The sequence below is a fragment of the Vibrio sp. 10N.247.310.17 genome, from assembly GCF_041466605.1.
In the GTDB taxonomy this organism is placed as follows: domain Bacteria; phylum Pseudomonadota; class Gammaproteobacteria; order Enterobacterales; family Vibrionaceae; genus Vibrio; species Vibrio tasmaniensis_A.
Map to the genome: position 1 here is coordinate 1 of NZ_JBFSTC010000012.1, position 57,671 is coordinate 57,671.

51 protein-coding genes (1 of these 51 running past the window's edge) are annotated in these 57,671 nt (G+C 44.4%); 20 read left to right on the forward strand and 31 right to left on the reverse strand.

Translation table 11 applies throughout. The annotated features are described in order from the left end of the window. Positions 1-136: 136 nt before the first annotated feature. The 5 genes from gltS to AB6D80_RS05820 form a co-directional block, all read right to left on the reverse strand. Positions 137-1,363: a sodium/glutamate symporter gene (gene gltS / locus AB6D80_RS05800; protein ID WP_372187960.1), complete on the reverse strand. Its 1,227-nt coding sequence runs from the start codon at positions 1,361-1,363 to the stop codon at positions 137-139. A 316-nt stretch (positions 1,364-1,679) separates the two neighbouring features. After that, positions 1,680-2,036: a YibL family ribosome-associated protein gene (locus tag AB6D80_RS05805; protein ID WP_009846095.1), complete on the reverse strand. Its 357-nt coding sequence runs from the start codon at positions 2,034-2,036 to the stop codon at positions 1,680-1,682. A 187-nt stretch (positions 2,037-2,223) separates the two neighbouring features. Next, positions 2,224-4,188 (reverse strand): acyltransferase family protein, encoded by a 1,965-nt coding sequence (locus AB6D80_RS05810; protein ID WP_372187962.1) that lies wholly within the window; start codon positions 4,186-4,188, stop codon positions 2,224-2,226. A 78-nt stretch (positions 4,189-4,266) separates the two neighbouring features. Further along, positions 4,267-5,445, reverse strand: coding sequence for an O-antigen ligase family protein (locus tag AB6D80_RS05815; protein WP_372187964.1), 1,179 nt, complete (start codon positions 5,443-5,445; stop codon positions 4,267-4,269). Positions 5,446-5,711: 266 nt separating this feature from the next. After that, positions 5,712-6,098 (reverse strand): tautomerase family protein, encoded by a 387-nt coding sequence (locus AB6D80_RS05820; RefSeq protein ID WP_017070218.1) that lies wholly within the window; start codon positions 6,096-6,098, stop codon positions 5,712-5,714. Between the two features lie 310 nt (positions 6,099-6,408). Here AB6D80_RS05820 and AB6D80_RS05825 point away from each other — a divergent pair, with 310 nt between their 5' ends. The 16 genes from AB6D80_RS05825 (at position 6,409) to AB6D80_RS05900 (ending at position 19,121) form a co-directional block, all read left to right on the forward strand. Beyond that, the gene (locus AB6D80_RS05825; RefSeq protein ID WP_372048928.1) at positions 6,409-7,029 is read left to right on the forward strand and encodes an LON peptidase substrate-binding domain-containing protein; all 621 of its coding nucleotides are present in this window, start codon (positions 6,409-6,411) and stop codon (positions 7,027-7,029) included. A gap of 110 nt (positions 7,030-7,139) precedes the next feature. Beyond that, positions 7,140-7,787 (forward strand): sigma-70 family RNA polymerase sigma factor, encoded by a 648-nt coding sequence (locus AB6D80_RS05830; RefSeq protein ID WP_009846090.1) that lies wholly within the window; start codon positions 7,140-7,142, stop codon positions 7,785-7,787. Further along, on the forward strand, positions 7,780-8,469 hold the full coding sequence (locus AB6D80_RS05835; RefSeq protein ID WP_372187966.1) for a ChrR family anti-sigma-E factor: 690 nt from the start codon (positions 7,780-7,782) through the stop codon (positions 8,467-8,469). The genes AB6D80_RS05830 and AB6D80_RS05835 overlap by 8 nt, the downstream gene beginning before the upstream one ends. A 144-nt stretch (positions 8,470-8,613) precedes the next feature. Beyond that, the gene (locus AB6D80_RS05840) at positions 8,614-9,561 is read left to right on the forward strand and encodes a YbgA family protein (protein WP_372187968.1); all 948 of its coding nucleotides are present in this window, start codon (positions 8,614-8,616) and stop codon (positions 9,559-9,561) included. Continuing rightward, positions 9,558-11,003: a deoxyribodipyrimidine photo-lyase gene (phrB, locus tag AB6D80_RS05845; protein ID WP_372187970.1), complete on the forward strand. Its 1,446-nt coding sequence runs from the start codon at positions 9,558-9,560 to the stop codon at positions 11,001-11,003. The genes AB6D80_RS05840 and phrB overlap by 4 nt, the downstream gene beginning before the upstream one ends. A 14-nt stretch (positions 11,004-11,017) precedes the next feature. Further along, complete coding sequence (locus tag AB6D80_RS05850; protein ID WP_372187972.1) at positions 11,018-11,449, forward strand: nuclear transport factor 2 family protein; 432 nt, start codon at positions 11,018-11,020, stop codon at positions 11,447-11,449. Beyond that, a complete protein-coding gene (locus AB6D80_RS05855) occupies positions 11,449-12,180 on the forward strand; it encodes an SDR family NAD(P)-dependent oxidoreductase (protein WP_102434568.1) in 732 nt (243 codons plus the stop codon). The genes AB6D80_RS05850 and AB6D80_RS05855 overlap by 1 nt, the downstream gene beginning before the upstream one ends. Positions 12,181-12,182: 2 nt before the next feature. Beyond that, positions 12,183-13,454 carry an NAD(P)/FAD-dependent oxidoreductase gene (locus tag AB6D80_RS05860; RefSeq protein WP_372187974.1) on the forward strand — a complete coding sequence of 424 codons (1,272 nt, stop codon included), beginning with the start codon at positions 12,183-12,185 and terminating at the stop codon, positions 13,452-13,454. After that, the gene (locus tag AB6D80_RS05865; protein WP_372187976.1) at positions 13,451-14,266 is read left to right on the forward strand and encodes a DUF1365 domain-containing protein; all 816 of its coding nucleotides are present in this window, start codon (positions 13,451-13,453) and stop codon (positions 14,264-14,266) included. The genes AB6D80_RS05860 and AB6D80_RS05865 overlap by 4 nt, the downstream gene beginning before the upstream one ends. Before the next feature lie 100 nt (positions 14,267-14,366). Beyond that, entirely contained in the window at positions 14,367-15,647 is a 1,281-nt protein-coding gene (locus tag AB6D80_RS05870) for a class I SAM-dependent methyltransferase (RefSeq protein WP_372187978.1), read from the forward strand. Beyond that, the gene (locus AB6D80_RS05875) at positions 15,625-16,146 is read left to right on the forward strand and encodes a DUF2878 domain-containing protein (RefSeq protein WP_372187980.1); all 522 of its coding nucleotides are present in this window, start codon (positions 15,625-15,627) and stop codon (positions 16,144-16,146) included. The genes AB6D80_RS05870 and AB6D80_RS05875 overlap by 23 nt, the downstream gene beginning before the upstream one ends. A gap of 3 nt (positions 16,147-16,149) precedes the next feature. After that, entirely contained in the window at positions 16,150-16,737 is a 588-nt protein-coding gene (locus AB6D80_RS05880; RefSeq protein WP_372187982.1) for a chalcone isomerase family protein, read from the forward strand. Then, positions 16,734-17,276, forward strand: a complete 543-nt coding sequence (locus AB6D80_RS05885) for a DUF3833 domain-containing protein (protein ID WP_372187983.1) — start codon at positions 16,734-16,736, stop codon at positions 17,274-17,276. Before AB6D80_RS05880 ends, AB6D80_RS05885 begins: the two co-directional genes overlap by 4 nt. Before the next feature lie 347 nt (positions 17,277-17,623). Beyond that, positions 17,624-17,887, forward strand: a complete 264-nt coding sequence (locus AB6D80_RS05890; protein WP_102502167.1) for a DNA polymerase III subunit epsilon — start codon at positions 17,624-17,626, stop codon at positions 17,885-17,887. 206 nt (positions 17,888-18,093) lie between these two features. Next, on the forward strand, positions 18,094-18,768 hold the full coding sequence (locus AB6D80_RS05895) for an SDR family NAD(P)-dependent oxidoreductase (RefSeq protein WP_372187985.1): 675 nt from the start codon (positions 18,094-18,096) through the stop codon (positions 18,766-18,768). Between the two features lie 113 nt (positions 18,769-18,881). After that, positions 18,882-19,121: an RNA-binding protein gene (locus AB6D80_RS05900; RefSeq protein ID WP_017106751.1), complete on the forward strand. Its 240-nt coding sequence runs from the start codon at positions 18,882-18,884 to the stop codon at positions 19,119-19,121. 161 nt (positions 19,122-19,282) lie between these two features. Here AB6D80_RS05900 and AB6D80_RS05905 read toward each other — a convergent pair whose 3' ends face one another. The 3 genes from AB6D80_RS05905 to AB6D80_RS05915 form a co-directional block, all read right to left on the reverse strand. Beyond that, positions 19,283-19,627 (reverse strand): ribosome recycling factor family protein, encoded by a 345-nt coding sequence (locus tag AB6D80_RS05905; protein ID WP_099165963.1) that lies wholly within the window; start codon positions 19,625-19,627, stop codon positions 19,283-19,285. Between the two features lie 218 nt (positions 19,628-19,845). Continuing rightward, positions 19,846-21,078 (reverse strand): MalY/PatB family protein, encoded by a 1,233-nt coding sequence (locus tag AB6D80_RS05910; RefSeq protein WP_372187987.1) that lies wholly within the window; start codon positions 21,076-21,078, stop codon positions 19,846-19,848. A 123-nt stretch (positions 21,079-21,201) separates the two neighbouring features. Further along, positions 21,202-22,083, reverse strand: coding sequence for a LysR family transcriptional regulator (locus AB6D80_RS05915; protein ID WP_065111734.1), 882 nt, complete (start codon positions 22,081-22,083; stop codon positions 21,202-21,204). Positions 22,084-22,268: 185 nt separating this feature from the next. On the opposite strand from AB6D80_RS05915, the gene AB6D80_RS05920 reads away from it, so the two are divergent. Then, positions 22,269-23,330 (forward strand): NAD(P)/FAD-dependent oxidoreductase, encoded by a 1,062-nt coding sequence (locus AB6D80_RS05920; RefSeq protein WP_372187991.1) that lies wholly within the window; start codon positions 22,269-22,271, stop codon positions 23,328-23,330. Between the two features lie 84 nt (positions 23,331-23,414). On the opposite strand, the gene AB6D80_RS05925 is transcribed toward AB6D80_RS05920, so the two are convergent. The 3 genes from AB6D80_RS05925 to AB6D80_RS05935 form a co-directional block, all read right to left on the reverse strand. Beyond that, entirely contained in the window at positions 23,415-23,870 is a 456-nt protein-coding gene (locus AB6D80_RS05925) for an OsmC family protein (RefSeq protein ID WP_372187993.1), read from the reverse strand. Between the two features lie 56 nt (positions 23,871-23,926). Then, complete coding sequence (locus AB6D80_RS05930; protein WP_029222786.1) at positions 23,927-24,319, reverse strand: GFA family protein; 393 nt, start codon at positions 24,317-24,319, stop codon at positions 23,927-23,929. A 113-nt stretch (positions 24,320-24,432) separates the two neighbouring features. Next, positions 24,433-25,362, reverse strand: coding sequence for a LysR family transcriptional regulator (locus AB6D80_RS05935; RefSeq protein ID WP_372187995.1), 930 nt, complete (start codon positions 25,360-25,362; stop codon positions 24,433-24,435). Between the two features lie 116 nt (positions 25,363-25,478). On the opposite strand from AB6D80_RS05935, the gene AB6D80_RS05940 reads away from it, so the two are divergent. From AB6D80_RS05940 to AB6D80_RS05950, 3 genes are all read left to right on the forward strand, one after another. Next, positions 25,479-26,162: an SDR family oxidoreductase gene (locus tag AB6D80_RS05940; protein WP_017099482.1), complete on the forward strand. Its 684-nt coding sequence runs from the start codon at positions 25,479-25,481 to the stop codon at positions 26,160-26,162. Positions 26,163-26,253: 91 nt separating this feature from the next. Further along, complete coding sequence (locus AB6D80_RS05945; RefSeq protein WP_017099483.1) at positions 26,254-27,462, forward strand: MFS transporter; 1,209 nt, start codon at positions 26,254-26,256, stop codon at positions 27,460-27,462. Positions 27,463-27,514: 52 nt separating this feature from the next. Then, entirely contained in the window at positions 27,515-28,603 is a 1,089-nt protein-coding gene (locus AB6D80_RS05950) for an alkene reductase (protein ID WP_017102206.1), read from the forward strand. A 296-nt stretch (positions 28,604-28,899) separates the two neighbouring features. On the opposite strand, the gene rlmJ is transcribed toward AB6D80_RS05950, so the two are convergent. The 20 genes from rlmJ to AB6D80_RS06050 all read right to left on the reverse strand — a co-directional run. Then, positions 28,900-29,766 (reverse strand): 23S rRNA (adenine(2030)-N(6))-methyltransferase RlmJ, encoded by an 867-nt coding sequence (gene rlmJ / locus AB6D80_RS05955; RefSeq protein WP_135442273.1) that lies wholly within the window; start codon positions 29,764-29,766, stop codon positions 28,900-28,902. A 232-nt stretch (positions 29,767-29,998) separates the two neighbouring features. Beyond that, on the reverse strand, positions 29,999-30,937 hold the full coding sequence (gene secF, locus AB6D80_RS05960; RefSeq protein ID WP_372187997.1) for a protein translocase subunit SecF: 939 nt from the start codon (positions 30,935-30,937) through the stop codon (positions 29,999-30,001). 2 nt (positions 30,938-30,939) lie between these two features. After that, positions 30,940-32,739 carry a protein translocase subunit SecD gene (gene secD, locus AB6D80_RS05965; RefSeq protein ID WP_122046532.1) on the reverse strand — a complete coding sequence of 600 codons (1,800 nt, stop codon included), beginning with the start codon at positions 32,737-32,739 and terminating at the stop codon, positions 30,940-30,942. Between the two features lie 273 nt (positions 32,740-33,012). Then, entirely contained in the window at positions 33,013-33,495 is a 483-nt protein-coding gene (locus tag AB6D80_RS05970) for a hypothetical protein (protein WP_372188040.1), read from the reverse strand. A 269-nt stretch (positions 33,496-33,764) separates the two neighbouring features. Next, a complete protein-coding gene (locus AB6D80_RS05975) occupies positions 33,765-36,581 on the reverse strand; it encodes a M16 family metallopeptidase (RefSeq protein WP_372187998.1) in 2,817 nt (938 codons plus the stop codon). Positions 36,582-36,926: 345 nt separating this feature from the next. After that, positions 36,927-39,689: a M16 family metallopeptidase gene (locus tag AB6D80_RS05980; protein ID WP_372188000.1), complete on the reverse strand. Its 2,763-nt coding sequence runs from the start codon at positions 39,687-39,689 to the stop codon at positions 36,927-36,929. Positions 39,690-39,855: 166 nt separating this feature from the next. Further along, positions 39,856-40,701, reverse strand: a complete 846-nt coding sequence (locus AB6D80_RS05985; RefSeq protein WP_372188001.1) for a LytR/AlgR family response regulator transcription factor — start codon at positions 40,699-40,701, stop codon at positions 39,856-39,858. A 72-nt stretch (positions 40,702-40,773) separates the two neighbouring features. After that, complete coding sequence (locus AB6D80_RS05990) at positions 40,774-41,808, reverse strand: sensor histidine kinase (protein WP_372188003.1); 1,035 nt, start codon at positions 41,806-41,808, stop codon at positions 40,774-40,776. Further along, positions 41,808-43,088: a hypothetical protein gene (locus AB6D80_RS05995; RefSeq protein WP_372188004.1), complete on the reverse strand. Its 1,281-nt coding sequence runs from the start codon at positions 43,086-43,088 to the stop codon at positions 41,808-41,810. Before AB6D80_RS05995 ends, AB6D80_RS05990 begins: the two co-directional genes overlap by 1 nt. A 9-nt stretch (positions 43,089-43,097) precedes the next feature. After that, positions 43,098-43,880, reverse strand: a complete 783-nt coding sequence (locus tag AB6D80_RS06000) for an outer membrane lipoprotein-sorting protein (RefSeq protein WP_372188007.1) — start codon at positions 43,878-43,880, stop codon at positions 43,098-43,100. After that, positions 43,873-45,171, reverse strand: coding sequence for an ABC transporter permease (locus tag AB6D80_RS06005; protein ID WP_372188009.1), 1,299 nt, complete (start codon positions 45,169-45,171; stop codon positions 43,873-43,875). The genes AB6D80_RS06000 and AB6D80_RS06005 overlap by 8 nt, the downstream gene beginning before the upstream one ends. After that, positions 45,159-45,857, reverse strand: coding sequence for an ABC transporter ATP-binding protein (locus tag AB6D80_RS06010; protein WP_372188010.1), 699 nt, complete (start codon positions 45,855-45,857; stop codon positions 45,159-45,161). Before AB6D80_RS06010 ends, AB6D80_RS06005 begins: the two co-directional genes overlap by 13 nt. A gap of 87 nt (positions 45,858-45,944) precedes the next feature. After that, the gene (locus tag AB6D80_RS06015; RefSeq protein ID WP_122046541.1) at positions 45,945-46,625 is read right to left on the reverse strand and encodes a hypothetical protein; all 681 of its coding nucleotides are present in this window, start codon (positions 46,623-46,625) and stop codon (positions 45,945-45,947) included. 165 nt (positions 46,626-46,790) lie between these two features. Beyond that, complete coding sequence (locus tag AB6D80_RS06020; protein WP_135381077.1) at positions 46,791-47,654, reverse strand: AraC family transcriptional regulator; 864 nt, start codon at positions 47,652-47,654, stop codon at positions 46,791-46,793. Between the two features lie 152 nt (positions 47,655-47,806). Continuing rightward, the gene (locus AB6D80_RS06025) at positions 47,807-49,039 is read right to left on the reverse strand and encodes an MFS transporter (protein WP_372188012.1); all 1,233 of its coding nucleotides are present in this window, start codon (positions 49,037-49,039) and stop codon (positions 47,807-47,809) included. Positions 49,040-49,047: 8 nt separating this feature from the next. Then, entirely contained in the window at positions 49,048-51,021 is a 1,974-nt protein-coding gene (locus AB6D80_RS06030; protein WP_372188013.1) for a TonB-dependent receptor, read from the reverse strand. A gap of 51 nt (positions 51,022-51,072) precedes the next feature. Further along, entirely contained in the window at positions 51,073-52,761 is a 1,689-nt protein-coding gene (locus AB6D80_RS06035) for an ABC transporter ATP-binding protein (RefSeq protein ID WP_372188014.1), read from the reverse strand. Further along, positions 52,754-54,424: an ATP-binding cassette domain-containing protein gene (locus AB6D80_RS06040; RefSeq protein ID WP_372188016.1), complete on the reverse strand. Its 1,671-nt coding sequence runs from the start codon at positions 54,422-54,424 to the stop codon at positions 52,754-52,756. Before AB6D80_RS06040 ends, AB6D80_RS06035 begins: the two co-directional genes overlap by 8 nt. Positions 54,425-54,901: 477 nt before the next feature. Further along, positions 54,902-56,503 carry a methyl-accepting chemotaxis protein gene (locus tag AB6D80_RS06045; RefSeq protein ID WP_372188042.1) on the reverse strand — a complete coding sequence of 534 codons (1,602 nt, stop codon included), beginning with the start codon at positions 56,501-56,503 and terminating at the stop codon, positions 54,902-54,904. A 416-nt stretch (positions 56,504-56,919) separates the two neighbouring features. Beyond that, positions 56,920-57,671 carry the 3' portion of an NAD(P)-dependent oxidoreductase gene (locus AB6D80_RS06050; protein ID WP_372188018.1) on the reverse strand. 124 nt of this gene lie beyond the right edge of the window, so 752 of the gene's 876 nt are visible here — the last part of the coding sequence; the start codon falls outside the window, past its right edge; it ends in the stop codon at positions 56,920-56,922.

The following is a 57,671-nucleotide window of genomic DNA, read 5'->3' on the forward strand; positions in this document are numbered from 1 at the left end:
AGACTACTTCTTCTTGAAGATAAAAGCGGCTTTCCCCGGAAAGCCGCGATGAACCATAAAAAAGCCAGTCAACAGACTGGCTTTCTTGTGTTCATCTTAGTGCGATGAGCTCATCGCGTTTAAGCAAAATCGAACATTAACCGATAAACGAGATGTAACCTTGAAGGATAATCAGGTTAACGATATCGATAAAGAAGGCACCAACAATTGGCACCACCATGAAGGCTTGTGGCGATGGACCAAAACGGTTCACCAAAGAGCCCATGTTCATTACCGCTGTTGGTGTTGCACCTAAGCCAAAACCACAGTGACCACCTGCCATAACCGCTGCGTCGTAGTTAGAACCCATTACTTTAAACGTCACAAAGTAAGAGAAAATACCCAGTACAACCGCCTGAACCGCAAGGATAACCAAGAACGGAATCGCAAGGTCAAAGATGTTCCAAAGCTTAAGGCTCATTAGCGCCATTGCTAGGAACAGTGACAATGACATCGTACCAAGAATATCGACCGTTTCGCTGTCAGTCTTATGCAGCTTAGTCACTTCAAACACGTTAGTGATGAACACACCGATAAACAACGCGTAAACGAAGTCAGGAATCATCAACCAAGAAATTTCAAAAGTCGCCACCCACTGCTCTAGGTACTTCGCACCCGTGATACAGATAAGAAGGATGAACAACACTTCAATCACCTTCTTCGCCGTCACTTTGTCTTCTTCATACTCGTTGTAAGTAACAAGTTCAGGGAAGCGTTCATGCGTTTGCGTGCCAGTGCCGTACTCAGATTCAAGCTGGTTTTTATCAATCAGCTTTTGCGCCACTGGGCTACCGATAATACCACCGATGATCAAACCAAAGGTCGCTGAAGCCATCGCGATTTCTAGCGTATTGGCAATGCCAAACGTGTCTGCAAAAGTTTGAGACCAAGCCGCGCCTGTGCCGTGACCACCCGAAAGGGTGATAGAGCCAGCAATCAAACCCATCAAGGGTTCAAGGCCTAGTGCCGTTGCTAAGGTTACGCCTACACCGTTTTGGATAATGATGTAAACCGAAGCCACTCCTAAGAATAGGAATACCTTGGCACCACCTTTCATCAGCTGTGTGTAGTTAGCTGCAAGGCCGACCGTTGCAAAGAACATCAACATAAATGTGTTCTGCAAGGGCAAAGAAAACTCAAGATCAAGGCCGTTAAAGTGCAGGGCTGTAATAGCAAAAGCGACAATCAAGCCGCCGACAATGGGCTCTGGGATATTGTACTTTTTGAGAACAGGAAGCTTTGCATTGACGAAATGACCTAGAAACAAAACACTAATCGCGATTAGGAAGGATTCTAGTGGTCCAATTGAAATTAATTGATTCATATAACCTCTATTTTTTTACGTTCTCATCTTCCTTAACGAGTCTAGTTTTATCTGTAATTATCTGTGCTGCTCTACCTATATTTATACAAACTGGAGAGAAATTGTAGATTCGAAAAGCGAACACATTACTGCGTTCACTTGGTGCCATGTTAGTAGCACGTTAACTTTTATAGGAGATAAAAGGATTTGTGACAACAATCACCTCTAAAAAGTTGAAAACGGCGTGAGTATTCTTACCGCTGACTCTGCTTTTTTACTACCTAAAAAAGCAAAAAGGAGCTATTGCTAGCTCCTTTTTCATCACCATCACTGGCAATTAGAATTTTTTCGGTGCGTAACCAGTCATAACCTCAATGCGAAGCTCTTTACCGATCTTGGTCATTGGGTGAACAATTACTAATCCTTTAACAGACTTTTTAAGTTTACCCATATCCGCTTGTTCAGCCTTAGTAATCTCACGCTTAAATGGCATATCAACCAGAGACTTACGCTCTTGGTTTACATCGTAGCTTTCTTTATGTTTCAGCTGAGCGATTTTCTTGGTTAGCTTCTTAATTTCATCTTCAAATTGACGAACAACAGGACGATCATTACGAGTTTTAGCAGCCGCTAACTTGTTGCGACACTTGTCTAGACGGTTGTTAATTTGTTGAAGTTCGTTTTTAACACTCATAATAATTTCCTAAGATTTAACAAGCCAATTCGGATTGGGGCGCGGAGTATAGCACAAGGGTTCACTTGAACCGAAATTTATCTTAAACATCGCTACCTAAACGAATCATTTAAGACCAACACAATAGCTCCAAACACAGAAACGCCCTTATTCTTTCATGTGAACAATAAGGGCGAATGAGCATTTCCTACGGAGCTGATTGACCCCATATTTTTTCGCGAAATTGAGGAATAAGTTGGCTAGCACCAAATTCATTCAGGTGGTCGTCATCAACGTATGTTGGGTGATTGTTGATATCTCCTCGGCACTGCTGATCATCACAAAATATCGGTTCAGGGTCTATAAGAGTAACTCGACAGTTTTTGCTGATTTTTTCATAAGATTTCGTAATCAATGCGGTTCTTTGTCGGTACTCTTCAAGAGGAATAGAAACCGAAATATCAGATTGTTCTAAAATCGAATACTTATACATAGTTTTGGGTACATCTTTCTTCAGTTCAGGGACTGGCTTGACCAAATAAACAGGGTTAGATTGACTAAGCTCGCACATAGTCTTTTCAAAACTGGATAAGATAGAGTTTAGGTACTCCTCCGATCTGGTCTGAAACCTTTTATCTCCTGCGATTAAACTGATCTTTTCGTTCTCACTTTGCCATCCATCTTCATTCGAACCATATAGATAGCCACCCATTCTGTTAATGACAACAACAGGAACGTTAGGGTAATTAGTTTTAGCTTTAATTAACGATGCTGAGACAAAATCCCCACACTCTTCTGATAACTCACCACTTGAGAGCACTCTTTTGATACCTGAAATCGTCGGACATGCGCTTCTCGTCCAGTCGATGACCGATGTATCGTTAGGTGCTGACGCTTCAACACTTCTCACTATCGATGCGCCATGACTATCGCCTAAGACAATCGCGGATACTGGCCCAGAGCCATACTGACATTCGGGAGACGGTCCAAATTCGACATGGCACTCTCCGCTTCGTGGATTCCGATCATAGACACTTTTTGCAATGACCAGTTGTGTTTTGTCTAGGCGCCAAAGTAGCCCTTCACTTTCATAAATGACCTGTCCGATCAAGGCAACCGAGATAGCAAGAACTACGGGATAATAAGCCACAAAAAAGCTAGCGCCTTTCCGCGTTTTTTTAGGTCGGTAACTTTCAATGAACTTAAATGAGAGGAGCCCCATCAATACCGAGATAATGATTCCGATTATATTGTAGGTAGCGGTGTTGCTCGTGAAATTCTTAACAAAAACATTAATGGGCCAATGCCAAAGGTAAATAGAGTAAGACCACAATCCAATGCCTTGAATGAGGCGCGATTTATGAAAGGTAAAATTGAGGTCTAAATTCAAAAGCAAAATTATCGCGGTAGCAATAACAGGAATAAGCGTCACATGACTCGGCCAAAGTGTGCTGCTGTCTATCAGGAAAGGGGAAATAAACAATGAAGCAATAGCAACTAACAGCAATAACTGAACATTAGATTTTTTGAATTCAATGGGCTCTCTTTTCAAAGCAACTACCGAACCTGCGAGCAGTTCCCATGCACGAGACGGTAATGTGTAATAAGAAGCTGAGCTCCCCAAATACGCATAGTTATAAGCTAGACTTCCTATCAGAGTTGTTCCAATAGCAACGGCCGCACCTTTAGCTCCGAATAACTTGTAGGTCGCCATTAAAACAAGAGGATATAATACATAGAATTGCCATTCTACGGATAAAGACCAAGTGTGAAGCAACCACTTGCTTTGCGCGGCCACATCAAAGTATCCCGACTCTTTTAAATAGGTATGGTTAGAAACAAACCCGACACTGGTGAGAATATGCTTACCTAGTTTTCTTAACGCCCAAGGGTCTAGGTAAATAATGCCAACGAGTAACACAACAAGGCACATGACCGCTAAAGCAGGAATAATGCGTTTTGCTCTCGCTAAGTAAAAGCCCTTTAATGAGATGGTATTAGTTTCCAAACTCGACATGATAATTTTTGTCATCAGGAAACCTGAAATGACAAAAAACACATCCACACCTAAAAAGCCGCCAGTGATAAAACCCGGAAAAAAATGGAAAATGACGACGATTGAGACAGCTAATGCACGTAATGCATTGATGTCATACCTGAAATTTTTATTCATTATTTGTTCGTTATAACCTTAAATCAATAAACGCACTAAAACTACCCACAATGAAATTAGCGTAATACGCTAGTTTCATTACGCTTCTTTTCTCACTTGCAGTTTTAGTAGTACTCCAATAAACACAAAGTACATGACAGCTAAATCACCATTCCTGAAAGGTGAATCGAATAGACACATCAAAGAAAAATAAACGACCGGTAACAATACAATGGGCGATAGCTTGTAGCTTGAATTAAACAAAGGGTACATCAAGCTAAGCATAAGAAGGGCAATGCCTACCAAACCGGATGAAGCCGCTTTATCAATATAGTTGTTATGAAGATGCGCATTAACGATAAATCTCTTACCCGAATTTGTTGGCGTGAATGAGAGTTTATCTAATTGCGCTTCTTTATCACCTCCAATGCCGAGCAAGGGGCTATCCACAAAGAAATCGAACCCTGCTTGATACATTTGTAATCTTAAGCCTATGGAAGTATCCATGTTGCCTTGCGATATCTCATGGTACTCATGCAAGCTATAGTCAATACGTTTACTTACCACTTCATATTTCGACATCAAAAACACAGAGAAAATGACAATGACACTAACAGCAAACAGCGTCTTGTGCTGACGATGTTGTATCATCATTTTGAATAGAACAACTAAAGCAATACTAATTACGGCTAATAGAGGCCCTCTTGACCCCACCAAAAACATGGATAGAAAACCTATAAATGCCAAGATAGCCATTGTCTTGAGCCTTTTCCCTTCATACGAAACACACCCAAGTGCGAGCAATAAAATGACAGAGAAGCCTTGAATTGAAGCTATAACAAGAGCATTAGACGGCAAGCTCCCCCGATCCCCAGAGAGAAAAAAGATATAGTAAGCAACAAGGACGGTTGTACTGACAACAGAAGTGAAACATAAGTTCTGTATACCTGCTAACTTAACAAAGCCATTTCGATAAAAAAGGAAAAATACCAGAGCAATCAACGTTGCCCTCAATTCTTGACTACTGAAACCATGCAACTCGTAAGATATAGTGGAAAAAATAGAGAGCAAGAGCAGTATCCACACCCAGCCATCTTCAAACCAGTCATGCTTCTCCTTGTTTTTTCGGTACAAAAGAGCACAACAGGCCGCAATCAATAAAGTGATACCCGCAAGAGGCTTACTCCCCTGACCTAACCATACCTGAACGGTAACAATCCAAAACAAAGGCAGTGTAATGAGTATCTTTTGAATTAAATTCGTGTTGATTCTAACCATAACTAATCTAAAAATGCTGAGAAGAGTTGCACTCTAAAACAAACTTGCCACTGTCGCAAACGAACTGTAGTGACATACAGCGGAAAACAAAGAAACTCGTCTCTTTAGGGCATTGTCCATGAATGATTTACCTATAATTCATATGTCCAAACTCAGCCCATCTAACGGCTTTGGCATCAAACTCCAAAACCACGACTAGATAGGTTAGCTTAAGTCTTCTGTCTTACGTATTAGGAGTTAGGAGTTAGGAGTTAGGAGCTTAAACCCTAGACCTTTACTTTATACTTAAGATCTTGGGCTTCATCGCCAGTCATGCCTCGAAAGCCCCAGCAATGCGATGGCTGTTCCTTGATGGTGATCTCGATATCAATGGGAGAGATGGCCAGCTGCTTTTCTATTTCAGAAAATATCTTCTTAATCAGGCGCTTTTTGGTGTTCACCGCTCGCCCTTCCATCATATTAATTTCTATGACGGTATAAGCTTCTGTTCGCCCTTCGGGATAAAAGAAATCATCTCTTTCTAATGGTACAAACCGATGCGCTCGTTTGTCATCAGGTAACCCCATCTCACTGTTCAAACATTGTTGTAAGACATTAGAAAGCTGTAACTTAATCGGATTTAAGCACTCTTTGATACCATAAATAACGATCATGACCATTCCTTTGATGTGATGTCAGGTAAAGAAGAACTAAGAGATAAACAACGTAAGATAAGCGTGTCACTTGTTATCTACCCATTGACTAATTCTTAACCCATATTACCTAATGCCGTAAGTTAAAAAAGGTTAAACCGATTAAATTGCGAATAAACGCGACAAAAAACCATGTCTCCCTCTCTCTAACTTCCTGTTCAATACATCACCCCACATTGATCGAACTTCAACGAGCACGCGTATACATCTCTGAATTACGTACGAATCAAATCCGTACAGACTCAATCATGTATGAACTAAGGAGTGCTATGTGCCGAATTCAGCTGAGAAGATCACACGGATAGAAACCGAATCAGAAACACCCGTAGAGACTTCTCAAGAGCTTGCGGTGTTTCCTCTCCCGTTATTCATTTTGCCAAGGGGCAGACAAAGACTGCGTATTTTCGAGCCCAAGTATTTGAAAATGGTCGCTCATGCTGCGCAAGGAGACGGCTTCATCATTGCGACTCAGGACGACACCAGCTCCGAACGTCTGAGTTCTTGGGGGACAAAAGTGTCTATTGTCGATTTCAATATGTCCGATGATCAAATCTTGGAAATCGATGTTGAAGGCGAACAGTTGGTCCAGCTTCACTCGTCCTTCCGCGACACAGATGATTTAATAAAAAGTGATTTCCGCCCGTTGCCTCACTGGCCGCAACACAGCTATAAGGTGCCGAACGTGGTGACTGCATTTCTTGTCGAGTTGTTTCGAGAACACGATTCAATCAGAGCACTTTACCCCACTCCTGACTTTGAAAGTCCTCAATGGATCTGTGCTCGACTCCTCGAAATGATGCCTATCCCATTGGAAAAGAAAACCAAATTCACAGAACCCGCTAGTTTTCCGTCTTTAGTTCCCTTTTTGAATCAAATCATTACAGGGCAATAAGCACTTTTATTCACTATAATTTTGTATAGTAGAAATTAATTTAAAATAAAGTGATCCCTACTCTCACTCTCCACGTAGTGTCTATCAAATTCGCATGATGGTTGATTACTATGCAAGTGGAAAGCAGAAGAACAGGGAACGGCAAGGAGCATGTCATTATCCCCGACAACAAACTACCTACCGAAAGTAAGGTACCTACAGAGCTCTCAAGCTGGCTGATTTTGGTTGGTTCAGACAGAGATAAGCAGGCATTTACTTGCTTGTTTAAATTCTTTGCTCCCAAAATCAAGCGTTTTGGCATCAGTAAGTTGGGCGGTGAAGCCGCTGCCAACGAGCTAGTCCAAGACACGATGACCAACGTTTGGAAGAAAGCGCATCTCTACAACGAAGAGAAAGGCGCAGCAACCACTTGGGTTTATACCGTTATGCGGAACGCCGCCTTTGATATGTTAAGAAAGGTAAAAGCGAAAGCAGAGCAAACCATCGCTGACGACATTTGGCCAATTGACGCCATGGTAGCCGAATCACAAAGTGATCAGCTTCAGTTTGGCGATCATCTAATGAGCCGTCATGTAATGACTCAAATCGAAAAGTTGCCTCTCGCTCAAAAAACCATTGTGAAAGGTGTCTACTTCCAAGAGTTATCGCAAGAGCAGCTCGCCCAACAACTCGATGTCCCGCTTGGAACTGTTAAATCACGTCTAAGACTCGCACTCGCCAAACTAAAAGTTCACATGGGGGAACAAGACCATGATTAAACATCACCCAAATGCGGCAATCTTGAAAGATTTTGTCGATGGCAATCTAGCGGATTCGGTTTCTCTGATTGTTTCTAGCCATGTAGAGCTTTGTGAACACTGTCAAAAACAAGTAAGCATGATGACGGCGCAAGCCGCTGACTCAGTCTTTGAAAGCGATACAGCAGGGCTAAAACTGTCTGACAGCGAAATGGATGCGTTCCTATCTGACGATGGGGAGTTCGATTTTGATGCTATTGACCAGATCACAGCTGATTTGTCTCAGGCTGTCGAAGTCGTTGTTGAAGCGCAACAAGAGACTGTATCTAACACAACATTCACGATTCCTCGCGCACTCAATTCAGTCGCAAGAAAAGACTGGTTGAACTTGGGCAAGATTTCTCGCGCACGTCTCGATTTTGATGACGAATCACACCACACCAGCTTGCTGCATATAGATAAGGATGGACAGGTGCCTTGTCACACTCACAAAGGCTTCGAGATCACGCTTCTTTTAGAAGGCAGCTTCGAAGACGAAATGGGTGTCTACAACAAAGGCGATTTCATCTGGTTAGATGGAGAACACACCCACCAACCTGCGACTAAAGAAGGCTGTGTGTGTTTAACCGTTTCAAGTGATGCCTTGTATTTCACTAAAGGGGTGAGCCAATTGTTCAACCCACTGGGTAAATACATTTATTAGTTTTAAAAGATTTATCGGGTACGTCACAAGACTCATAGAGTTGGCTAGTAAGAGAAGTAAAAACCGAACTAAAGTAATGTTTAATAAGCAACAAAACACACAATATAAGAATAACAAAGAGCAATGATCGTAAGGAATTGACCAATGGATAAAAAAATAAAAATAGGCATTAGTGCATGTGTCGCCGGTCATAAAGTTCGGTTCGATACTGGCCATAAGCGTTCTCGTTTTTGCACAGACGATCTTGCAGACTACGTAGAGCTTGAGCCAGTTTGTCCAGAGATGGGGGTTGGACTTCCAACGCCTCGTCCTACAATCCGTCAAACAAGAATGTTAGACGACATTATTCACGTTTCTCGACCTGATGGTTCTGGCGATGTCACCGATGAACTGATTGAGTTTGGGCAAAACTATTCAAAGAATAACCAACACATCGCAGGGTTTATTGTGTGTCAGAAAAGTCCAACCTGTGGCATGGAGCGAGTAAAGGTTTATCACCACCACGGGCGTGGTTCTGAGTCGACAGGCGTTGGCTTGTTTACTCAGCAAGTAATGCAAGGCAACCCTCTACTTCCAGTAGAAGAGAATGGTCGCCTCAACGATCCAATTCTGCGTGAAAACTTTATGACACGTGTTTTCACTTACCAAAAGTGGCTCGATCTTGTTGATGAAGGTGTCACCAAACACAAACTGATTCAATTCCACAGCGCTCACAAATACCTAGTGATGTGCCACCACATTGAAGGCTACAAGAGCCTAGGCAAACTTTTAGCGAGTAACGATCTTGAAATCGATGAGTTGGCAAAACAATATATTGAAGGCTTGATGACGGCATTATCTCACCACGCGAACCGTGGTAGCCACGCCAATACTCTGCATCATTTGCAAGGTTACTTTAAGAAACAATTGAGTAGCGCGCACAAGCAAGAGCTTACCAATCAGATTTCTTCATTCAGAGAAGGGCTAGTTCCTCTGTTAGTTCCACTAACACTGATTAACCACTACTTGATGGAATATCCAAACGAGTACCTTGAATCACAGGTTTACCTAAACCCGCACCCACAAGAGCTTAAGCTGAGATACGGATATTGAGCGACATTCTATGGATAAGACGAGACCTGCGGATTCAAGATAACCCTGCGCTCGTCGCGGCAGTTGAAAACGGTGTGACGACCGCCGTTTTCATTTCAACGCCCCAGCAATGGCAGCAACACCACCTTGCGCCAATCAAAGCCGATTTAATCTATCGTCACCTGCAGCAACTTGAATCCCAACTCGCTGAATTTGGGATCGATCTTCTGCACCTCAAAGCCACAGACTTTAACGATCAAGCCATTCAACTCATCAACTTGTGCAAACAGCTTGATGCGACGTGTGTTTACGCCAATTCTGAGCCTGAATTAGACGAGCAGTTACGTGACAAACGCTTAATCGCTAGCGGCATCAAGCTCAAAATAACCGACTGCGATACGATTCTGCCATTAGGTAGCGTGCTGAATAAACAAGGTGAGATGTTCAAGGTTTTCACACCTTTCAAAAACGCATGGTTAAAAGAAGTGCAAGCGAAAGGCATCATTTGCAGCCACGCTCCAGTGCATTCAACAGGATCAGCGCAAACGGGTTCATCTGAAACGGATTCGCTTCAGAATCCATCACAGCTGAAACAATCGTTAAGTGGTTTTTCTGGCGAGTACGATTTCGACTTTCCGCGTGTTGATTCAAGCCGTTGGCCACTAAGCCAAAACGTCCTTGAGAATGTGATTCCCAATTTTTTAGCCAATAAAGTTAATGACTATTCTCGCCTTAGAGATATTCCATCAGTAAAGGGGACGTCGGGCTTATCTCCTTACTTGGCTATTGGTGCAGTCAGCCCTCGTTGGTTAGCGATTCAATTGATTCAACAACAGCCTGACTTGTTATTTGATACTCAGTTGCCAGCCTTTTCTTGGCTTAATGAATTGATTTGGCGAGATTTTTATAAGCATTTGATGTTCCACCATCCTAAACTGGTTAAAGGTGCGAACTTTCAGCAGAAATACAACGGCTTAGATTGGTATCACGACAACCCTAGTTTTAAAGCTTGGTGTGAGGGTAAGACAGGCTACCCATTAGTTGATGCAGCGATGCGTCAATTGGTTGAGACAGGCTGGATGCACAACAGGCTAAGAATGGTGGTGGCAAGCTTCCTAACCAAACACCTGCTGATTGACTGGCGCTGGGGCGAACGCTTCTTTATGTCTCACCTTATCGATGGTGATTTCAGCGCCAATAATGGCGGTTGGCAATGGGCTTCAAGTACTGGCTGTGATGCTCAACCCTACTTTCGAATTTTCAATCCGATCACCCAGAGCGAAAAGTTTGATCCGAAAGGAATTTTTATTCGTAAGTACATTCCAGAGCTGCAAAATATTCCTGACAAGCATGTGCATTTTCCACATGATTACATTGCAAAAAACGGAATTAACAGCGAATACTGGCAACCCATCGTTGAACACAAAGAAGCACGATTGAGAGCCTTAGCCTTTTTCAAATAATTAGAGTGAATATTATGGATAACTCTCTATGGCTTGATAACTTTCTCAACATGTATCGAGACCTCGGAACAGACAATTTCGACGTGCTAAAGACGGTTTATCACCCTGATATCGAATTCCAAGACCCACTGCATCATGTCAGTGGGATTGTCGCATTAACGCATTACTTCGAGAACCTCTACACACAAGTCACTAGCTGTTACTTCCACATCGAACACACCTTTGAAGTGAAAGATGAAGCATCCGTTTATTGGACAATGCAATTCGCTCACAAACAACTCAATGGGCAAAAGCCGATCGAAGTTCAAGGGCACAGCCATATCAAAATGTTGGACAACCAAGTGGTTTATCATCGCGATTATCTGGATGTGGGTTCTATGCTGTACGAGCACATCCCAGTATTAGGTTGCGCGATCAAATCCATCAAAAAAAGAGCGAGCCGATAATGCGTATTATGATCACAGGCGCGACCTCAGGTATCGGCCAATCACTCGCTATAGATTATGCTCAACAAGGGCATCAGGTGATTGCTTGCGGCCGTAATCAAGACAAACTGCAAGCTTTAGTTGATTCTCACGAGACAGATTTATCGCACTCGTCAATTGACCCACTCTGTTTTGATTTGACCGATTACCACAATTTCCCAGAACTTGACCAAGATAAGCCGCTCGACCTACTGATCTTGAACGCGGGTGATTGTGAGTACATCGACGATCCTGTCAATTTTGATGCCGAGCTTTTCGAGCGCGTCATCAACATCAACCTAATTTCAATTGGCTACGCCCTTAAAGCTTGGCTAAAAAACATCAAGCCCGGCGGCCGCTTGGTTTTGGTAAGTTCAAGCGCGAGCTTTCTACCATTGCCAAGAGCCGAAGCTTATGGCGCTTCAAAGGCTGCTCTCACCTACTTAGGTCGAACGCTCTCAGTTGATCTCGCCGAGCACAACATTCATGTCTCAATTGTGCACCCAGGCTTTGTTGAAACACCATTAACCGAGCGAAACTCCTTCGCTATGCCTATGATTATTAGTAGCGAGGCAGCCACTCAACGAATCGTAAATGGTATTGCTCAAGGAAAGAGCGAGATCGATTTCCCAAGACGATTCATATTGATAATGAAATTACTAAGAATGCTACCGACTCCAGTTTGGCAAAAACTCGCTTCAAGGATGGTATAACAATGAAAAAAATCGCCATTATAGGTTCAGGTATCTCTGGACTGACTTGCGCACATGTATTAGATAAGCACCACGACGTTACGGTATTCGAGAAAAATGACTACGTCGGCGGGCACACTGCTACGGTTGATATAGAACACCGAGGCAAGGCGTTTTCAATTGATACTGGCTTCATCGTTTTCAACGACAGAACCTACCTAAACTTCAACCAACTGCTTGAGCAACTCGGTGTCGAAAGGCAACCGACCGAAATGAGCTTCAGCGTACACAACACCACAACTAAATTCGAATACAACGGCCACAGCATCAATTCGTTATTCGCTCAGAGGAGTAATATTTTCAAACCTCAGTTCTGGTCACTAGTGTCTGACATCCTCAAGTTCAATAAGCTGTGTAAAGCCCAGTTCGAAAGCAACCAATTCACGCCAGATGTTACCCTTGGCAACTTCCTGCGCGAGAATCAATTTTCCGACTTTTTCAGTCAGCACTACATCTTGCCGATGGGTGCCGCTATTTGGTCGACAAGCTTGGAAGAGATGGAAGAATTCGAACTCAAGTTCTTTATCCAGTTCTTCTACAATCACGGCTTACTAGACATTGCCAATCGCCCTCAATGGTATGTAATTCCTAAAGGTTCGCGTTCTTACGTCGAGATCATCCTTTCATGCTTGAATAAACCGGTCGCGTTAAACACCTCGATTAAGCAAGTCATTCGCCAACAGTCAGGGGTTACCATTGAATTCGAAGATGGCAGCACACAAGACTTCGACGAGGTAATATTTGCGTGTCACTCAGATCAAGCCCTGCGTTTGCTGGGCGACGCGACAGAGCAAGAACAACAAGTGTTAGGGGAGATCCCTTATAGCCGAAATGAGGTGGTTCTGCACACGGATACCAACCTGTTGCCCGACCGTAAACTGGCGTGGGCAAGCTGGAACTACATGCTTGATGGCAACAGCCAAAGACCTGCTTGTGTCACTTACAACATGAATATCCTGCAAGGTATTGAAAGCCAAGATACCTTCTGCGTAACCCTAAATCAGAGTGACGCGATAGCGCCTGAGAAAATCATTCGCAGCTTTGTTTATCATCACCCGGTACTTAACTCGAACACGGTAGAAGCCCAGCATAAGCGCGAGCAGATCTGCGGCAAAAACAACACCCACTTTGCAGGCGCTTATTGGTACAACGGATTCCATGAAGACGGTGTTCACAGTGCACTCGATGTGACTAAGCGCTTCGGCCTAGATTTGAGCACGAGTTCAGTACGATGAACACTCACACCATCACATCCGACATGGGGATCGCATCCGAAAAGAGTGAAGAGCTCAGCGGCATTTACTGGGGCAACGTACGCCACCGCCGCTTTGGCGATATTACTCATGAATTTAGCTACCAGTTGTACATGATGGGATTAGATCTCGATGAAATCCCTCAAACAACCACTCGCAGTCGCTTATTCGGTACTCAATGGTACAACCCGATTCGCTTTGTCGAATCGGATTATCTCGCTGAAAAAAAAGAAAATATCACGACTGATGAACCTAAATCACTTAAGCAACGTATAGCATCCAAAGTACAACAACTTGGTGGTGTTTGGTCTGTATCAAACCGTGTGACGATGCTGGCTCAGTGCCGTTGTTTAGGGATTTATTTCAGCCCAATCAACTGTTTTTTCTGTTACGACGAGACTGGTGATTGTCGCTACATGTTAGCCGAAGTGAGTAACACGCCTTGGCGAGAAAGACACTATTATCTCATCGACATGCACAAAGAGTTGAAAGTAAAAAAAGAGTTTCACGTTTCGCCGTTCATGGATTTAGACATGAATTATTTGTGGAAAATAAAACCACCAACGAAACGGACGTTAGTACACATCGAGAGTCATCGTAGCGACAAGATTTTTGATGCCACACTAGCACTCTCAAAGCAGTCGGTAACAAAAGCAAACATTAGGAAAACGGTACTGAGGATCCCAGCAATGACAATCAAGGTTGTAATGGGTATCTATTTTCAGGCTCTCAAATTATTTCTGAAAAAAGTACCGTTTGTGGCGCATCCAGACTCAGCGTCTAAAACGCCATAAAGACACCTAAATTGAAGGCTTGGGTTGGCCTAACGAGACCAGCAGTTCTAACCCTCTGCCAGTAAAACTAAATTTAAAACAATTTCTCAGCGAGGTTTCCATGGAACAGCTTGCAAAACAAAACAACAACGTAGAACAACAAGCTAAAGCCGTTGCTGTTTCAAGCAACTGCAAATATCGAGCTCTGATTTTCAAGGTTCTAGAACGTCTGCAATTCGCAAAACTCGAAGTAATAGAACGAGACAAGCATTCAGTGTTCGGAGACAGAGAAGCGACCTTAAGCGCTCAAATTGTTATCCATGATGCGAGCTTTTATCGAGATGTTGTGATGAGCGGCAGTATTGGTGCATCTGAGGCCTACATTGACGGAAAATGGACCAGCCCAGATCTTACCAAAGTGATACAAATCATGGCTCGAAATCAAGCACAGCTAGACGAACTTGATGACAAGACGCAATGGATTTCACGAATCAAAAATTTACTGCTACGCCGTAAGAACGCCAACACAGAGCAAGGCTCTAAACGTAATATTCTCGCCCACTACGACATTGGTAACGAGCTATATGAGCGCTTCCTAGACAGTTCAATGCAATACTCTTCTGCTATCTACAGCGAAGATGCGTTAACCCTGTCGAAAGCACAACAGAACAAAATGAAAACCATCTGTGAGCGTTTAGAACTGTCTGAATCAGATAACGTGGTTGAGATAGGCACAGGTTGGGGCGGCTTAGCCATCTTTATGGCGCAGCACTACGGTTGTCATGTCACCACAACCACAATATCAGATGCCCAACACGCACTTGCAGAACAGAGAGTCAAAGCACTTGGTTTAACCGACAAAATCACCCTGCTTAAAGAGGATTATCGCAACCTTACAGGAGAGTATGACAAGTTGGTCTCTATCGAGATGATAGAAGCGGTCGGCCATGAATATCTACAAACCTTCTTTGAAAAATGTTCGTCGCTACTTAAGCCCTCAGGCAAGATGCTGATTCAAGCAATTACGATTGCTGACAGCCGTTACGATAAATACCGTAAGGGCGTCGACTTTATTCAGAAGTACATATTCCCCGGCGGTTGTTTACCTTCGGTTGCCGTGATGACTCAACATCTTGCGACCAGCACCGACCTTGTCGTCCAAGAAATTGATGACATTGGCCTTCACTACGCTCGAACGCTTAACGACTGGAACGCTGCCTTTGAAAACAGCTGGGAAGAACTCGAATCATTAGGCTATTCAGAAGAGTTTAAACGCCTTTGGGTCTTCTACTTCTGTTACTGCGAAGGGGCATTCCTAGAGCGCGTGATCAGCACTCATCACCTTGTCGCAAGAAAACCTCGTTACTTTGGAGCAAAAGATGAAACGGTTTTGGATTATTAATCTCGTACTGTTTCAAGCGACCTGGGTTTGCAGTGCCTTCTTTACCGCGCAAGCCCCGTTCGTGGCGCCACTGATTGTGGCCGTTCACTTCCTTCTCTCCCCTACCCGCAGTAGCGATCTGAAAATACTCATTTTATTACCATTGGGGCTGTTGCTTGATAGCCTCTTACTTCACTTCGGCGTGTTTGCCGTCGACTCTGAAATTGCTAATCAATCGTGGTTCCCAGTGTGGCTCGTTTGCCTGTGGATCATGTTTTTAATCAGTTTTAACCACAGCCTAAATTGGCTTTTAAAATGCTCGAAAGTGATCTTGTTTGTCATAGGGTTCGTAGCAGGTACTAGTAGTTATTGGGGAGGCATCAAAGCAGGCGCCCTTCTTACTACTTGGCCAGACGCATCGGTGTTAGCTGCCCTTGCAATAAGTTGGGGGATTTTGTTGCCCTTACTGGTGGCCGCTTACTCCAACTTAATAAAACCCAAAATGGCAACAACGAGGTGACTTATGGCTTTTCCACGCAACCCTACGCAAGCGTTCAAATCTGAGAGCCATGTTAGTCGCGTTCGCACTCAAGCAAGCGTGCAATCAAGAAATCGATTATTTAGCTTAGCCACCCTAATCCTCATTTGCGCAGCACTCCTATTTATCGGGAATGCCAAAGCTTCTGCTGTCGATGATTTAAATAAGCGCGGTCAGGGAGAAATGAGTTACTTGTTTTGGACTTTGTATTCTGCAGAGTTCTACACCACTCCTTCTAACTCTGAGCGCGCCTTGAAACTTGAGTACTACCGAGCAATTGACAGCGAAGACCTTGTAGACGCAACCAAAGACCAATGGAGCAAACTTGGTTACTCCAACAACAATATCCAACGTTGGTTGAAGACTTTGTACGCAATGTGGCCTAACGTAGAAGCAGGAAGCACACTCACTATCCGCGTAACCGAAGACAACGTGAGTCGTTTTTACTTCGATGAACAGCCTATCGGTACCATCCAAGACAAGCAGTTTGGTGACGCTTTCTTAGCAATTTGGTTATCTGAAAACACATCTGAGCCCGGTCTACGCAAACAACTATTAGGTTTGAACAAATGAAACCAAAAACAACAATAATAAAATTTGCTTTGGCACTGTTTTCACTCACTTGGCTAGCGGGTTGTGGCTCTGCAAGTTTAGAAAACCACGTAGACACTACGCCAGAGCTCAAGCTTGAAACCTTTTTCAATGGCGAGCTAATGGCATACGGCATGGTACTCGACCGCTCTGGCAACCTACTACGCCGTTTTGACGCCAAGCTTGTCGCGACTTGGGACGGTGACAAAGGAGAAATCAAAGAGTGGTTCTCTTTTGCTGATGGCGAGCGATCAACCCGCGTTTGGAACCTGATAAAAACCGGCGAGAACACCTATTCAGGCACCGCTAATGATGTGATTGGCACGGCATATGGAGAGACCCAAGGTTCAGCGCTTTATTGGAAATATGATTTAGAAATCGAAGTAGACGGTAGCACCTATGAAGTGGTGCTTGATGATTGGATGTTCTTGATGGACGACAAACGCTTGTTCAACAAAACCGAGATGTCTAAGTTCGGCTTTAAAGTCGGTGAAGTGATTTTGTATATCGAGAAACTTTAAAAAACGTCGTTTCTGATTCTCAGATCCATCAGCGATAACCTCGACCCCAAAAGACAATCTCAGTCCGCCATATAATCTCAGTCCGCCATATAATCTCAGCCCGCAAACAATCTCTGCCCACAATGTAATCTCAACCCACAACAGAAAATTGTGGGTTGTTCTGTTTAATCCCTCGAATAGCATACCTGTATGCTCAAGCCTTTGTGCTAAGATGCGCCACCAGCATACAAATGGGCTAAACTCAGTTGAGCGAACGTGATACACAGTTCCACCAATTATGAGCACTTCCCCATTGGTTTCGCTAAGCGTAGATTCCCTACCATGAACAATTGAAAAGGCTTTAAAGCATGAGCAAGTTGACCTCAGCGGAGCGTAAAGCTCGCGACAATGAACGTTTCTCACAACGTGTAAACGACCGCAGAGAAAAAGGCGAAGACGTAGTTGCTTACGCACTGACCAACAAGAAAGCTGTAAAATTCCTGACTAAGTCGGAAAAGAAACGCTTCAATGAAGCAAAAGTCATTCGCCAAGAAGAACAGCGAGTGAAAGATCAAGAAGAGCTTAACCGAATCGAAGACGCGTTCACGACCAAACAGTTCGACGACGAGTAATCTGATTTTCAAAAGCGCTGGCCCTATGCCGGCGTTTTTACTTTTTAGTGCTCCTTCTTTTTTCCTTCCTGGCTTACATCACTTTCTCAAACCTCAATTCTATCGAGCAATCTTAGTCATGAGCCTCAGCATCTTGGTCTTAGATCTCAGAAAACACGCTTTCAAAGCCTTACTATCTCGATTCCATTCAACAATTCCGAGTCCCCATGATTTTAATCACCGGATCAAGCAGCGGTTTAGGCGCAGCTTTAACTAAGCAATATGCGAACGCATCAAACAGCCGTCAGCGCTTAATGATCACTGGCCGCAGCTCACAACGTTTAGCTGAATTAGCGAAAAGCCTGCCAGCAGATACCGTTAGCCAAACCTGTGATCTATGTGACCCGAACTCCGTGAGCGAACTGCTTGATGCATTGCCAGAAACACCAAAACTGGTGGTTCACAGCGCTGGCAGTGGATACTTCGGTAAGATAGAACAGCAAGATCCAGCGGCGATCAGTGACATGCTAAAAAACAATATCGAGTCCTCGATATTTCTGATTCGCGAGCTTGTTCAGCGTTACAAAGATCAACCCGTCACCATTGCAGTCGTGATGTCGACCGCGGCTCAAGGCGCTAAAGCAGAAGAGTCCACCTACTGCGCAGCAAAATGGGCAGTAAAAGGCTTTATCGAATCGGTAAGGTTGGAGCTCAAAGGTCACCCGATGAAAATCGTTGCGGTTTATCCCGGCGGAATGGCGACAGAGTTTTGGGGAACCAGCGGCAAAGCAATGGATACTTCAAACTTTATGACAGCTCAAGAAGCCGCTCAAATGCTGCAACAGGCGTTAACCAGCACTGAGCATGGATATGTATCAGATATCACGATAAACCGCGGTTAACGGCTAATGAGAGCATCGAACAGGTAAACAGAGCTATTCGAGCTAATTATTTGTGAGGGTGAGCATGAAAGTGTGCGACAATGCTCGGCGTAAATTCATATTCAAGGTTTATTATGAAACTTCTAGTTCGTAACCTATCGCGCTCTACTGCTGAGCAAGACATCCGTGTTCTATTTTCTGAGTTCGGCTCAGTAAAAGAGTGCAGCCTAGTTTTAGACCAAGAAACTGGCGAATCTAAAGGCTTTGCATTTGTTGAAATGCCAGAGCACGAAGAAGCAAAAGCGGCACTAAACAAGCTGAACATGTCAAAGCTTGGCAGCAACACGATTCGTGTAAAAGTCGCTAACTCTTAATCGAGTAAACGCTTTATAAGCCACATGGCTTAGCTTAAGCAGCACAAGCACAGATGATAAAGCCCGTAACGATATTGCGCTGAAAAACGTAATATCGTTACGGGCTTTTTGCTGCTCGCGATTCTCTTTTCACAACCAACCTATTCACTTATCGTTTGCGCTTACAACCCTTCATGCTCATCAATAGCACGCCTTGCTTCTGCCATTGAACATCCTGATTCCATCACTAACTGCGCGACCGTCATCGAGGGCGTAGCGGCTAACAACGATGCCAAACACACCACAGGCTTAGGTAGTACTTTGTCTATTGCAGTTGCTATCCAATCGTCTTTTTCATGAGTTAACATGGTTTTAAATTCAATGAGTTGATGATCTTGAGCCACCAACAACCAGTTGCGTGAACGTCGCACTCGCTTCAACTGGCATCCACACTCAGTCGCATTCGCCATCACTTGGCTTTTATCACTCACACGATGTACAAAACTATTCAGTGGGACACTAAACATAACTCTCTGCCAACCAACCTATACCAATCATTCAAGCGCTCTCTAACTACCACTCAGCAACTCAAAATGCTCTATCAATAACTCAATAAAATCATGCTTAGAATTACACAGACACAAAAAAACCGCCAGTGATGCGCTAAACAGCCTCGCAGTTTTTCGTTCTTTAGAGCCTAATGATCAGCATCAGCGGCTAAGCATTTTCAATTCAACATGGATAATCAGCAGCAGCTTTTTGAATCGCCTTTATCGCAGCAGTTTGAACTATCCTGACTTCCTCGCTCAAAACCCTCAATCACACCAGCCAACGCAGTAAATGATTGCTCAATATTGTCACGCGAAGTGGCGATGTTCATTCGCATAAAATGATAACTCTCAGCGCCAAACCAACCGCCCGGCGTTAATCCCATTTTAGCCTGCTCAAACACCACGTTTTTTAGCTCTTCTTCCGAAAAACCCAACTCAGAAAAATCAAACCACACTTGGTAAGTGCCTTGCGGTTGGAAGACTTTTAACTGAGGAATTCGCTGCGCTGCAAATTCGGAAATCCACTTAACTGTGTCTTGCAGATACGCCAACATACCATCTAACCACTCTTCACCCTTTTCGAAGGCCGCCACGGTTGCAAACGTGCTGAACGCGTTGCCATGGTAAAGGTACATCGCCGCTACATTGGCTTTGAACGCTTCAAATAGCTCATCATTATTGGTATAGACATAACCATTCGAGATGCTGTGCATGCCGAAGGTTTTCGCCGGAGAGCCAATCAAGGTGATGACCTTGTCGTAATCAAAGCTGGTTAAACTCGTAAAAGCGTGACCTTCAAAGATAATGTCGGAATGGATTTCATCGCTGATGATCAGCACATCGTGGCGCTTGGCGATCTCGATGACTTGTTCAATTTCTTGCTGCGTCCACACACGACCCGTTGGGTTGTGAGGATTACAGAAAATCATCGTTTTTACTTTGTGTTCGATTATCTGCTGTTCCATACCATCGAAATCAATGCGGTAACCTTGCTCATCATTAATCAGTGGGCTGTTCACCACCTGACGATTAGCCTTGTTCACCAAGTTAGAAAACTGGTGATACGCTGGCGTATGGATAAGCACGCCATCACCTTCATTGGTGAATTGACGCAGTAACAATGCAATACCAGAAAGCACACCCGGCACCTGAACGAACTTGTCCGCAGAAAGGTCTAAACCATGACGCTTTGAATACCATTGCGACAGCGCTTCAAACACTGCTTGCTCATGAAATTCGTAAGAGTACACACCGCGCTCAATCAGACGATTCAGCTCTTGAGTGATCGGCTCTGCTACCTGAAAATCCATATCAGCCACCCAATATGGGAAGACATCAGTGGTGTTGTAGATACCTTGTAGCATCTGCGGTTTACTTTTAATAAACGCATTTTCGCCGTAGTTAGATGCACTGTTAAAGCTGGTCATATAGATTTCCCAAAGTTTACATTCGATAATTTGTAATCAAATCGATCACACTCATATCAGTAAGACGTTTTCTTTTTTGAAAAAGACGAAAAAGGCACAAAAAAACGTCATTAAAAACACGATTTATATCTTAAAGTGAGTGGGCGTTTGCTGATCGCCCCTAAGAATCTCTATAAAGGCTCTGATTTTCTTCAAGTTATACATATCGCGGTGCACCAAAGCCCAAACAGGCATCGGCCAAACCAAACTGGAAGAAACTGAGATCAAATCCTCATCTCTCTCCACAAATTCCCTAGGCATAACCGCAATACCACACCCCGACTCCAAAGCTCGTGCGGCAACCTGAACACTCGAACACAGAAATACAACCTGCGTTTCTGGCACCGTGTCGTAGATCCATTCATTCCACAGCAGGTGTTGTGGCCTCTCTTTCATGGCGATAAAACGATGCTGCTGCCAATCACTGTTTTGCGGCAATCCATACTGCTCGATATAGCTTTTGTGCGCGCACAACACCATCTCCACACTGGCGATTGGGAACACGATATTGTCTGGCGTCGTAGGTTTATCGCCACTACGAATCGCAATATCCGCCTCACCATATTCAAGGTTAAACTTCCTCAAATCACCAATAAAATCAACACGCATATTGGGGTAACAACGCTGATATTGTTGGATAACGGGCATCAGCATACTTGCCATGTCGTTTATTGCAGTAACGGTTAACGTGCCAGAAAGTGCCTGTTCTTTACTTTTGATTTGTGCGCCCAATTGCGAGAAGTGATTCTCTGTCACCTCACCTAAGCGCATGATCTCTAGCCCGGCTTCGGTCGGTAAATAACCTTTGTCATTTCGTTGGAACAACAACACACCAAGCTCAGCTTCGAGAGTGTCGATATGCCTCATCACGGTTGAACGGTGCACGCCCATTTCTTGAGCGGTAGCACTCAGTGTTTGGTGTTGAGCCAGCTTGTAGGCCGTTCTTATCTCATTCCACTTATCCATTTTCTCGCCTTTTCATTTAGCTGCCTCTCGATGTTGCACGTTGCAAAAATGCACATCTCCGTTTTATTTTCGCTCATTTATTACAAATATGAAACGAACTAAGCTATTTCCCCATAGATAAGTGGCTTCTGTGGTCGACAAACGGCCTGCCGCAAAAAAGACAAAGTATGAATAAAGGGCAAAATATGAAAAAGGTAGACGTACTCATTATTGGTGGTGGTTTCGCAGGCGTAGCAGCCGCGCAAGAACTTGAGAAAAAAGGCGTGAGCACGTTATTGGTTGATAAAAAAGACTACTTTGAAGTGACCTACGCAACTCTTCGTAATGTTGCTGCACCAACGGTGACCAAAGACGATGCGAGAAAGCCCTACCAATCTTTCTTGAAAGGCGCTTTTCTTCAAAGTGGTGTCAGCGAATTAACACGTAACCAAGCCACATTGGATAACGGAAGTACCATTGACTTCAAGATGGCGATCATTGCTTCAGGTACTCGCTACCCGAGCATGCCAATCGCTAAATCGAGCTCTGCGTTCAACCTAACCGATCGCAACAACGAACTATTACAGCACAATCAAAACATCCAAAATGCAGAGAACATATTAATTATTGGTGGCGGGGTCGTGGGAGTGGAACTGGCAGGAGAAATCGCACACGCCTTCCCTAGCAAAAAATTGGTTCTCGCACATAGAGGTGAAGCATTGCTTGATGGCTTCAAGAGCAAAACCAGAAGAGTCGCATTTCAGCAGTTAACAGCACTAGGTGTCGAAGTAGAATTTAACACGGGTTACCAAAACATCTCGGGAAGCTATATCGACCAACGAAGCGGTAAAACGGCGACCGCAGACATCGTATTCGAGGCGGTTGGCACCTTACCCAATAGCGAGTTCCTGCAAGCTCAGTTGCCACACGTGTTAAATAACAAAGGCTTCATCAAGGTGAATAGCCAGCTAGAGGTGTCAGGAGAAGACAACCTATACGCACTCGGTGATGTCGCCGATGTTGGCGAAGCTAAGCTGGGTTATCTTGCTCAGCAACAAGGGGAGTACCTCGCTCGCCTGATCAGCAACAAGCTAAAGAGCAAATCGACAAAAGGTTACAAGCGAAATCCATTAATGGCACTGATTCCAACAGGGCCAAAAAGCGGCGTTGCCGAGATGCCTTTTGCTGTTACAACTTTTAAACCCTTGCTCAATATGAAGCAAAAAGATTTGTTCATTAATAAAGTTTACAGTGCCTTTGAAAGCTAAGCGCGTACTGCCAATTGGTTTTGACAGCGTTACGCATGCTTTATGACGCTACTTATGATGGGGTAGCATTGCTTAGGCTTTAGCCTATACCACAATTTCTGTTTTTACCGAGTTGGCGATAAAGCAGTTTTTGTGCGCCAAATGATGCAGTTTGTCGAGTTGTTTGGCAGTCGGTATCTTAGAACCTGAGAACACAATGTCAGGTCGCAGAGTCACCTTAGTGACCGATGAGCGGCCTGATTCATCTTCCTCAAGCACACCAACAGCATCATCCACATAAGAGTCGATCACATACTTCTGCTTTGCAGCAATGCCCAAAAACGTCAGCATATGGCAGCTAGACAGTGCCGCAATAAAGGCTTCTTCAGGATCAACGTTGGCCTCAACTGAAAACGGCAGTGGCACAACATGAGGTGACGACGAGGCAGGCACAGTGACACCGCCATCGAACTCCCACATATGCCCTCGGCTGTATTGGTTATCACTAAAGGCTTCATCGTCACCACGAGCCCAACGAATCACCGCACTATATTCAGACATAATCCCTTCCTCTATCCATTAGTTATCAAATAATTGGTTCTCAAACGACGAGTTATTTAGCGATCAGCAGGGTGATTGACACCATCATTAGTCACCACATCACCAATATCAAAAGGGTTCACCCCTTCCAAACAACCGATGTTAAATCCATATTCATTGGGGTTTGAACGGCGTTGATGATGGGTATAGATACCGCAGTTTGAACAGAAGTAATGTTTCGCGGTGTTGGTATTGAATTGATAAAGCTTAAGATGCTCAGCGCCTTTCAAAATCTTAATACCATCCAGCGCAACAGACCCCACAATCGCCCCTCTACGACGACAGATAGAGCAATCACAACGGCGCGGCTTTTCTATTCCGTTAGGTAAGCTGAGCTCTAATTCGACCGCACCGCAGTGGCAGGTTGCCTTATGAAAAGGTTGGATAACCGTGTTACCGACTACTTTCATTTCTCTCTCCAATCACGTCCTTGTATTGCACGCATCATAACCAGTTCAATGAACTCTGTCCTTAAGCTGACGTTGAGTTAGAGAGCTCTGTCATGCGAGGATTCACGGCTAATCTAACTAGAATTTTTAACCAAATCGCCAAACCGCTCAAACAGAAAATCCAAAAACAGCCGAATACGTTTCGGCTGATATTTCTTGCTGATATACACCACATTCAAGTCGGCACTCGATACTGACGTCGAGGTGTTGAAGTTCTTCATGTAGCCATTAAGTAGCGTCACAAGGCGTTGGTTATTGATGTCATCTTGCACATCGAGTACCGACTTCAACGCAATCCCTTCTCCTTGCAATGCCCAGTACCGAATCACTTCGCCATCGTCTGAAAATCGCTTCGGCACAACCGTCACCGACTTCTTCATATCATTGTCTTGGAAGTGCCATGTCTTGAGCTCTTCATTGCTACGCAGCATAGCCAAACAGTCGTGCTGGACCAAATCTTGTGGTGTTAACGGCGTTCCATGCTTGGCAAGATATTCTGGTGAAGCACACAGCACTCGTCGGCTTGGTGATAAGCGTCTTGAGATCAAGCTACTGTCGACCAATTCCCCATAACGGATCACGATGTCCATGCCTGATTCAGCGATATTCGATAGGTGATCGTTCAAATACAGGTAGGGAATAACGTCTGGATACTGCTGACAAAATTCCGACAAAATAGGAAGGATGTACTGCTTTCCGATGTCTTTAGGTACTGCAATCTTTAGTGGGCCTTTAACCTCTTTGACGCCATTTTGAATCAGGTTTTCAGCCTCGCTAACGTTATCCAATATCTCCAGACACGCCTTGTGATACAGCTCCCCAGAGTCAGTTAAAGACACATGTCTTGTGCTTCGGTTCAGCAGCTTCACACCATAACGCTCTTCCAACGCCTGAAGCCTTGCTGTCATGGTCGCAGGAGACAGCCCTAACTCTCGCCCCGCCGCTGCTAACCCGTGATGCTTAACAATGCTCACGAACATCGCCATATCTGAAAACTTGTCCATTCACCTCTCCTACCATTCAGTTAATCCGAATAATTATTTTATATTTTAGCCAATTATCAAATTTAGTCGAATAAATATAATGACAACCATCAGCAGAACACGCAGGAATTCAGAACATGAACAACGAACTTACAAACCAAGAAAAGCACACATTCGTCATCATTGGTGGAACATCAGGTATCGGCAAAGCATTAGCAATGCAATTGAGAAACGAAAACAACACGATACATATTGCCAGCCGACACACAGGCGTTGATATCACCGATGAGAAATCGGTTTGTGAATACTTCGAATCGATCGGTGCATTTGATCACTTGGTGATAACCGCGGGGTCATACGCTCCCGCAGGAAAAGTGACAGACGTTGCTATCGCAGACGCAAAAGCAGCATTTGATACCAAATTTTGGGGCAGCCTGAACGTAGCCAAGCACGCCGCGCGTTACATGAAACCCAACGGTTCTATCACTCTCACGACGGGTATGTTGTCACGCAAAGTGGTAGCTGGCACTTACGTAAAAACCGCCATCAACGCTGCACTTGAAAGCGTAACTAAGGTGCTTGCCAAAGAGCTATCACCGATTCGAGTCAACGCCGTCAGCCCCGGCCTTACCATGACTGAAGCCTACAAAAATATGGATGACTCAGCTCGTTCAACTATGTACGACAACGCGAAAAACAGCCTACCAGCAGGCAAAGTCGGAGAGGCAAAAGATATCGCAATGGGCTATCTATTCGCGATTAACAACCCATACGTAACGGGGTCAATCATCGACATCGATGGCGGTGCTCTACTCGGCTAACACTCCGCAAAGAAGCAAAGAAGCAAAGAACAATCGTTAGGGCGTGTATGTAAACGTCCTAACAAACAAGAATTAACACAGGTACTTCACTATGAAACCAGAAGCGATCAATATAGAAAAGATCCCATTCCAAGTTTGGATACTGACACTCGCAGCTTTTGCCATCGGCACCGCTGAGTTTGTTATTGCAGGCATCCTTCCACAAATTGCCACATCCCTTTCGATCACCGAAGGTCAAGCCGGCTACCTAATCAGTGCTTACGCATTGGCTATCGTTATTGGTGGCCCGATCTTAACCATCTACCTCGCACGTTTTAACAAAAAGATGGTACTGATTGGCTTAATGGCACTGTTCATCATCGGCAATATCTTGTCAGCCTTAGCTCCTAGTTACCCACTTCTACTTGCAAGCCGCGTTATCGCAGGCTTAGTGCAAGGTCCTTTCTATGGCATAGGTGCCGTTGTCGCGACCAATTTAGTGTCTGAGAAAATGGCAGGTCGTGCTGTTGGTCAGATGTTCGCTGGCTTAACGCTCGCTAACGTTCTTGGGGTTCCCGCAGGTACTTGGGTGAGCTTGCAATTCGGTTGGCACACAACTTTCTTTACCGTGGCAGCACTTGGCACCATCGCCATGATTTCAATCTTAACGTCAATAAAATCTTCAGGTCACAGCGAAGCGAAAGACATCAAAACTCAGCTGTTGGCATTCAAAAATCCAATGCTTCTCATCAGCTTGGCGATCACCGCTTTTGCTTGGTCTGGCTTCATGACGCTTTACGGCTACCTTGCGCCTATCGCCATGCACATCACGGGTTACGGTCAAGAATCAGTAACTTGGATCTTAGTGATTGTGGGTGTCGGATTAATCATCGGCAACACCTTGGGCGGACGCTCTTCTGACAAAGATTTAGGCAAGGCATCGATGTTTTGGGCTATCGCGATGATCGTTTCATTGGTAGTGGTTGGCCTTGTTGTAGACAACAAAATCCTATTCGTTGCAGCTGCATTTGTCTTTGGTATTGCATCATTTGCGAACGTTCCTGCTATGCAGCTTCGAGTAATGAACCACGGTGGCGAAGGCCAAGAGCTAGCAGCAACCGCGAATATCTCAGCGTTTAACTTGGCCAATGCCTTCGGTGGCTTCCTAGGCGGCATGGTACTCGACAGCCAACTAGGCGCAGGAATGATTCCATTCGCAGCCGTTGTTGTCCCAGTGATTGGTTTGTTGCTTATTGCAAAAGCCAACCGAGCTGAAAGGCCACAAAACGACTCTATCTTCAGCCCTGCGGAATCGAAATAGTGACCACCGCACGCTAAATCAATCAATACATGACCGATACAAGGTAAATACCATGAGCAAATTATTCGAAACAGCAGAACTCAAAGATCTAGAACTACAAAACCGTGTGGTTATGGCGCCCATGACGCGCGCTCGTACAAGCCAGCCTGGAAACGTGCCAAATGAAATGATGGCGACTTACTACCAACAACGAGCAAGTGCAGGACTCATCATCACTGAAGCGACACAAATCTCAGATGACTCTCAAGGGTACTCATTCACACCCGGCGTTTACACAAGCGAACAAGTGGAAGGTTGGCAAGGTGTCACCTCTGCCGCTAAAGAACAAGGCGCAGCGATATTCTGCCAACTATGGCATGTGGGGCGCGTGTCTCATCCAACCTTCCAAAAAGGTGAACTACCAATCGCGCCTTCGGCACTGGCTCCGGTAGAAACTCAGGTTTGGATCTCTGACGAGAATGGAAACGGCAACATGGTGGATTGCATTCAACCAAGAGAAATGACCCAAGCCGATATTGATCGTGTGGTTCAAGATTTTGCTAAGTCAGCGAAGAAAGCGGTCGAGGCAGGGTTCAATGGCGTGGAAATCCACGGTGGTAATGGCTACCTTATCGATCAATTCCTAAGAACTAATTCGAACAAGCGCACCGACAACTATGGCGGCAGCCGCGAGAACCGACTTCGCTTTCTAATCGAAGTAGTGGATGCAGTCATTGATGCGATTGGTGCCGATAAAGTGGGCGTTCGTTTAGCTCCGTTCATCACCTTCAAAGACATGAACTGCCCAGACATCGTGCCAACGATTCTAGAGGCATCAAAGGCGCTGCAAGCACGTGATATCGCTTACTTGCATCTATCAGAAGCCGATTGGGATGATGCGCCTGTGATACCTGAAAGCTTCCGTGTCGAACTAAGAGAGTTGTTCTCTAACCCCATCATCGTCGCTGGCAGTTACACACCAGAACGCGCCGAAGAAGTGTTAAGCAAAGGCTACGCCGACCTCGTCGCATTTGGTCGCCCATTCGTTGCGAATCCAGACCTCGTTTCACGCCTACAAAACGGCAATGAACTATCCGATCTTGATGGCGCCACTCTGTTCGGCGGCAACGAAAAAGGCTATATCGATTACCCTGCGTTGTAGTGGATTTTGAAGTGCTAACAATGCCTTAAGTTTTCTTTCAGGCAAAAGAAAGGCTCGCGTGACTAGTGCGAGCCTTATGCAGTTTAGGGGGTAAACCACAATCTGATATTAATTTGGGTAATTATTTAACTTATGAGCCAGTATGCACCTGTGCGCATTGATGTACTATTTTTATATGATTCATCGCGATAAATCAATCGATAAAAGTTAGAGTTTGGTCAATTTAAACCATACAGATTGAAATGATTTAGCGATCTACATCTCGAAAATCATCATAAAACCCATAAAAATCAGATCTATAGGCTTCTCATTTGCCAATAGCCTTCACCATTGGTCGAGAGTTGGCAGTGTAAATAATCAAGCGTATCTGCGACTATTCCTGAAATGCCTTGTGGTGGATTGAATAACAACAAACCACTGCCGATTAGGCGATCATCCCCTTTCGGGTCTCGAAGGCGAAGCTCCGACTTAATTGGACTTGGCAGCAAACCATCTTTCACTGCAGTAACACAGTGATTCAGAATCAGTGAGCTCTTGTCATCCGTGTAAAGCGGGTACCAAATCAGTGCAGATACCTTTTCTGATTGTTGATACGCTTTAACCAAGGCATCGATCACCGCGAGATATTCAGAATCGGTTTCATAGGGAGGATCGATAACAATCAGGTGATGATTATCGTGTTTTGCTACATCATCAGGCAGCGCTTTGAGCCCATCACCTGCGGTAATAGTGAGCTTGCTTGAGACATCAAGGTCACGTTGTAACGTCTCAATATTAGTTTGCAGTAAATCAGCTTCATCTTGCTGAATATCTGAAAAATAGAAGCTATCTTGGCTACGGCCTTGTTGGTAAGTGATGGCTGCTGAGCCCGGATAGAGAGAGATAAGTTGATTCGGGTTGTAGTATTCCAGCACCGACATAAAAGAAGCGAATGCTGGAGGAAGATAAGCTTTGTTTCGCCACAAGTACCCGACCCCTTCAGCGAACTCACCGGCGTGATTGCTTGGCGCTGTAGTGAGGTCATAACACCCTGTGCCTGAATGCGTGTCGATAACATTGAGGCGAGAGTGTTGCTGCATTAATGATTTAACCAGTGCACTCAATACTGGATGCTTGAGTGCATCACCGTGGTCGCCTACATGACATTGATGTCGATATTCCATTACCTTGCCTCATTTCTACTGACGTCATATAAACATACTTCATATAATGAGGGCTTGCCTGCTCAATCCATTGTTTTTTGAAATAGCCTCTCTTTTAACTAACTGACTGACTCTTATAAAAAATAAAGCCCTTCGTCTTGCTACAAACGAAAGGCTTTGCTGAACTCACTCGTTAGTCCATGAGGACTATGGCTGAGCGCTATCTAATTAGAAGACTTAAGCAATCAGGAAACTAAGGATACTCCCCCTCAACTTCTACTTCTGGTTTCACCTGATAGTGACAAGGCTGCAATCCAAGTAACTTAGGTAGGGTGATGCTTACTGAAATGGAGGACCACGTACCGCTGACAATACCCACAACGAGTGCAATAGCAAAACCTTGCAGCGCAGCGCCACCAAGTAGCCAAAGCGAAGATACGGTGATTAAAGTTGTTCCTGAAGTCACCATGGTGCGTGAGAAGGTCGCTTTAACCGATTCATTGAGCAGGTTGTCAGTATCACCGTTTGGATTGCCGCGAAGCATTTCACGAACGCGGTCAGCAATGATGATAGAGTCATTCAATGAATAACCGAGAATCGCTAGCACGGCCGCTAATACAGTCAGGTTGAACTCAAACTGAGTAAAAGCGAACAAACCTAAGATAAGCGTCACGTCGTAAATGATTGCAGCAAGAGCACCAAGTGCCAAACGCCATTCAAATCGTACACTCAGGTACAGCATGATCATTAGGAAACACACCAATACCGCCAAGCCACCTTGGTCAACCATGTCTTGACCCACTTGAGGGCCAACCACGCTGCTGTTAAGCACTTTTACTTGGTCGCTCACAGAAGACAATGCATCCACTAAGTTTGGCTGTGGAGCGTCTGTCAGTTGACTGTAACGAATTGTCCAGCGATCCTGTTCTGCCATACCAACCACTTGAACGTCTTGTTGAAAAGCAGTGTCGAGCTTGGTTTTTAACGCATCTTTGGTTACTTGATCAGAGAGTTGAACCTCGGCAACCACACCGCCAGTAAAGTCCAAACCCCAGTTAAAACCTTTCACTGCCACCAGCATCACAGAGCTCATGAACAGCACAATAGAAATCACAGACATCACCTTACGAAGGCGAGTCATGTTTTTATCTGAAATATAGCGGTCTGAAATAGTCATTTTTGAAGTACTCATGCTTAAATCCTTACGTCGTGGCGTTGGTCACGCCCCCAAACCAAATTGATGATCGCTCGTGAAGCAAAAATGCCTGTGAACATACTGGTTAGAAGACCTAAGCCCAGTGTCAGAGCGAAGCCCTGAATCGGTCCATTACCAATGGTATATAGAGCCACAGCAACGATCATGGTGGTGACGTTAGCATCGAAAATTGACGAGAATGCGCTATCGAAACCACGGTCGATAGAGCTAGCAAAGCTGCGCCCTTCTTTCATCTTGTCTCGAATACGCTCGAAGATAAGCACATTGGTATCTACCGCCATACCGACGGTCAGTACTAAACCCGCAATACCCGGCAGAGTTAATACCGCACCCGGTAGCAGCGCAATCAAACCAAACAATGTGGTCATGTTAACCACCAATGCGCAGTTCGCGACCCAACCAAGACGGCGGTACCATAGCGCCATAAACGTTAGCGTAAGGCCAAGGCCAAGTGCCAAAGCAGCAAAGCCGTTAGTTACGTTTTCAGCACCCAAAGATGGGCCAATAGTACGTTCTTCAATGATGGTCACTGGCGCAGTCAATGAACCCGCACGCAGCAGTAACGCAAGCTCTTGCGCTTCAGCCAAGCTGCCAGCACCAGTAATTCTGAAACGACTACCCAGTTGAGACTGGATGTTTGCCACACTGATCACTTCACTGTCTTGCTTGCTGTTGCCCGCTCTATCACGACTGTACTCGCTGTACACGGTTGCCATTGGCTTACCGATGTTATGACGTGAGAACTCAGACATTTTCTTACCACCAGAAGAATCTAGGGTAATGTTTACTTCTGCACTGCCCATCTCACCAATGCCACTACGAGCATCAATAATGTGTTCACCGCTCAGTACTGCTTTGCGAGCGACAACCACACGATTGCCATCTGTATCTTTTAGCGTTTGAGTATTGCGAGTTGCATTGTCGTAAACAGAGTAGAACGCCAAAGATGCGGTTGCACCAATCACGTCTTTTGCTGCTGCAGGGTCTTGAACACCAGGCAATTCAATACGAATACGGCTTTCACCTTGGCGTTGAATCGATGCTTCTGTGATGCCTAATTCTTCAATACGGCTGCGCATGATTTGCAGGTTTTGTTGAACGGTTAGGTTGCGTAGCGTTCTTTGCTCTTCTTCTGACTGAGTTAATGTCAGTGACTTATCTGAACGATCACGTAGCCAATGTGGGAACTGTTCACGAATCAACTTTTGTGCTTTTTCGAAATCGGCGTCGGTACGGAAATCAAACTGAACTTGGTTGTTGACCACTTTACCGCGTGCATAACGCACCTGACTGGTCACCTCGTCGACCATCGCTTGAGCTTGTGCGTGATAAACCGGCTCCATGTCCACTTCTAATAAGAACTGAACACCACCACGTAAATCAAGACCTAACTGAATCGGTGCAAAGCCCATGTCAGTCAGCCATTTAGGTGCTGCAGGCTCCATAGCAAGAGCAACCGTCGCGTTGTCGAGGAAGCGCTCATTAAGCACTTCTTTGGCTTTCGCTTGTTGCTCCGCATCTTCTAAGATCACGACTAAACGTTTGTCTTTTTGAAATGCAGATTTGGCTTGGATGCCTTCGCTAGCAAGGTATTGAGTAATTTGAGTGGCGTCGATCGTCTGCTCAGAACGGTTACTGATTTGAACCGAGGCGTCTTCGCCAAACCAAGAAGGTAGAGCGCTTAGAATCATGATGATGATGGTGGCGATAAGCACCACGTATTTCCACTTTGAGTAGTGGTTAATTTGTTTTCTTGGAATGCGTTTTTTCACAGTCAAGATCTCTTCTTTTTACCAATCACCGTAAACACGAGCTCAAAAATAGCGCCGGGAAAAAGCAGTGATCGAGCGTTTTAACCAGCTAGGATGGCCAGTTATTTACTGCGATTGGTATAACTAATGTTTTGCGAACACGAACGACAACTAGTCACAACCAAAACAAGCTGATTGAGTAACAGTGAGGCTAATAATTGTGTGTCGCTATATTGGGTTAATTGGCGAGTTCAACGAGCGCGAGGCGATCATCGATACGACCAATTTAAGGTCAAACGATTAGCTAAGAAGTTCTCGGAAATGCGAGTATTGAATATTGCCCTCTTTCCACCCAGAAAGCCGGGAGGACGGAGAACTCACAATGCTGGTCCAGTGCTGCTTGGAATCCAACAGCGGTGTGTCGAAAAGCAGAGAAGCCAGTAATGAAGGGGGAGAGAAGTCGATCAGTAGATGATAAGCAGGCTCAAGATCGGCCACGCTTTCTTGCTCGTTGCTGAGCATACGTCTGAAGTTTGCAGCCTGGAGGCTCGACTCGGTGTCATGATAGTTGGAACTGTCACCATAAGGCACGGTACCAAACGGAACCTTATCGCACTCTAAGTAGCTCGACGGATTATCCGTAGTGGCTTGTTTACACTGTTTTATCGAGGAAGATTGTTCATTCTGCGAAGATTGCTCTTGAGCCGAATGAACTTGGAATGGCTTAGAAGGAAACGAATAGCCGTTAGAATTCACTAAGCCAAAGCTCAGTAAAAACAACATTAAGACTAATCGGGTACCTAGTTTAAGCAATTAACAATAATCCTGAATGGTAAACACTGCGACAATATATAACAGCTATGAAAGTTACAATTGATTTAGAAACACAACCGAACACATTTGACACTACGCTGACAATTGCTGACCTCCTAGCGCTGTATTCACGCATACAAAGTCGTCAAAAAACAAAAAGCCAAGCAATGAATGCTTGGCTTTAATGGGGTATTTGTCAAAGCACTTTTGGCTATCGTTTTCACGCTCTACGTTAGGCTTTAGGCTTTAGGACGCATGATGTTCTTAACCTTACGGCTGTTCTCACCAAAAATACGCTGTATTAGATCATTCATATCTTCAGTGGATATCGATCTCGCCACGCGCTCAACTTGAGACAAGGCTTCGATATCGTAACCATGAAGTAGATAACGAGACACATACCACGCTTGGTCAATAGAGCTCATCTCGAGAGGCGTGAAGTCAGCTTCAAACTGTTTCACAACCGCTCGCATTTCCTCTTCAGAAACGCCTTGGAGAAGGTCTGCAATCACTTTATCAATCGCCACTTCCACTTTATCAACGTTCTCTGGCGCTATCATCGCACCGACAACCCACTCGTTACTCAACTCACTGTCTGCTGACGCTGAGAATGTATAAGGCGAGTAATCTAAGCTCAAATCTTCACGAATATAGGTATCTAAGCGAGTCGCTAACAAACGTTCCAGTATGCTTTCCATGAAGATATCTTTTGACGTAACAACTTTTTCAACCGTGGTTACAGTACTAGGTTCAGCAATGACTCTTAAGACGTACTCCGCGCTATTCACGTTGTTGATGGCTAAATCAATGCGTGGTTCTGATGGTTGCTTGTAAGCCACCTTAAAGTCAGGGACTAGAGCTTTTTCTAATGGAATAGACGCCAAATATTGCTGAACCAAAGGCTTCAATACGCTTGGATCAATATCACCAACGATCACCAATTGGTTATGCCTCATTTGACCAAACAGTTGCTGATGAATGTGGCTGATATCTTCCACAGAAACCACTTCAACACGGTCTTTATTAACAAAGCGGTGACGGCTTTCTTGACGATAAATATTTTGGTTTATTGCACGTTCAAACTGGCCAACAGGGCTGCTCAAGAACGATTCTTGACCTTGTACAAACTCCTGCTTCACAGCTTCTAGCTGCTCGGGACTTATTTTAGGCGCGGTTATGAAAGTATAAAGCGCAGCAAACGTATCTTTTAGCCCATCTTTTTTGATATTAAATTCAACACCATGACGAGTATTGCCTATAAAAGAATCGGCTTGAATATTTTCACGGTCAAGGTACGCTTGAAGTTCAGAACCGGTCAAATCACCCACACCACTTCGAGCAAAAGTAGGCAATGCAACCTCAACCGCTGGGTATAAGCTTGGCTCCAAAGCAGCCTTTCCCCCCAAACTCATGTACATCACGCCAACATCATCATTCGCCAGTGAGTCACGTAAGTACCACATATCTATACCATTACTTAACGTCCATTTTTGAATGTATGGATCGACAGATATTTGTTCAACCAGTACAACATCGCCTTGCGAACTCGGTACCGCAAAAGCACTGCCCGCCGCAGCAACCAACGGCGCGGTGCCCGTTTCTCTATTAGTACCTATTTTGCTATTAGTACCCATTTCGCTATAAGTAGCTTTCAAGCTATCTAACGAGTTATTGATTGCGGCTCTATTTTCAGCCTTATTCATGCCAATGATCACGAAATAATCACCAGAAAGTATGCTTTTTATGTTGTCATTAATCACTTCAAGACTGACGTTGGAAATGAAAGTTTCCATACTTGCCTGAAAATCTTTCTGTGATTGAACGATTCGACCCGTCACTAAGGCACTTGCCTTATTGTTCGCGTGATCGACACCGTCCTCTTTATCCCAATCATGCTCAATATTATCGAGCAAGTTTTGGTAGTAGTGCTGTTCACCGACGATCTCCGCTTGCGACACACCGTAATCCCGCAATGATGCCAACGTCGAGAGCATCTTTTGCTGAGTCACTTCACGACTTCCAACAGGGAATCCAATACTGGTTGATGAATAAAGCAGAGCACCCATTTCAAGACTGTCTGACGCTATCCATTGAGTCGGCAAAGCCGCATCATTAAATACCGCCTCAAGTCGTTGCTGAATCAATAACTGGGAGGTTTCATCCAACCAACGTTGGTGCTGTTGATCGTGAGTTTCAATGATGTTTGAGCCTCGGTTAAACGTCAGTGAAATACTTGGGGCTTCTCTCTTCGTATACTCAACATAGTCACCTTCGTTGAAAGTGGTGACTGTCTGTTTCACTGGTTTAGGCGTTTCACCACGCTGCCAACTAGAAAACTTCGCTTCAATTAATGGGATCACGGTTTCGATATCCACATCACCTGAAACAACAAGCTCTACGATTTGTGGTTGATACCAAGTCTGGTAAAAGTTGTTTAGGGTTTGAGAAGTGGCATTTACAACCGATTCTTTAGTTCCCAATGCGTCTTGGGATTCATACGGTCCACCTTCAATAAAGTGGTCATAAAACACTTCTGGGAATGACTTATCATCAAGGCGAGCCATACGAAACTCCCCAAGAACCACACCTTTTTCTTTTTCAACTTCTGAACTGGCGAGATCCAATCCATCACCGATGTCTCGCATCCACGTTAGGGCAGACTGTAATTGGACATTATCGGGTAAATCTAGCTGATATACCGTCTCTTCATAAGAGGTGTAGGCATTAATATCAGCCCCAAAACTAGCACCTGCATCTTCAAATAGTCGAATCACATCGTTTTGCGAGAAGTTCTTACTGCCATTAAATGCCATGTGTTCGACAAAATGCGCATAACCTTCTTGTTGACTAGTTTCTTGAATAGAGCCTGCATGTACGACTAAACGAATAGAAACTGGCGCTTCATGATCAGGATAAACATGATAGGTAAAGCCATTCTCTAGTTGGCCTGAAGTCCAAGCCGGGTCCGGTTGGATGAAGGTGTCAGTCGTTTTTGATGTTGAACTACAGCCAACCAGGGTAAGGCATACTGCCGTCGCTAAATAATATGTTTTCATAACAACCTCTTAATGTCATTCATCGACAATATACATCTTGAGTTAATGATTATTATTTAATACTGAACTGAATGAGTATCTTTGTGATCTGGATCTTTATTTTATAAATCATACTCAGTTATATAAGGCGCGAATTGCGAGCATTTAAAAGTCACTACCTAGCTTAAAAGTCAGTAACTAGTTTAAAAGTGACAAGCTTGAAAGTGATGAATTAAAAAGTAACGAGTTTAAAGACTAACCCTAAGCCAAATAAAAAAGCCAAATGACTTAGCATTTGGCTTAGATTCGACATCATATATTCAGGGTGAAAGCGACTTTTCTGAAAAGTCACTTTACTCAATCAGCTTAACTTTGTGGCCTTAACAAGTTCTTCAACTGGTAGCTGTTGTCTCCAAAAATTTCTTTAGCATACTCAGTCATATCTTTACTAGAAATTGAATCTGTCGTGCCCTGTAAGTCAAACAGTGCCTCAACACCATAGTCATGAATTAAATAACGTGAAATAAACCAAGCTTGTTGAGTAGGCTTATATTGAAGTGGCGTGAGGTCAGCCACTAGCTGTTTAGCTGCCGTTCGAGTCTCTTCTTCAGAGATCCCTTTGACAGCTTCAGCAATAATTTTATCGATCGCCTGTTCAACCTGATCTAAGTTTTCTGGGGCTGTTAAGGAGCCCACAAGCCAGTCGTAACTTGGCTCACTGTCTTGAGCGACCGAATACACGTAAGGTGCATAATCCAAGCCTAACTCTTCACGAACATAAGCCGTTAGACGACTCGACAATACGCGCTGCAGCATATCATCCATAAACACATCTTTTGCTGTTTTATCCCGAGCTTGCTGGGAAATTACACGCAACAAGTACTGACTGCTGTCTTCATTGTTGATCGATACATCTATTCGCTCTTCTGAATCCGTTTTATAAGCCACCTCATAATTAGGAGATTCAACCGCTTCTAGTGGCAATGAAGCAACATATTGGCGTACGAGGGGCTTAATTTCAGATGGCTTAATATCAGCAACGATGACAAGCGTATTGTCTCTTAACTTCTGAAAGAGTTGATGCTGTATATCAAGTATATCTTGAGGTGTAACAGCTTCAACATCTTCACTTTCTAGCATGATATGACGACTGCTATCTTGATAGCTATTATGGTTAACCATCTGAATAAACTGACCCACTGGGGTTTCTAGATAAGCCGTGCGATCTTGTGCAAATTCAGATTTTACAGCCTCAAGCTGATCGCTGTCGATTTTAGGTTCGGTCACAATGGTATACAATGCAGCCAAGCCTTCTGCGAGCGTCTTTTTCTTAGTGCTGATTTCCAGCCCATGATGAGTAAAGTTGATGAAGGGATAAATTTGGATGTCTTTGCGTTTCAAATGGGTATTTAATTCCGATCCACTGAATTTACCAACACCACTACGGATCGATGCCGAAATCGCCACCTCTGATGCAGGAAATAAAGAAGAATCTAGTGCTGCTTTTCCACCTTCACTCGCATAATAAACACCAACATTATTACCCACCTCAGGGTTTCGTAAATACCAAACCTCAATACCATTACTCAATGTCCATTGCTGTAAGTTAGGATCCTCACTCACCTGAATTTGTTTCACAATGTCGCCTTGAGATTCTGGCACGCTAAACGCAGAACTTGCGGTAACGAGCAGTGGTTTATTACCTGTCTTTTTATAGGCTTTTCTGACATCTTTTAGCTCATTCTCCATGGCTTGAAGATCTTCCTTAGAAGATAAACCTAACCCCAAAATATAAGGGCTAGAAAGCAAATCATCTAAGTTATCATTCACGGCCTCCAGATCCGTATTCGCAAGAAACGTTTTCAAGCTCGACTTATAATCAAGCTGTGATTGCACGGGTTGGTTAATCACCAATGCTGTCGATTTACCATCAGCATGAGCCACAGCATCCATTTGATCCCAGTTGACTTGAATGTCATCAAGGTTCGCTTGATATTGCTGAAGCACACTCGCCAACTCATATTCACTTACGCCATAGTCACGCAAAGAGGCGAGAGTAGAAACAAACTGCTGCTGACTTTGCTCTCGGCTATTAACAGGAAAACCGACGGTAGTAATCGAATACCTTTGGTATTCTAATAAGTAGGGTGTTGAAGCAACCCACTGCACAGGTAACGCAGCGTCAACAAAGTCAGAATTCAACCTTTGTTGGATAAGTTGTTGAGCAATATCATCTAACCAAAGCTGATGTTGTTGCTCATGGCTCTGTGTCACTCTTTCCCCACGATCAATGACTATCCCGATGCTCGGAGGCTCGACACCAGATCCATACGCCACAAAATCTTGAGTATTGTAATCCACTGACGTGTTCTTCACGGGAACCGGTGTTGTGCCTCTTTGCCAATCAGAGAAAGTATCTTCAATCAAAGGGATCACTTCTGCCAATGTGATATCACCAGAGACAATCACTTCGGTTAACTGAGGTTGATACCAGGTTTGGTAATAGTTCTTTAATTCTTGAACATTCGCTTTAGAAACGGATTCTTTATTGCCAATAGGATCGTTACTTTGGTAAGTCGTCCCTTCAACCAGATGATCGTAGAACTTAAACGAGAGAGGTTTATCTTCAACTCGCGTGTATCGAAACTCTCCAAGTATCACACCTTTCTCTTTTTCGATTTCAGCTTCGGACAGCAATAAACCATCGCCAATGTCTCTAAACCAAGCCAGCGCTTTATCTAAATTCTTATTGTCAGGTAGATCTAACTTATAGAGGGTTTCTTGGTAAGAGGTGTAAGCATTTAAGTCTGCACCAAAGCTGGCACCAGATTGCTCAAATAGCTCGACCACCTCATTTCCTGAAAAGTTCTTGCTGCCATTAAACGCCATATGCTCAACAAAGTGGGCGTACCCTTTCTGTTGTTCGCTCTCTTGCAAAGATCCGGCATGCACGAGTAAGCGTACCGAGACAGGTTGTTCTTGGTCAGGGTAGACATGGTAGGTTAATCCGTTATCTAACTCTCCTTTGACCCAGTATGGATCGGATTTCAATAACGTTTGTTGTTGAGGAGTAGAGCTGCAACCTAGCAATGTGGAGCTCAATACGACGACTAAATAGTATGCTTTCATAACGATCTCTTTGAAGGGCTTTCCTCCAATATATCCGATCGCAATAGCATAATAATTTTATATAAATTCAGTCATTTAAATTTTGAGAGACAATCTGAACATGCATGAAACTGTCAACTTTATAAATTACACAATCTGATAGTCATAGGTTATAGATCGGGTGATTTTACATCCCTTTAAAAAGAGCTTGCGAGGCACGGCTGATCGGTAACTTCTCTCCTGACACATAAGCCGACATTTGGCCTGACAGCCCTTTCTTCACCTTATCAATGGCCGAGACTTTCACCACCACCGAGCGGTGGATCTGCCAAAACTCATCAGGATTGAGCTGGGCGATCAACTCTTTTAGTGACACGCGAAGAATGAACTCCTCTAGAGAGCCGCCTTGGCCTTTTTTGAATATCGAGACGTACTTGTCCTCTGCTTTGAAGTAAGACACATCATCGACGGCGATTAGGTGAATGTCTTCCCCAACACTGGCTTTGAGCCACGTTAGATGTTTCTTCTGCTGTTGGGGAGGCTGCGTTTGCTGTAACGTCGATTGTGATAACTGTTGAAGCTGAGCCATTAACGCCGTGATATCGGGCTGTTCTGCCGTAATACCTGATTGTGTTTGATTGCTCGACAGACGTACTTGAACCTTCTGACAGGTAGCGAGTAGACGCTCTTCGTTGATTGGCTTCAGCAGGTAATCCATCGCATTATGTTCAAAGGCTTTAACTGCGTATTCGTCATAAGCCGTAATGAACACAATCAATGGCGGCGAATCTAGCTTGTTGAGTTGTTTCGCTAGTGATATTCCATCCAGTTCAGGCATACGAATATCGAGAAAAGCCACGTCGGGCTTAAGCTGCTGAATACTTTGCATCGCCTCCAAACCGTTTTGTGCCTTGCTGACGATCTCTAACTCCGGCCAAACCTCAGCCAAACTCTTGTCGAGATGGTGCCTTAACAGTGCTTCATCGTCTGCGATAATCGCCGTTACGCTCGGCTGTATTGCTGGGTAGTTCATGGTTAGTCCTTTAAATTCACACTGTAAATCGTCTATTTTTCGTCACTGTTCTGTGCTTTCTGGTCTGTCATTCTAAGCGGCTGCGTCAGTCAGTGGTAACAAGATCGTAGAGACTACCCCTCCCTCAGCTTGTTCAGTAATCGTTAGGCTCGCCTTATCGCCATAAAGGGTTTCAATTCTTTGACGAATATTGCTTAACCCAACACCATGCCCCGTATTCGCAGAAGGTGTTTTCAACCCTGCACCACTGTCTGACACTTCAATCTTCAACTGCTCGGCTTGTTGAGTAATACGGATATTCACTTGGCCACCCGCCGCTTTAGGTTCGATACCGTGCGTGAGTGCATTCTCGACCAAGGGTTGAATCAAGAACGGGGGAATCACCTGCAAATCGCTAATCTCGTGTGTTTCAATCGAGAACGCTAAGCGCTCACCCAAACGTATCTTTTGGATATTAAGATAAGCGTCTAACAAGTCGACCTCTTGTGCGATGGTCGATTGCTCAGTGCGGCTGTTTTTCAAGGTCACACGCAACAAGTCGGTGAGCTTTTCGAGCATCAACTTGGCTTTCGCGCTATCACTCTCTATCAACACATTGATGGTCGCAAGTGTGTTGAATAAGAAGTGCGGTTCAATTTGGCTTTGCAGTTGCTTAAGCTGACTCAGCACCACCACCTTTTCTTGATCGGCCTGACGACGCTTGGCCACTTCCAATTCGTTATCAGCGCGCAGTTGTTGCTCTCGGGTATAGAAATAGTAATAACAAACCGAACAGAAGATCACACCCAACAAGACCACAGATTTAAGGTCCGAGATATTGGCTCCAAAATATCCGTTTAACCAGTAGTGCGCATTCAAGGTACCAAAGGTCATCGCGATCACCATTGAGATACCCACTTCAAATACCCTGGATTCTGTTTTAAACAACTTAACTAGAATAAAAGAGGAACCTACTGCGCTATAACCAAAACCAAAACTTATCGCGAGATTGACCACAAAGTCGCCGCCCCAAATCGTTTGTGTAGTGACGGCAATGACGAAACAAAACAGAGTGGTCAGCGTAAAGCTTTTGATCCATGAAGCCTGACGGTTTGGAGAAGTGTTCATTAAAATCGTCCTTTGATATTTAAAAGAATCATATGACTATCGGGTAAGTTGGCGTAAGCAGAATCACTTTTACCACCTAGAAAGCGTGCAGCAAGTTCCAAATCCAACGATGAATTGCCATTATCTAAAGCCTGATAGTTGAGCCACTGGGTTGCAATAAAACCGCCATCTTGTGGAGACAACATTACATCAAACGTTGGCGTGATATCTTCAAGCCAGCCATGTGTCGAATCCAGAGACCAGTGAAACATGATGTTGTGCTGAACCAAATTGGCGTGTTGGTACCCTTGAGCGTAAGAACTAGCCAGTGATGCTGTCATCGGATTAACTGACAAAGACTCGGCACTTTCTATTGCGCTTTGCCACTCAGAATGACTCCACGCTCGGCTATCAAACCAGTATTCCAACACCACATTGTGACCCGTGCCATTGGCCCATGTTAGTCCTGCTAACGCTTGATAAGCTTCGCCCTGCTCTTCAAGATAAACCGGTTTATGCAGTGAGTTAGGTTGACTGTAGCCAAGGCTTTGTCGCTGATAAATCACAGAGCCGTGAAACTCCCAAGCGAGGTTCAATACCGACACCAAGCTAGCTCCAAGTAAGCCGTGGCGTACATCGTCGTAATAAGCGACCCATTGATACTCGTGATCACCTACAAGATTGTAACGACGTACCCCAAATCCTTGTTGCTGGTTCTGCTTTTCGAATTCATTTACATCTTGGGAAGTCCATGATGAATCGCTGTAAAGCAGTGTCCACTCACCCGTCATATCGAACAATGACGCCGAAGCTACACCCGCGCCCTCCTCTGCGACAATACCTACTGGGTTTTGTCGATACGGCTTGATGATGTCTAACGGTCGATAGCCATAACCCACGCCCCAATCTAGGCGAACCTTGCCAAGAGTGACATCGAGGTAGTGATCACCGACTATAGAATTAGACAGCTCAACACCACCTTGCCAAAACAACTCACGCACAATGAATTCAGACTCAAAGCTCGCCTCTTGTCCTTGAGGGTTGTTGCTTAGAATATCGTTGGCTTTCACTGCGAACAGACCAAGCCAATTACCATATCCAACCTCTAGATCCAGCAAGCCATTGAATGACTGACAATTATCAGACGCTAAAGGGCTGAATGGCGACCCTCTCGACTCAACGGCTTCTGCACTCAGTTGCCAATCCCACGCTAGGCTCAGATCGTCCGCTTGAATCGTGTTACTCACACAAGACAAGGCGAGCAAAGTCGCGATTGAAGACTTGATGTGGAATCGGTTCATAACGCTCACCTACAGCCCAGACACGCTGTTACGCGATAAGTAAGCAGGGTTGTAGTATTTGTCTTCCAAGCTTTGTTCAATCACTTCGCGATACTCAATCACGGTTTTCTTGCTTGGCTGTATCTTATCGAGCAAGGTCATCGACACCACTGTTGGTAATCCATCACGCTCGCCTTCAGTAAACCAAGCTTGCTTGGCTAGCTTTCCTGAGCGCAGATACAGATCCGCTTTAACTGGAAACGCTCGGTCTGCCGTTAACCACAGATCAATCGATTGATAGCTAGCACCCTTGGTTTTCGCCGCGAGCTTTAAGTGATGGGTATCGAGTGTCTCGCCAGTCGGCATCTCAACTTGTTGCTCGGCAACCCACTCACCTTGGTAATCTTCGCTCCACGTCAGCGTAGAGATATCGCCAACCGAGGCTTCGCCCAACAATTTTTGCATCGGTGTGATACGAATTGGTCGGCGAGATTTCGGCATCAACAGCCAATAATTATCTTCAATCATCAGCATCTTTTGACCAGCCTCGACCGCCGACTTGAACACCACCAACGACTCTCGGTTTGGTCTTGTATAGACGTTGTATTCACGGGTTTTGTCCAGTTCCTCGTCTTGATACAACGCCATCAAAGACACTACCTTAGAAGCTTGTGCGCTGTTCAACCGGTAACTATCCGCCTTGGCGATCATCTCTGTGACTTGTTGTGAATCGACTGCCCAGCTTGGTGTCGATGCTAGAACCAAAACCAATACAGAACCTAAAACAGTGAGTGAACGAGTAAATTTATACATAAACCAGCGCCTCCGTGATTGGCTTATTCACGCCTTTGCGAGCAGAGAAATAAGCAGCCAGCAAACAGATCGTCAGCACACCTAAAGTGGCGTAACCAACCAATTCTAATGAGAAGTAAATGTTGAGTGGGTAACCTTCGGTTCGACCCGGAGGTGGTGGCATTTGGATATCAACCACCAGCAATAACACCGACACTAAGCCACTCACTAACGCGCCGATCGCGCTGCCAATCACAGCCAGCAATCCCGCCTCTTTTAAGAAGCCCGCTACGATTTCAGTGGGGTAACTCCCGAGCGCCGACAAGGTGCCGATTTCACGAGTACGTTCTGTCACCGACATGGTCATAGTGTTAAACAAAGACACGAACACCACCAATGCCATAACAGCACCCATGATGCCGAAGATCCGGTCGTAAAGATCTTTAACCTTGGTGTAGAAAAACGCGCGATCTTGCCACGGAGTGATCTCGATCTCTGTGCCTTGATCGTTTTGGCTAGCGCTATTTCGATCTAAAGTCGCTTGAACGCGTTGTTGAACGGTCGAAGTCTTGCTTGTTTCAAATAGGAACACCGACAAGGTGCTGACTTTGTCTGAGGCCAAAAGCTCTTGGGCTGTGGTGATGTGTACGTAAAGCTGACGCTTATCCAACTCAGGAACCCCTGTCGAATAAATACCCTGCACCTTAAAATCAAAAGCGTTCAAAGCACCGTCACTGGTGGTCGCGAGCAGTGTCACCCAATCACCAACCGCAACTTTGAGGTTACGAGCAAGGTCAGTTCCCAGCATCACTTGTGGCTCTTGGCTGTCGTATCTTGGAGATCTCACATCCGAGAGAGTTTGCCCGCTGCGTACATCAAGGAATGGTCCTTTCATGTCGAACTCACGCTCATTAACGCCCGTTCCCATAAAAATGGTCGACTTGCTGCCATTAGACACCAAACCGCTAAAATAAACTCGTGGCTGCACCCCACGCACATCACTATCGCCAATGATGCTCTTGGTTAGCGCTTGAACCTTGTCCAGACCATTGCTTAACGGCATATCTTCGTCTTGTTCGAAATAGCCCGGCGTGCTCAAGGTGAGATGACCAGTATCGCGCGCGGTCGATTCTCTCAAAGATTCGTAGGTGTAAAGCCCGTAGCCTCCTGCCGACGTCAGCGCAAATACCGCAATCGCGATAATCAACACCGAAAGTAGACTGCGTCGACCATTTCTCAATAAGTTAAGCCACGCCAAACGCACCGAAGTTGGAAGTAAAAACGTGCTCATTCTTTGTGTTAACTTGCCCATGAGATCGCCTCCGTGGTTACAGCTTGTGGAGCCAATTGTCCGTCGATAAGTTCAATGACTCGATCGCAGCGCTGTGCCATTCTTGGGTCGTGCGTTGCGACAATGAAAGTCGTGCCCATTTCGTGGCCGAGCTCTTTCATAATGTCGATCACAAGGTTGGCAGTGTGACTGTCTAGGCTGGCGGTCGGCTCATCGGCAATCACCAAGCTTGGGTTGTGAATCAACGCTCTGGCTATCGCGACACGCTGTTGCTGACCTCCAGACAAGTTGTCTGGACGATGATGAACGTAATCTCCTACCCCTACACGCTCTAACATGTCTTGCGCTCTGGTCTGCTGTTCTTGTTTCGTGCATTGGTTCAACATCAATGGGTAAGCGACGTTTTCAAGCGCCGTCATCACAGGAACGAGATTGAAGCGCTGAAATACAAAACCCAACGACTGACGACGAAAGCGCGCAGCGGCGATTTGCTCTGTTGGATACGCTTTGCCATCAATGTTTATCTCGCCTTGATAGTCCATATCCAACAAACCAAGGATGTTCAACAGTGTGCTTTTCCCTGAACCAGACGGGCCACACAAGGCCACCATTTCACCGCGCTGGATATGTCCATCGACCCCGTTTAATGCATCAACACGTTGACCGCCCGTGACATATGCTTTGCCGATATCTTTAAATTCAATCATTTCGTTGTCCTCTGATTACCAATCCATTCTCAAGCTCTCGCAAGCCGCAATTGAGCTTTCACAGCTGTTATTTGGCTTTGGCAACTGTTACTTGGCTTTCGCTATTAGGGCCTTCGCTGTCATGGTCTCGATGTTTCCGGCATCGGTACTTTCCATTTTTTCAAGCCACACCTGTGCTTGCTCGAAGTCTTCAGCACGAATCGATGCGGTAATGGCATAACGGTAAATCCACGAGGTTGCAGCGAAATGTTGTTGCTGGAAATCATCTTCCGCAAGTAACGAGAGGAACAAGTCATAACCACGATCGAAATGGTTAAACATGTCGGGTAGCGAGGTGTAAGTCACCGCAGCCATGGCGCGAGTTAGGTAAGAATCTGGTAGCCCTTGAACACGAGGTTGCTCATGAATTGGTTGGTCTTCGTCTTTCAGCAGCACCAGTGATTTATCAATGGTTGATAAGCCTTTCTCGACATACTTCATCTTGTTCCAAGGTAAGAACGCATCACGCCCCATCAGGGTTTCTGTGCTTCCTAAATAAACCAAAGTCAGTGGCGTAGCACCATCTTGTTGTAACGTGTCATTCAGGCGTTCGTAAGCCACCTCAACCAGATCTTCATTGCCTTGCGCGGCTTGATTGTAGATATCAAGAACGTCTGAACTTGGGTTAGCCTGCGCCAAAGTGGGTGCGAATGAAACAAGTGCAATCAGTAATGAACGCTTAAGCAGAGAAGTGGTAGAGCCTGAATTAAATGAGTGTGAAGTAGTCATGATTTCTAATCCCTTTCAAATGTTGACGTTGAAAGGTTAACCACAAACTGTCACGCCGTTTTATCAATGCGACGAATGGTAATAACAAGGAGTGAATGGTTGAGTCGGGCCGCGAATGGTTGAGATTGATCAGACTTTGACAGAATGCTTTTTTAATACAGATCACTATTCCAGAAGACGGCTTCGAAATGCTTTTGGCGTAAGCCCGGAGTGCTGTTTGAAGACCTTCGAAAAATAACTACCACTTTGATAACCCAAATCTAGGGCGATATTGGTAATTGATTCATTAGAATTGGTTAAACGCTCTTTAGCAAGATTGATGCGATAAGCCTGTATCCAGCTTGCAACACCCATGTTGAACTGTTCTCTAAATGATTGCTTTAAATAACACTCATTGGTTGCAAGCTCCTTAGATAGGCATGGTATATTCCAATCGATATGAGGTTGCGTTGCGATAAGGTCACAGGCTTGCTCTGCTAGAGATTTAGGTTCTTTATGCACCATGAGTAGTGCTAATAACTCCAATATTTTACCTCTTAACCACACCGTCCGGGCAATACCTTGAAAATTATTGCTCCAAACTGATTTAGCAACATTGAGGACCTCCCCTGTTAGTGGCATCTGCCAACCAGTTTCATAAAGATCAAAAGGTTTGAATGATGATTTTCCACTTTGGGGAAGTAAGTTTTTAGTCAAGCTATGGTGTAACGGGAAGTGGATTCGAATGTTCTCAATTCGACCTCCTTCGGCTAATTCAATTGGGTTGACTGGTTCAGGTTCAAGCAAAAGCGATGCAATACATCGAGAAGCAAAAGATGCCGCTGGGTAATCTGGATATTTGGGACTGTAGGCATAGTTGGTGCCAGCAAAGCTTATATAGAACCCTGCATCTGCTGGGTCGTTGAATTGAATGTCCATTGTCGCTTTACAGTTAACTATGTAGGCATTCACACCATCATCGAGAGCTACAACATCAAGCGTTCCCTCTAAGCCGCTAACTAAGCTTAAGCTCTTCACGATATTACTCATTCTTACAGCCTCGTCGTTTCTTGTGAGCATCTCCCCAGAGTAATTAATATAAATGATAATAGGTATCATTTATATTAATTTTTAAACTAAGTAGATCAGCCAGAGAAAAGAGCCCTTTTCAAAATTGGACTCCTTTGACGATAAAGCTTTGATTAGGTTTGCGAAGCAAGGTTTGTCTTCCCGGTTGGTTTTAATACAGGGATTAAGCATATTGCGAGTAGGCTAAAGGTGAGCATCAATTCAAAGTGTGCCGAATATCCCAAGGAGTCAATTAACACGCCACACGTGATTGCCATCACTATTGCTATAAACATATCCATAGATTGAAAAAGTGAGAAGTTCACACCTGACTGATTACCTGCGGCAAAATCCATCATCAAAGTGTAAAGCGCGACAAATTTCGCTGAAGTAATGATACCATTTACTACGTAAACGCCTGCGATTACCCCCCCCAATCCAGTGATATTTAGATCGTATGCTAGATAAAAGCTAAAAGCTATGACCTCAAAACTGGTCATCAGCAGTAGGACTTTGAGTGCATTACTTTTTTTGATCAGCCACCCACCTAAAACAACGCCAATCAAACCAGTAATAACACCGCCGCCGATAACCAAAAGCCCCAAGTTTTCTAGCTGTATACCACTATCAACCAAGAAGGGCATCATCATTGATAGCCCCCCTCGAGTACCAAGTTGTGACAAGGTAACAAATATCAATCCAAGCCTAACTTTAGGATTAGAAAATGAGGCTTTTAGAGAAGGCTGTATTGCTGTTACGTACTGTTGATTATGGCTATTAAAAAACAAAGAAAGCGTTGGTATGCTGAATAATAAAGTCAGTAAAGCCAGACCAAACAGTGCTGTTTGCCAATCGAACAGCGCAGTAACATAGATAAATAGCCCTCCACCAAAAACCGCACCAAGATACGATCCCCCAACTTGCATTACGTTACCTAAATACCTTTTCTTTGCTTCCAACTGATCAATCGCGAGACCATCGGTAGCGATATCGGCGAAGCTAGAAAAGAGGCTGATAACAAATACACCAACAAAGAGCGTCATTTGACTCTCTATAGTCCCCATAATGCAAAGGGCGGCGAGTATGGCAATCAAGACCAGTTGAGAACCAAAGATAATAACGGCGTGATTTTTTAAGCTCCCCTCCTTTTTTCGTTGTCGTTCAATCCAAGGTGACCACAAAAATTTAGCAACCCAAGGAAGCATCGCAAGGTAGAACAACCCTATTTGGGAGGTATTTAATCCCTCATATTTCATGACCGCGGGTAAACCTTGTAGCGTAAACATACTCACCAGGCTTTGAATGGTGTAAACGCTCGCCAACACGGCGAGCAACGGTTTGAGTTTGATTCTTTGAGTACTAACCATGTGCTTCACTACCACTCATATTTCGCTTTCACACCGATCTCTCTACCAGTACCGTAATTACTGTAGGTTTGTCCGTAAGAGAACGCGTAGGTGGTGTATTCTTTGTCTGTGATATTGTTGCTAAAGAGCGAAATAGACAGGTCTTGGTTATAGTCATAGTTAATTGATAAATCGACCAAAGTGTACGCGCTTTGCGATAGTGAATTGGCTTCGTTAAAGTGAATATTGGAATTATAGCGAGCTTGAGAATTGATCGAAATATCCCCTTGGACTCCCGTTACTGGCAAGTAATAGTTGAAGCCAAATGTTACTGTCGTGTCCGGTGCATATGGCAGTCGATTGCCTTCAAATGTACTATTGTTTGATTCAAATGTTGAACGTCCATAAGTCCCCGCTGCGGTTATCGTGAGATCGTCGGTTAGGTAAAATGCCAGCTCGGTTTCAATACCTTTGCTCACAGCCTCCCCCATATTTTTGAGAGTCTGATTGCCAGGTGTACCAGTATATAGCTGAATATCTTCCGTTTTGATCCAGTACAATGCACCACTAAAATCGACTTTTTGATTCGCAAAACTGGTGCGCCACCCCAGTTCACCATTAAGTGAATTTTCAGCATCATAACCATTTGCATCTGCATTACTTAACGGGACGACGTTGTATCCCCCTGGGCGGTAACCACTTGTTACCGATGCATAAATTCGAGTTTGCTCATTCGCTTGCCAACCAATTGCGGCTTTTGGCGAGACAGTCGATTCTGTCTGCTCTTTGTTAAAAGGGTTAATCCCCCATGCTGGGTTTCCGTTAAAATTAGAATTTACTTTTAGGTATGAAGCTCGAGCTCCAAGCGTTAAGTCCCACTGTGGTACGAATTGGTAGTTTGCCTGCCCAAACAACGCGTAAGTGTCATAATCCAACTTGTTTCGTGCACTGTTTGCCGAAACGTCTAAACGGCGAGATTCCAAGTAGCCACCGAGTACATAGCTAAAACGATCATTGTATTGTTGATTTAACCGCAATTCTTGGCTGAACTTATTTTGATCTTCTTGGTAGTTGCCATATACATATTTCCGATCTATTTCGCGTGTTTGATAAGCTGTGATACTCGTGATTTGTGATGAACCTAAATCGTAACCAAGATTTAAAGCAAAAGTATTTACGTCTCGCTTCAGTTTAGGAATAGGCGCATCTTTTACGCCAGAATCATGTTCACGTTCAGTGAGGTACCATTCTTCATGACTATCAAGTTTATCGGTCGAAATAGATAGGGTTGCACTAAGTTTGGAGTCGTTTGGTAAGTAATGAAGTCGAACTTTTACCGATTTTTCATCCGCATCGTTTGCGTCTTTTTTTTCACTAGCGGCATGCTTAATATCACCTTCATCGTAGACGTATCTGGCGGCAATATCCGCAGAAAGAGAGTCGGATAAACGGGTAGATACGACAGTATCAATTTGCTGGCTTAAATTAGAATATAAAGCTGAAGTCTTAACTTCTGTGGAATCAACTTCACGACGAGTTACGATGTTAATTACACCGCCTTGCGCGTTACCACCATAAAGTGTCCCTTGCGGGCCGCGCAGCAATTCAGCTTTTTCTACGTTAATAAGCGGCTGAGTAACAAAAGCATTATCCTGAAGGATACCATCCACATAAATGCTTACGGCAGGAGAGTAATAGTCTGGTGAACTAATCCCACGCACGGTGGTGTTGGCGTAAGTTCGATTCCCGCGAGTTTGTATGAGTAACCCAGGAAACACCATCTCCAGATCTTTTACTTGATAGATACCTGCTTTCTCGAGCTCCTCTCCTGTTTTGACTACAACAGAGTTATTCACTTGTGTTAAGGGAGTATCGAATTTAGTCGCCTCAACAACAACTACTTCCATTACTGGCAGCATTTCCTCAGCATAAGAATATGAAGAGCCCATAATAGTCAGAATAGCGCTAGCAATAACGGTGCGCGGCGAAGATATATTGTACATACTGTTTTCCTTGAATCTGAATAAGTTAGCACTACTCACAGCGCTGGCGTTTTAATTATTATGTTGAGCTTCCCACAGAGACTGGTAGTGCGAAGAGGTTGTGATTAATTGCTCGTGCGAGCCAAAATCATCAATGCGACCTTGGCTCATCAAATAGATGCAATCGGCATCAGCAATGGTGTCCAAACGATGCGCTATCGTGATCATGGTTTTAGATGCAAAACTCTCGGTAATGCTTTGCAGTATTTCCTGTTGCTTTGGGTGGTCGAGAGCAGATGTAAACTCATCGAGCAACACAATTGGCGCATCATGGAGTAACGCTCTTGCGAGGGACAAGCGTTGACGTTCTCCACCCGATAAATCCTTGCCATTCTCATTTATTTCGGTGTTTAGCCCTTGTGGCAAGCGGGCGAGCAACTCATCAAGTCCTGCGGTTGTGATTGCTGTCTCCAATTCTTGAAGGCTTGCGTCTGTTTTGGCGATGAGCAAGTTGTCTTTTAACGTCCCTGCGAACAATTGCACATTTTGGGTTACGTAGGAGATGTGCTGATACCAGTACATTGTCCCAGTAGCTTCTACCGTACTGCCTCCAATTTTTACTGTCCCGTGAGTTGGAATATGGAATGCCGCGAGCAAGTCCAACAGCGTGGTTTTTCCTGCTCCACTAGTACCAACAAGCGCAATATATTGACCATATGGAACCTGCAAATTGATGTCTTTAAGAATGGTGTTGCCATCCAGAGTTAACTCAACCGCTTTGAATTCGATATCGTGATGATGCGCTTGAACACCATGCACAGGTTGTTGTGGCTCTTGACTCAAGAAATACAAGCGATCTGCAGATTTTGTCATGTATCTCAACAACGTAGAGAAAATGGCCATTCGCACAAATGGTCGGATACAAGCAACCGCAGAAATGATCGAAACTAACCACTCCCCGATAGTAAGGTTGCCAATACTATTTAGGTAAGCACCAAGACCTGCGACCATTGGAATAGAAAGCTCAAGCAGCAAGCTTGCTAAAATAACGCCTATTCCTCCAGCCCATTCAACCCCTAACCCTGTTTTGCGCAAGTCAGCTAATTCTTGACTAAGTGGCGTCGCTAATACTTCACTACGACCAAAGCGTTTTAGCGTGGGTAAACAAGCAATGTATTCGAGCAACTTGTTGGTGCAAGAAGCGTTTTTATCGACATGGCGCTGTGCTTTTTTGGAAAAATCATCTTCGAATTTCCACAATAATAGGCTCGCATTCACCATAACAATCAGCATAAGTGAAGCAAGGTAAGGTGAGCAAAATAGCATTACACAAAGCATCGCGAACGGAACCACTAGAGCCGAGACCAAGTCAGCAATTAAGTGGCTAAAAATGTCTTCGAATGCTTTTAAGTCACGAGTGATTAGCTTAATGCGCTCTCCCAGACCTTGACCTACTATCTTGGAAAACGGTTGGCTGCGAATGTCATGTAGTAGTACTTTTCTCAGTTGGTGGGTAATGTCATAAGCGCCTAAGAAGCTCTGTTTGGCGGATTGCCCTAACCGCCACTGAACGACAACCGTGATAAGTGAAATTGCGAATAGGGCTTCAAGAGGAAGTAACAATGTTTTGGTAAGGGCTCCGAATACCAGTAGCCAACAAATTAATGGCAGGGTCTCACTGAGTACCTTACCTGCAATACCAACCAAAAACATTTTTGGATTGATATCAGCGTGATCGAGTAGCTTGAGCGTGTTACGCACAGACAGCCTCCTCAAGGTCAATTTCTTTAAGTTGACCGTGTGATAGTGAAAACGCTCGGTTAGCGATGGTTAGCGCTTCTGGACCATGACTGATGACCAATTGGATTTGCTGCGGTGCATATTTACGTATTGCTTCTAGAACACGATTTTCCGTTACTTTATCTAGATGGGAAGTCGCTTCGTCTAAAACCAGAATGACAGGGCATACCAGCATGGCACGAGCGATGGCTAACCGTTGTAGTTCCCCTCCACTAAAATTGCGTTCGGTTTCATCCATACTGCAATACAAACCATTAGGAAGTTGTTCGATAAGTGCAGAAAGTCCAAGCATATCGAGGAGCTTGAGAATCACGGAGTCGTGTATCAATCGATCTCCTAAGACCAAGTTTTCACGTATTGATGCGCTGAAGAAAACCGGCTGTTGGTCTACAACTGAGATAAATTGGCTTCGCTCTTTATCGGACATCGAAGACACGGTTTTTTGGTTAATAAACCAATCGCCTTCATATGTTGCTAGTTCTCCATAGAGTGTTGCCAATACACTACTTTTCCCTGAGCCTGACGCTCCTTGAATTACGATGCATTCGCCATGAGATAACTGAAGGTTCAGCCCACTGACGATGTCGAGTGAGCCACGTTTGACCGCTAAATTTTCACAACAAAGCTCGACATAAGGCGTTGCAACGGATTTGAAATATTGATCCGACGTTAAGGGGAACAGAGGTAGTATTCGCTCTAAAGAAGAGAAGGACTGCTGCACTTGCCCAAATATCTGTGTTAGATCCAACCATGGTTTAAGGATGCCGGCACAAAGAATCACGATCATTGCGAGCTCGACTGGACTTAATGAACCTTGGGTCAATTTTACGATGGCGAATGGAATAACAAGAACCAAAGACGCTTGAGCTAAGGTGGTAAAGGTGACCCATGCTCCAACCATTTGATTGGTATAAGCGTTAACCAGCTTGTGGTGCTTAGTCATGTTATGGCTTAACTGGCGGTAAGAGTCAGCATCAACGCCGAAAAGTTTCATCACGCCGATGCTGCGTAAAAATTCCAGTTGCGCCTTGTGCATATTCGCAACGACTTGATTGTACTTTTTTTGTCTATCTGAAAAGCCCCGCATCATGACTGTTTGGGCAATCACAGCGAGGGGGAGAGGACTTAATGCGATTAAGCCTAGTTGCCAGTCGATGCTAACCATAAAACCAAGCAAAACAAACGGAAGTAAAGTTCCAGTAATAATATCGGTAGTATGATGAGCAATAAGAGGCTCAAGGCTCTGACAATCATCATTGAGTCGTTTTTCTAAATCTCCACGATGGTATTGCATCAGTTTAACGGTCGGCATTTCAGACAGAGCACGAACAAGCTTCTGCCTAATGGTCTGAATAATTTGATAAGCGGCAAGATGCGCCTGCCATACCGATATCGCATAGAAAAAATAGCGCACACAAACTGCGATAGTCATAAGGGCTAAGTAGAAGTTCAGACTTTGGGTGTTCAGATAATTGCTCAATGCGACGTATAAGCAAATCCAAGTGGCAAGTTCTGCGAACACGCACAACACGGCGCTAACACTGGTATAAGTGATACGCTTTTTTTCCGTTTTTAATAGTGCAATGAGGGCTTGAGTGACGCTCATCTTGTCAGATAGATACATAGACGACTCCTTAATAGGACTTATTCTCATCTAAGCGTTAACTTAACAATAGCAATATTGGGAATTAGAAAGCGAATATCGGGAAACTTTGTACGTGAGCAGTACAAGAAAACGAGAAGAAAGGAGCGAGTTTCAGAAAAAGAAGCATTGCTAAGCTTCAGAGAAGGATACTTGCCGAGCGATCGTGCTTACCAATGGCCAAAGCACAGGCTGTACCAACAGCTGATTGTGTAAATTTAAACAAACCCAACCAAGCACAGTGCAAACAATTGCGCATGAAAATTAATCCCTGAAGAACGTTATTGAGTTAAATAAACGATTTATTCGGGCCTCTTTAAGCCAAGTAATGTATTCAATGACACATATACCAGACAAAAAAATAGCCGCTCAATGGCGGCTATCTTGTCGTGGTCTAAATTACTACATCTAGAGCAAGGGTGCTTAATTTCTAAGGAAAAAGCACACTTGCATGACTCATTATCTGTCTAACTTAAAATAGCTTAGTTCTGAGTTGAGTTCTTTCGTCACTTCAACAACGCTTTGGTTTGCTTGAGCTGATTGATCAATGCCTTCAATATTTTGTTGAACCAGTACGTTCATATTTTCAAGCTGTGTCGATATATCTGTCGTAACGGCACTTTGCTCTTCTGATGCCGTAGCAACAATGGCATTCACTTCTGAAATACTTAAAACCTTTTCTGATATCGAATGAAAAGATTGAGCAAGCTCATCAGTGGTAGACTTTGTTAAGCGCATCAGTTCAACGTTTTTCACCATAGATTCATCCGCTTGCTTAGATTGGTCTTGTAACTGCGCAATGATTTCTTGAATATCGATAGTCGACTGCTGCGTTTTCCCTGCCAAGGCTCTTACTTCATCAGCAACAACAGCAAATCCTCTTCCTTGTTCACCGGCTCTAGCCGCTTCAATCGCGGCATTGAGCGCTAACAAGTTAGTTTGCTCAGAGATGTTCTTAATTACCTCAACAACACTGCTGATACGCTCTGAGTGCTCTCTAAGTAAATTCACGACCGTTTGAGTTTCTGATATTGATTCAGAAATTTCTTCTGTCGTGTCAGTTGAGTTTTTCAATGTTCCATGGCTTAGCTGAATAATGTCATTCGCTTCCATCGCTGACTGCTCAGCTCTTTGTGCGTTGTCTGCAACATCTCTTGCTGTTGAAGATAACTCAGTCGCGGCCGTAGCGATTTGCTCTACCGATGATAATTCATTCAAAGAGTTACTCTGGGATCGCTCTATCAGAGCTAAAGACTCTTCTTGCTTTTGGTTAATTGAATTCATGCTTACACCTGCCTGTGACAGGATATCATTCAATTTTGCAGACAGTTGAGACAAAGAATCTGAAATATTGTCGAGCTCATTTCCACCCTCTTTCAACTTAACATCCGATAAACGTCCATTCTCAAGGGCTTTAATCCAATTTACGATCAATGGTAAATTTCTCAATTCTCTTTTCACTAGGAAATAAGATGAACCAGAAGCAACGATAGAAGAAAAAAGAACCAACCACCATGAGAAAGAAGAGTTGGATTCTAAAACTGAATCAGAATGGGCTAATTCTTCCTTAGCGACGTCCAATTGCAATGAGATCAATTCACCAAGAACACCTCCCATATCATCGACAAGGAGATAAAGCTGAGTGATCATCTCAGAATCATCAATCATCATATTTCTATGTTTATCAAGAATTAATGGTACTTCTCGCTCTACCTTATCTATTTTAAGTTGAAGCTCTTTTGCCAACCCCTCTTCTTCTCTTGTTAGCTGCGTTGCCAGATAATGAAGGAATAGCTCATGAGCCTCTTTCATCGCCACAGAAACACCAGAATAAAAAGCCGCCTGCTCTATCATTCCCACATGGTATTTATTCGCCGCATCAATCACGCTTACCGCATACAAATCCGAAATGCTTTTCAAATCAGATAACGGAATGACTCGGTCCTCGTACACAGAGTGAAAACTGTCCATAACCTCATTTGAGGTAGCTTCGCTTTTTAAGTTGCTTACAACTAAAAAGATAGAAAAGAGCAGTGGAACTAGAAGAAGCTTTGTTGATATTTATTTCATATAATCCTGAAAAATAATGCATAGGAATTTACTAATAATGATGATCACATCACGTTTTTTTATTATTTTATCATTGACTTATAAGTCAATAACCTAAACAGATCAGTTCAGGCAGTGATTATTTCTCAACTATTTTGTAATGAAATGGCAATATAATTCAAACAATTAAACAATTCACAGCATAGAGTGAAGTGAAATTGATACAGATCTCGCAGCACACGAACGGTGCTGATGGACTTTCAACCAAAACAAGCTTACAACCACTTACATTGTTGAAAAATATGTTATTTTTCTTTTTGATTAAAAATAAAAAATAGCCGCTAGTTAGCGGCTATTTTGTCAAAACAGAACGAAGCTTCGACGACTTTTAGTCTCTCTACTTAATCTCGTCTACTATTCAAATTCTTCTATTTCTTAGTCTCTTCAACTACAGCTTTCATCAATACTGATGTATCCATGCGACCTTGTCCTTGGGCAGACAGTGTCTTGTAGGCGTTGTTGGTCTTTTCCGTCAAAGGAAGTTGGATGCCTTGGCGTTCTGCTTCATCTAGGCAGAAACCTAAGTCTTTGATCATCCAATCAATGGCGAAGCCAAAATCGAACTTATCTTGCGCCATTGTGGTCGCGCGGTTTTCCATCTGCCACGAGCCAGCAGCGCCGTTTTTAAGGCAATCAACCAGAGTTGGGATATCAAGACCTGATTTCTCTGCAAGTACCAAGCCTTCAGAAAGGCCATTCAATACGCCTGCGATGCAGATCTGATTGACCATCTTTGCGCGTTGGCCTTGGCCTACTTTACCCATCAGAACTGACGACTTACCGTAAGCTTCGAATACAGGTTGAAGGTCGTTGAAAAGCGCTTGTTCGCCGCCACACATGATGGTTAGCACGCCGTTTTCTGCGCCCGCTTGGCCACCAGACACTGGCGCGTCCATAAAGCGAACACCAGCTTGCTTCGCTGCCACTTCAAGTTCTTCAGACAGAACTGCCGACGTTGTGGTGTGATCGACAAGAATTGCGTTTGGCTTCATCGCTGCCAATGCGCCTATTTCGCTGGTTGTCATGCTGCGAACGTCGTCATCGTTACCCACACAAACCAATACCACGTCAGCTTCTGCGACACACTCAGCCACAGATTCTGCCGTTTTACCTTGGTGTT

What these genes read in the sequence shown, in the direction of transcription:
- AB6D80_RS05850 (WP_372187972.1), top strand. Translation starts at nt 11,018, where the DNA reads ATGGATAACTCTCTATGGCTTGATAACTTTCTCAACATGTATCGAGAC.
- AB6D80_RS05975 (WP_372187998.1), bottom strand. Translation starts at nt 36,581, where the DNA reads ATGAAAACATATTATTTAGCGACGGCAGTATGCCTTACCCTGGTTGGC.
- AB6D80_RS05890 (WP_102502167.1), top strand. Translation starts at nt 17,624, where the DNA reads ATGAGCAAGTTGACCTCAGCGGAGCGTAAAGCTCGCGACAATGAACGT.
- AB6D80_RS06010 (WP_372188010.1), bottom strand. Translation starts at nt 45,857, where the DNA reads ATGATTGAATTTAAAGATATCGGCAAAGCATATGTCACGGGCGGTCAA.
- AB6D80_RS05875 (WP_372187980.1), top strand. Translation starts at nt 15,625, where the DNA reads ATGAAACGGTTTTGGATTATTAATCTCGTACTGTTTCAAGCGACCTGG.
- AB6D80_RS06040 (WP_372188016.1), bottom strand. Translation starts at nt 54,424, where the DNA reads ATGTATCTATCTGACAAGATGAGCGTCACTCAAGCCCTCATTGCACTA.
- secF (WP_372187997.1), bottom strand. Translation starts at nt 30,937, where the DNA reads ATGAGTACTTCAAAAATGACTATTTCAGACCGCTATATTTCAGATAAA.
- AB6D80_RS05925 (WP_372187993.1), bottom strand. Translation starts at nt 23,870, where the DNA reads ATGTCTGAATATAGTGCGGTGATTCGTTGGGCTCGTGGTGACGATGAA.
- AB6D80_RS05940 (WP_017099482.1), top strand. Translation starts at nt 25,479, where the DNA reads ATGAACAACGAACTTACAAACCAAGAAAAGCACACATTCGTCATCATT.
- AB6D80_RS05855 (WP_102434568.1), top strand. Translation starts at nt 11,449, where the DNA reads ATGCGTATTATGATCACAGGCGCGACCTCAGGTATCGGCCAATCACTC.
- AB6D80_RS05970 (WP_372188040.1), bottom strand. Translation starts at nt 33,495, where the DNA reads ATGTTGTTTTTACTGAGCTTTGGCTTAGTGAATTCTAACGGCTATTCG.
- AB6D80_RS05860 (WP_372187974.1), top strand. Translation starts at nt 12,183, where the DNA reads ATGAAAAAAATCGCCATTATAGGTTCAGGTATCTCTGGACTGACTTGC.
- AB6D80_RS05870 (WP_372187978.1), top strand. Translation starts at nt 14,367, where the DNA reads ATGGAACAGCTTGCAAAACAAAACAACAACGTAGAACAACAAGCTAAA.
- AB6D80_RS06000 (WP_372188007.1), bottom strand. Translation starts at nt 43,880, where the DNA reads ATGTATAAATTTACTCGTTCACTCACTGTTTTAGGTTCTGTATTGGTT.
- rlmJ (WP_135442273.1), bottom strand. Translation starts at nt 29,766, where the DNA reads ATGGAATATCGACATCAATGTCATGTAGGCGACCACGGTGATGCACTC.
- AB6D80_RS05880 (WP_372187982.1), top strand. Translation starts at nt 16,150, where the DNA reads ATGGCTTTTCCACGCAACCCTACGCAAGCGTTCAAATCTGAGAGCCAT.
- AB6D80_RS05885 (WP_372187983.1), top strand. Translation starts at nt 16,734, where the DNA reads ATGAAACCAAAAACAACAATAATAAAATTTGCTTTGGCACTGTTTTCA.
- AB6D80_RS05905 (WP_099165963.1), bottom strand. Translation starts at nt 19,627, where the DNA reads ATGTTTAGTGTCCCACTGAATAGTTTTGTACATCGTGTGAGTGATAAA.
- AB6D80_RS05930 (WP_029222786.1), bottom strand. Translation starts at nt 24,319, where the DNA reads ATGAAAGTAGTCGGTAACACGGTTATCCAACCTTTTCATAAGGCAACC.
- AB6D80_RS05995 (WP_372188004.1), bottom strand. Translation starts at nt 43,088, where the DNA reads ATGAACCGATTCCACATCAAGTCTTCAATCGCGACTTTGCTCGCCTTG.
- AB6D80_RS05835 (WP_372187966.1), top strand. Translation starts at nt 7,780, where the DNA reads ATGATTAAACATCACCCAAATGCGGCAATCTTGAAAGATTTTGTCGAT.
- AB6D80_RS06015 (WP_122046541.1), bottom strand. Translation starts at nt 46,625, where the DNA reads ATGACTACTTCACACTCATTTAATTCAGGCTCTACCACTTCTCTGCTT.
- gltS (WP_372187960.1), bottom strand. Translation starts at nt 1,363, where the DNA reads ATGAATCAATTAATTTCAATTGGACCACTAGAATCCTTCCTAATCGCG.
- AB6D80_RS05895 (WP_372187985.1), top strand. Translation starts at nt 18,094, where the DNA reads ATGATTTTAATCACCGGATCAAGCAGCGGTTTAGGCGCAGCTTTAACT.
- AB6D80_RS05945 (WP_017099483.1), top strand. Translation starts at nt 26,254, where the DNA reads ATGAAACCAGAAGCGATCAATATAGAAAAGATCCCATTCCAAGTTTGG.
- AB6D80_RS05935 (WP_372187995.1), bottom strand. Translation starts at nt 25,362, where the DNA reads ATGGACAAGTTTTCAGATATGGCGATGTTCGTGAGCATTGTTAAGCAT.
- AB6D80_RS05980 (WP_372188000.1), bottom strand. Translation starts at nt 39,689, where the DNA reads ATGAAAGCATACTATTTAGTCGTCGTATTGAGCTCCACATTGCTAGGT.
- AB6D80_RS05840 (WP_372187968.1), top strand. Translation starts at nt 8,614, where the DNA reads ATGGATAAAAAAATAAAAATAGGCATTAGTGCATGTGTCGCCGGTCAT.
- AB6D80_RS05900 (WP_017106751.1), top strand. Translation starts at nt 18,882, where the DNA reads ATGAAACTTCTAGTTCGTAACCTATCGCGCTCTACTGCTGAGCAAGAC.
- AB6D80_RS05990 (WP_372188003.1), bottom strand. Translation starts at nt 41,808, where the DNA reads ATGAACACTTCTCCAAACCGTCAGGCTTCATGGATCAAAAGCTTTACG.
- AB6D80_RS05805 (WP_009846095.1), bottom strand. Translation starts at nt 2,036, where the DNA reads ATGAGTGTTAAAAACGAACTTCAACAAATTAACAACCGTCTAGACAAG.
- AB6D80_RS06005 (WP_372188009.1), bottom strand. Translation starts at nt 45,171, where the DNA reads ATGGGCAAGTTAACACAAAGAATGAGCACGTTTTTACTTCCAACTTCG.
- AB6D80_RS05815 (WP_372187964.1), bottom strand. Translation starts at nt 5,445, where the DNA reads ATGGTTAGAATCAACACGAATTTAATTCAAAAGATACTCATTACACTG.
- AB6D80_RS05820 (WP_017070218.1), bottom strand. Translation starts at nt 6,098, where the DNA reads ATGATCGTTATTTATGGTATCAAAGAGTGCTTAAATCCGATTAAGTTA.
- AB6D80_RS05915 (WP_065111734.1), bottom strand. Translation starts at nt 22,083, where the DNA reads ATGGATAAGTGGAATGAGATAAGAACGGCCTACAAGCTGGCTCAACAC.
- AB6D80_RS05950 (WP_017102206.1), top strand. Translation starts at nt 27,515, where the DNA reads ATGAGCAAATTATTCGAAACAGCAGAACTCAAAGATCTAGAACTACAA.
- AB6D80_RS05810 (WP_372187962.1), bottom strand. Translation starts at nt 4,188, where the DNA reads ATGAATAAAAATTTCAGGTATGACATCAATGCATTACGTGCATTAGCT.
- AB6D80_RS05985 (WP_372188001.1), bottom strand. Translation starts at nt 40,701, where the DNA reads ATGAACTACCCAGCAATACAGCCGAGCGTAACGGCGATTATCGCAGAC.
- AB6D80_RS05830 (WP_009846090.1), top strand. Translation starts at nt 7,140, where the DNA reads ATGCAAGTGGAAAGCAGAAGAACAGGGAACGGCAAGGAGCATGTCATT.
- AB6D80_RS05920 (WP_372187991.1), top strand. Translation starts at nt 22,269, where the DNA reads ATGAAAAAGGTAGACGTACTCATTATTGGTGGTGGTTTCGCAGGCGTA.
- AB6D80_RS05865 (WP_372187976.1), top strand. Translation starts at nt 13,451, where the DNA reads ATGAACACTCACACCATCACATCCGACATGGGGATCGCATCCGAAAAG.
- AB6D80_RS05910 (WP_372187987.1), bottom strand. Translation starts at nt 21,078, where the DNA reads ATGACCAGCTTTAACAGTGCATCTAACTACGGCGAAAATGCGTTTATT.
- AB6D80_RS06030 (WP_372188013.1), bottom strand. Translation starts at nt 51,021, where the DNA reads ATGTACAATATATCTTCGCCGCGCACCGTTATTGCTAGCGCTATTCTG.
- AB6D80_RS06020 (WP_135381077.1), bottom strand. Translation starts at nt 47,654, where the DNA reads ATGAGTAATATCGTGAAGAGCTTAAGCTTAGTTAGCGGCTTAGAGGGA.
- AB6D80_RS06025 (WP_372188012.1), bottom strand. Translation starts at nt 49,039, where the DNA reads ATGGTTAGTACTCAAAGAATCAAACTCAAACCGTTGCTCGCCGTGTTG.